At 54.2% G+C, this 56,531-nt stretch carries 58 protein-coding genes (2 of these 58 cut by a window edge); 16 read left to right on the plus strand and 42 right to left on the minus strand.

The features are described 5' to 3' along the window. On the plus strand, positions 1 to 133 hold the 3' end of the coding sequence (mfd, locus tag JWF83_RS16145; RefSeq protein ID WP_413651394.1) for a transcription-repair coupling factor. 3,311 nt of this gene lie to the left of the window's left edge; 133 of the gene's 3,444 nt are visible here — the last part of the coding sequence; its start codon lies beyond the left edge, outside the window; it ends in the stop codon at positions 131 to 133. A 136-nt stretch (positions 134 to 269) separates the two neighbouring features. On the opposite strand, the gene JWF83_RS16150 is transcribed toward mfd, so the two are convergent. The 3 genes from JWF83_RS16150 to ycfP form a co-directional block, all read right to left on the minus strand. Then, positions 270 to 809, minus strand: coding sequence for a glycine zipper 2TM domain-containing protein (locus tag JWF83_RS16150; RefSeq protein WP_413651396.1), 540 nt, complete (start codon positions 807 to 809; stop codon positions 270 to 272). Positions 810 to 1,094: 285 nt separating this feature from the next. Next, positions 1,095 to 2,399, minus strand: a complete 1,305-nt coding sequence (locus tag JWF83_RS16155) for an NAD(P)/FAD-dependent oxidoreductase (RefSeq protein WP_413651397.1) — start codon at positions 2,397 to 2,399, stop codon at positions 1,095 to 1,097. Positions 2,400 to 2,621: 222 nt separating this feature from the next. After that, positions 2,622 to 3,164, minus strand: a complete 543-nt coding sequence (gene ycfP / locus JWF83_RS16160; RefSeq protein ID WP_413651399.1) for an alpha/beta hydrolase YcfP — start codon at positions 3,162 to 3,164, stop codon at positions 2,622 to 2,624. A gap of 280 nt (positions 3,165 to 3,444) precedes the next feature. On the opposite strand from ycfP, the gene JWF83_RS16165 reads away from it, so the two are divergent. Then, entirely contained in the window at positions 3,445 to 4,332 is an 888-nt protein-coding gene (locus tag JWF83_RS16165) for a hypothetical protein (protein ID WP_413651400.1), read from the plus strand. 313 nt (positions 4,333 to 4,645) lie between these two features. On the opposite strand, the gene JWF83_RS16170 is transcribed toward JWF83_RS16165, so the two are convergent. The 6 genes from JWF83_RS16170 to hinT all read right to left on the minus strand — a co-directional run bounded on the left by JWF83_RS16170 (position 4,646) and on the right by hinT (position 8,384). Then, positions 4,646 to 4,807 carry a general stress protein gene (locus JWF83_RS16170; protein ID WP_413651504.1) on the minus strand — a complete coding sequence of 54 codons (162 nt, stop codon included), beginning with the start codon at positions 4,805 to 4,807 and terminating at the stop codon, positions 4,646 to 4,648. 287 nt (positions 4,808 to 5,094) lie between these two features. Next, positions 5,095 to 6,138, minus strand: a complete 1,044-nt coding sequence (gene nagZ, locus JWF83_RS16175; protein WP_413651505.1) for a beta-N-acetylhexosaminidase — start codon at positions 6,136 to 6,138, stop codon at positions 5,095 to 5,097. 87 nt (positions 6,139 to 6,225) lie between these two features. Further along, entirely contained in the window at positions 6,226 to 7,053 is an 828-nt protein-coding gene (gene thiK / locus JWF83_RS16180) for a thiamine kinase (RefSeq protein ID WP_413651402.1), read from the minus strand. Next, positions 7,037 to 7,621, minus strand: coding sequence for a penicillin-binding protein activator LpoB (gene lpoB, locus JWF83_RS16185; RefSeq protein ID WP_413651506.1), 585 nt, complete (start codon positions 7,619 to 7,621; stop codon positions 7,037 to 7,039). Before lpoB ends, thiK begins: the two co-directional genes overlap by 17 nt. A 23-nt stretch (positions 7,622 to 7,644) precedes the next feature. Next, positions 7,645 to 8,013, minus strand: a complete 369-nt coding sequence (locus JWF83_RS16190; RefSeq protein ID WP_413651404.1) for a YcfL family protein — start codon at positions 8,011 to 8,013, stop codon at positions 7,645 to 7,647. Positions 8,014 to 8,033: 20 nt separating this feature from the next. After that, complete coding sequence (gene hinT, locus JWF83_RS16195) at positions 8,034 to 8,384, minus strand: purine nucleoside phosphoramidase (RefSeq protein ID WP_413651405.1); 351 nt, start codon at positions 8,382 to 8,384, stop codon at positions 8,034 to 8,036. Between the two features lie 369 nt (positions 8,385 to 8,753). On the opposite strand from hinT, the gene JWF83_RS16200 reads away from it, so the two are divergent. Next, positions 8,754 to 10,346, plus strand: a complete 1,593-nt coding sequence (locus JWF83_RS16200; RefSeq protein ID WP_413651406.1) for an MFS transporter — start codon at positions 8,754 to 8,756, stop codon at positions 10,344 to 10,346. A gap of 9 nt (positions 10,347 to 10,355) precedes the next feature. Further along, complete coding sequence (locus tag JWF83_RS16205; RefSeq protein WP_413651507.1) at positions 10,356 to 11,495, plus strand: glycoside hydrolase family 88/105 protein; 1,140 nt, start codon at positions 10,356 to 10,358, stop codon at positions 11,493 to 11,495. Here JWF83_RS16205 and JWF83_RS16210 read toward each other — a convergent pair. Both JWF83_RS16210 and JWF83_RS16215 read right to left on the minus strand, forming a co-directional pair. Then, positions 11,486 to 12,679 carry an MFS transporter gene (locus tag JWF83_RS16210; RefSeq protein WP_413651508.1) on the minus strand — a complete coding sequence of 398 codons (1,194 nt, stop codon included), beginning with the start codon at positions 12,677 to 12,679 and terminating at the stop codon, positions 11,486 to 11,488. The two genes, JWF83_RS16205 and JWF83_RS16210, sit on opposite strands and share 10 nt — an antisense overlap. Beyond that, positions 12,679 to 13,878 (minus strand): serine hydrolase domain-containing protein, encoded by a 1,200-nt coding sequence (locus JWF83_RS16215; RefSeq protein WP_413651407.1) that lies wholly within the window; start codon positions 13,876 to 13,878, stop codon positions 12,679 to 12,681. The genes JWF83_RS16210 and JWF83_RS16215 overlap by 1 nt, the downstream gene beginning before the upstream one ends. Before the next feature lie 117 nt (positions 13,879 to 13,995). On the opposite strand from JWF83_RS16215, the gene JWF83_RS16220 reads away from it, so the two are divergent. After that, positions 13,996 to 14,895, plus strand: a complete 900-nt coding sequence (locus JWF83_RS16220) for a LysR family transcriptional regulator (protein ID WP_413651409.1) — start codon at positions 13,996 to 13,998, stop codon at positions 14,893 to 14,895. A 66-nt stretch (positions 14,896 to 14,961) separates the two neighbouring features. Here JWF83_RS16220 and ptsG read toward each other — a convergent pair whose 3' ends face one another. The 6 genes from ptsG to pabC form a co-directional block, all read right to left on the minus strand. After that, the gene (gene ptsG, locus JWF83_RS16225) at positions 14,962 to 16,398 is read right to left on the minus strand and encodes a PTS glucose transporter subunit IIBC (protein WP_413651410.1); all 1,437 of its coding nucleotides are present in this window, start codon (positions 16,396 to 16,398) and stop codon (positions 14,962 to 14,964) included. A 292-nt stretch (positions 16,399 to 16,690) separates the two neighbouring features. Next, on the minus strand, positions 16,691 to 17,494 hold the full coding sequence (locus JWF83_RS16230) for a metal-dependent hydrolase (RefSeq protein ID WP_413651412.1): 804 nt from the start codon (positions 17,492 to 17,494) through the stop codon (positions 16,691 to 16,693). A 75-nt stretch (positions 17,495 to 17,569) separates the two neighbouring features. After that, positions 17,570 to 18,568: a DNA polymerase III subunit delta' gene (gene holB, locus JWF83_RS16235; protein WP_413651414.1), complete on the minus strand. Its 999-nt coding sequence runs from the start codon at positions 18,566 to 18,568 to the stop codon at positions 17,570 to 17,572. Further along, positions 18,568 to 19,200, minus strand: a complete 633-nt coding sequence (gene tmk / locus JWF83_RS16240) for a dTMP kinase (protein WP_413651416.1) — start codon at positions 19,198 to 19,200, stop codon at positions 18,568 to 18,570. Before tmk ends, holB begins: the two co-directional genes overlap by 1 nt. Beyond that, a complete protein-coding gene (gene yceG / locus JWF83_RS16245; protein WP_413651418.1) occupies positions 19,190 to 20,212 on the minus strand; it encodes a cell division protein YceG in 1,023 nt (340 codons plus the stop codon). Before yceG ends, tmk begins: the two co-directional genes overlap by 11 nt. Positions 20,213 to 20,227: 15 nt before the next feature. Then, the gene (pabC, locus tag JWF83_RS16250) at positions 20,228 to 21,025 is read right to left on the minus strand and encodes an aminodeoxychorismate lyase (protein ID WP_413651420.1); all 798 of its coding nucleotides are present in this window, start codon (positions 21,023 to 21,025) and stop codon (positions 20,228 to 20,230) included. A 779-nt stretch (positions 21,026 to 21,804) separates the two neighbouring features. On the opposite strand from pabC, the gene JWF83_RS16255 reads away from it, so the two are divergent. Together JWF83_RS16255 and JWF83_RS16260 are read left to right on the plus strand one after the other, a co-directional pair. Next, positions 21,805 to 23,427 carry a carbohydrate porin gene (locus JWF83_RS16255; protein WP_413651422.1) on the plus strand — a complete coding sequence of 541 codons (1,623 nt, stop codon included), beginning with the start codon at positions 21,805 to 21,807 and terminating at the stop codon, positions 23,425 to 23,427. Between the two features lie 43 nt (positions 23,428 to 23,470). Next, complete coding sequence (locus JWF83_RS16260) at positions 23,471 to 24,658, plus strand: esterase (protein ID WP_413651424.1); 1,188 nt, start codon at positions 23,471 to 23,473, stop codon at positions 24,656 to 24,658. Between the two features lie 75 nt (positions 24,659 to 24,733). Here the strand turns inward: JWF83_RS16260 and fabF are convergent, their stop codons facing one another. From fabF to yceD, 8 genes are all read right to left on the minus strand, one after another. Further along, entirely contained in the window at positions 24,734 to 25,975 is a 1,242-nt protein-coding gene (gene fabF, locus JWF83_RS16265) for a beta-ketoacyl-ACP synthase II (protein ID WP_413651426.1), read from the minus strand. 88 nt (positions 25,976 to 26,063) lie between these two features. After that, the gene (gene acpP / locus JWF83_RS16270; RefSeq protein ID WP_052897872.1) at positions 26,064 to 26,300 is read right to left on the minus strand and encodes an acyl carrier protein; all 237 of its coding nucleotides are present in this window, start codon (positions 26,298 to 26,300) and stop codon (positions 26,064 to 26,066) included. Positions 26,301 to 26,454: 154 nt separating this feature from the next. Continuing rightward, positions 26,455 to 27,189, minus strand: coding sequence for a 3-oxoacyl-ACP reductase FabG (gene fabG / locus JWF83_RS16275; RefSeq protein WP_413651428.1), 735 nt, complete (start codon positions 27,187 to 27,189; stop codon positions 26,455 to 26,457). Positions 27,190 to 27,202: 13 nt separating this feature from the next. Continuing rightward, positions 27,203 to 28,132: an ACP S-malonyltransferase gene (gene fabD, locus JWF83_RS16280; RefSeq protein WP_413651509.1), complete on the minus strand. Its 930-nt coding sequence runs from the start codon at positions 28,130 to 28,132 to the stop codon at positions 27,203 to 27,205. 16 nt (positions 28,133 to 28,148) lie between these two features. Next, the gene (locus JWF83_RS16285) at positions 28,149 to 29,102 is read right to left on the minus strand and encodes a beta-ketoacyl-ACP synthase III (protein WP_413651430.1); all 954 of its coding nucleotides are present in this window, start codon (positions 29,100 to 29,102) and stop codon (positions 28,149 to 28,151) included. 6 nt (positions 29,103 to 29,108) lie between these two features. Continuing rightward, the gene (plsX, locus tag JWF83_RS16290; protein ID WP_413651432.1) at positions 29,109 to 30,143 is read right to left on the minus strand and encodes a phosphate acyltransferase PlsX; all 1,035 of its coding nucleotides are present in this window, start codon (positions 30,141 to 30,143) and stop codon (positions 29,109 to 29,111) included. A 26-nt stretch (positions 30,144 to 30,169) separates the two neighbouring features. After that, positions 30,170 to 30,340, minus strand: coding sequence for a 50S ribosomal protein L32 (rpmF, locus tag JWF83_RS16295; protein WP_013508656.1), 171 nt, complete (start codon positions 30,338 to 30,340; stop codon positions 30,170 to 30,172). Positions 30,341 to 30,354: 14 nt separating this feature from the next. Further along, on the minus strand, positions 30,355 to 30,876 hold the full coding sequence (yceD, locus tag JWF83_RS16300; RefSeq protein WP_413651434.1) for a 23S rRNA accumulation protein YceD: 522 nt from the start codon (positions 30,874 to 30,876) through the stop codon (positions 30,355 to 30,357). Between the two features lie 142 nt (positions 30,877 to 31,018). On the opposite strand from yceD, the gene JWF83_RS16305 reads away from it, so the two are divergent. Beyond that, positions 31,019 to 31,630 carry a Maf family protein gene (locus JWF83_RS16305; RefSeq protein WP_413651436.1) on the plus strand — a complete coding sequence of 204 codons (612 nt, stop codon included), beginning with the start codon at positions 31,019 to 31,021 and terminating at the stop codon, positions 31,628 to 31,630. Between the two features lie 196 nt (positions 31,631 to 31,826). Here the strand turns inward: JWF83_RS16305 and rluC are convergent, their stop codons facing one another. After that, positions 31,827 to 32,777 carry a 23S rRNA pseudouridine(955/2504/2580) synthase RluC gene (gene rluC / locus JWF83_RS16310; RefSeq protein ID WP_413651438.1) on the minus strand — a complete coding sequence of 317 codons (951 nt, stop codon included), beginning with the start codon at positions 32,775 to 32,777 and terminating at the stop codon, positions 31,827 to 31,829. 737 nt (positions 32,778 to 33,514) lie between these two features. Here rluC and rne point away from each other — a divergent pair. Then, positions 33,515 to 36,979, plus strand: coding sequence for a ribonuclease E (gene rne / locus JWF83_RS16315; protein ID WP_413651439.1), 3,465 nt, complete (start codon positions 33,515 to 33,517; stop codon positions 36,977 to 36,979). Positions 36,980 to 37,234: 255 nt separating this feature from the next. On the opposite strand, the gene JWF83_RS16320 is transcribed toward rne, so the two are convergent. Then, positions 37,235 to 37,432 (minus strand): hypothetical protein, encoded by a 198-nt coding sequence (locus JWF83_RS16320; RefSeq protein ID WP_413651440.1) that lies wholly within the window; start codon positions 37,430 to 37,432, stop codon positions 37,235 to 37,237. A 60-nt stretch (positions 37,433 to 37,492) separates the two neighbouring features. On the opposite strand from JWF83_RS16320, the gene JWF83_RS16325 reads away from it, so the two are divergent. Further along, on the plus strand, positions 37,493 to 37,903 hold the full coding sequence (locus JWF83_RS16325) for a winged helix-turn-helix domain-containing protein (protein ID WP_413651441.1): 411 nt from the start codon (positions 37,493 to 37,495) through the stop codon (positions 37,901 to 37,903). A gap of 190 nt (positions 37,904 to 38,093) precedes the next feature. Here JWF83_RS16325 and flgL read toward each other — a convergent pair whose 3' ends face one another. From flgL to flgB, 11 genes are all read right to left on the minus strand, one after another. Beyond that, a complete protein-coding gene (gene flgL, locus JWF83_RS16330; protein ID WP_413651442.1) occupies positions 38,094 to 39,056 on the minus strand; it encodes a flagellar hook-associated protein FlgL in 963 nt (320 codons plus the stop codon). 25 nt (positions 39,057 to 39,081) lie between these two features. Then, positions 39,082 to 40,731: a flagellar hook-associated protein FlgK gene (flgK, locus tag JWF83_RS16335; RefSeq protein WP_413651443.1), complete on the minus strand. Its 1,650-nt coding sequence runs from the start codon at positions 40,729 to 40,731 to the stop codon at positions 39,082 to 39,084. Between the two features lie 126 nt (positions 40,732 to 40,857). Beyond that, a complete protein-coding gene (flgJ, locus tag JWF83_RS16340) occupies positions 40,858 to 41,802 on the minus strand; it encodes a flagellar assembly peptidoglycan hydrolase FlgJ (RefSeq protein ID WP_413651444.1) in 945 nt (314 codons plus the stop codon). After that, positions 41,802 to 42,911, minus strand: a complete 1,110-nt coding sequence (locus JWF83_RS16345; RefSeq protein WP_413651445.1) for a flagellar basal body P-ring protein FlgI — start codon at positions 42,909 to 42,911, stop codon at positions 41,802 to 41,804. The genes flgJ and JWF83_RS16345 overlap by 1 nt, the downstream gene beginning before the upstream one ends. 9 nt (positions 42,912 to 42,920) lie before the next feature. Beyond that, positions 42,921 to 43,625: a flagellar basal body L-ring protein FlgH gene (locus tag JWF83_RS16350; RefSeq protein WP_413651446.1), complete on the minus strand. Its 705-nt coding sequence runs from the start codon at positions 43,623 to 43,625 to the stop codon at positions 42,921 to 42,923. Between the two features lie 73 nt (positions 43,626 to 43,698). Next, positions 43,699 to 44,481 carry a flagellar basal-body rod protein FlgG gene (flgG, locus tag JWF83_RS16355; protein WP_413651447.1) on the minus strand — a complete coding sequence of 261 codons (783 nt, stop codon included), beginning with the start codon at positions 44,479 to 44,481 and terminating at the stop codon, positions 43,699 to 43,701. A 17-nt stretch (positions 44,482 to 44,498) separates the two neighbouring features. Next, a complete protein-coding gene (locus JWF83_RS16360) occupies positions 44,499 to 45,257 on the minus strand; it encodes a flagellar basal body rod protein FlgF (protein WP_413651448.1) in 759 nt (252 codons plus the stop codon). Positions 45,258 to 45,277: 20 nt separating this feature from the next. Next, positions 45,278 to 46,483: a flagellar hook protein FlgE gene (gene flgE / locus JWF83_RS16365; protein WP_413651449.1), complete on the minus strand. Its 1,206-nt coding sequence runs from the start codon at positions 46,481 to 46,483 to the stop codon at positions 45,278 to 45,280. A gap of 31 nt (positions 46,484 to 46,514) precedes the next feature. Continuing rightward, positions 46,515 to 47,183, minus strand: coding sequence for a flagellar hook assembly protein FlgD (gene flgD / locus JWF83_RS16370; RefSeq protein WP_413651450.1), 669 nt, complete (start codon positions 47,181 to 47,183; stop codon positions 46,515 to 46,517). A 12-nt stretch (positions 47,184 to 47,195) separates the two neighbouring features. Then, positions 47,196 to 47,600: a flagellar basal body rod protein FlgC gene (gene flgC, locus JWF83_RS16375; protein ID WP_413651451.1), complete on the minus strand. Its 405-nt coding sequence runs from the start codon at positions 47,598 to 47,600 to the stop codon at positions 47,196 to 47,198. A gap of 2 nt (positions 47,601 to 47,602) precedes the next feature. Then, positions 47,603 to 48,016 carry a flagellar basal body rod protein FlgB gene (gene flgB, locus JWF83_RS16380; protein ID WP_413651452.1) on the minus strand — a complete coding sequence of 138 codons (414 nt, stop codon included), beginning with the start codon at positions 48,014 to 48,016 and terminating at the stop codon, positions 47,603 to 47,605. A gap of 162 nt (positions 48,017 to 48,178) precedes the next feature. On the opposite strand from flgB, the gene flgA reads away from it, so the two are divergent. The 3 genes from flgA to JWF83_RS16395 all read left to right on the plus strand — a co-directional run bounded on the left by flgA (position 48,179) and on the right by JWF83_RS16395 (position 49,677). Further along, a complete protein-coding gene (gene flgA, locus JWF83_RS16385; protein WP_413651453.1) occupies positions 48,179 to 48,838 on the plus strand; it encodes a flagellar basal body P-ring formation chaperone FlgA in 660 nt (219 codons plus the stop codon). Between the two features lie 93 nt (positions 48,839 to 48,931). Continuing rightward, positions 48,932 to 49,240, plus strand: coding sequence for a flagellar biosynthesis anti-sigma factor FlgM (gene flgM / locus JWF83_RS16390; RefSeq protein WP_413651454.1), 309 nt, complete (start codon positions 48,932 to 48,934; stop codon positions 49,238 to 49,240). A gap of 5 nt (positions 49,241 to 49,245) precedes the next feature. Next, positions 49,246 to 49,677, plus strand: a complete 432-nt coding sequence (locus JWF83_RS16395; RefSeq protein WP_413651455.1) for a flagella synthesis protein FlgN — start codon at positions 49,246 to 49,248, stop codon at positions 49,675 to 49,677. A gap of 107 nt (positions 49,678 to 49,784) precedes the next feature. Here the strand turns inward: JWF83_RS16395 and murJ are convergent, their stop codons facing one another. The 4 genes from murJ to rimJ form a co-directional block, all read right to left on the minus strand. Beyond that, a complete protein-coding gene (gene murJ / locus JWF83_RS16400) occupies positions 49,785 to 51,323 on the minus strand; it encodes a murein biosynthesis integral membrane protein MurJ (protein WP_413651456.1) in 1,539 nt (512 codons plus the stop codon). A 143-nt stretch (positions 51,324 to 51,466) separates the two neighbouring features. Beyond that, complete coding sequence (locus JWF83_RS16405) at positions 51,467 to 52,393, minus strand: Gfo/Idh/MocA family protein (RefSeq protein ID WP_413651457.1); 927 nt, start codon at positions 52,391 to 52,393, stop codon at positions 51,467 to 51,469. Position 52,394: 1 nt separating this feature from the next. Next, positions 52,395 to 53,045, minus strand: a complete 651-nt coding sequence (locus tag JWF83_RS16410) for a DUF480 domain-containing protein (protein ID WP_413651458.1) — start codon at positions 53,043 to 53,045, stop codon at positions 52,395 to 52,397. Between the two features lie 16 nt (positions 53,046 to 53,061). Then, entirely contained in the window at positions 53,062 to 53,655 is a 594-nt protein-coding gene (rimJ, locus tag JWF83_RS16415) for a ribosomal protein S5-alanine N-acetyltransferase (protein WP_413651459.1), read from the minus strand. A gap of 314 nt (positions 53,656 to 53,969) precedes the next feature. Here rimJ and mdtH point away from each other — a divergent pair, with 314 nt between their 5' ends. From mdtH to JWF83_RS16430, 3 genes are all read left to right on the plus strand, one after another. Next, positions 53,970 to 55,175 (plus strand): multidrug efflux MFS transporter MdtH, encoded by a 1,206-nt coding sequence (gene mdtH / locus JWF83_RS16420; RefSeq protein ID WP_413651460.1) that lies wholly within the window; start codon positions 53,970 to 53,972, stop codon positions 55,173 to 55,175. 104 nt (positions 55,176 to 55,279) lie between these two features. Continuing rightward, a complete protein-coding gene (gene grxB, locus JWF83_RS16425; RefSeq protein WP_413651461.1) occupies positions 55,280 to 55,927 on the plus strand; it encodes a glutaredoxin 2 in 648 nt (215 codons plus the stop codon). Between the two features lie 168 nt (positions 55,928 to 56,095). Next, on the plus strand, positions 56,096 to 56,531 hold the 5' portion of the coding sequence (locus JWF83_RS16430) for a lipoprotein (protein WP_413651462.1). The gene runs 128 nt beyond the window's last position; 436 of the gene's 564 nt are visible here — the first part of the coding sequence; it begins with the start codon at positions 56,096 to 56,098; the stop codon falls past the right edge of the window.

Here is a 56,531-nt window from a genome sequence, read left to right on the forward strand (position 1 = left end):
GCAAAAAGACCCGCAGCACTGGCGCCTCGATGGCCCGACACGTCTGAAGTTTATCCGCGACCTCGGCGATCGTAAGGTTCGCATGCAGTGGATTCGTGATTTTATGGGACAGTTGCAGGAGAACGCCGCCTGATAGCGGCGTTAAACCGCATCAAGCGGCCAGCAATACGAAGTCAGTGAACGCATTCGTTGGCGATGGCGATGGGAAGCTTGCCGCAGAGCGGCATTACTGCCGCTCCGTGGCGTGCGATCAACGGCTGGGTAGCAGCTTAAGCCTGATTATTCAGTACCAGCTGCCCTTTACTATCCAGCGGAATACGGGTGCCGGGGTCATTTTCCATGCGGATTTTGCCCTGCTGGTCGCCGATTTTATAGGTTACATCGTAACCCAGCATTTTTTCCTGCTTATCGTAAACCGTTTTGCAGCGCTGCTCGCTGGTGGTGTAAGTGTCACGTTCCTGTAAGGCGCCCTGCGCCTGATTACCGCCGTAGCCTCCCGCCAGAGCACCGGCAACGGTAGCCACACTGCGGCCGCGTCCACTACCAAACTGATGGCCTAATACCCCACCTGCCACCGCACCCAGTACTGAACCGGTAATACGGTTCTCATCCTGTACCGGACGCCGATGAGTCAGCGTGACATTGCGGCACTCCTGACGCGGATTTTTCGTGGTTTCTTTGATCGGTGTTGCGGAGAGCACCTGAGCATATTGCGGCGTGCTGTTAAAGACGTTCATCCCCGCGACGGCGGCAACGCCCAACGCAGCTGCCACGCCAATACCCATACCCGCTAGCATTGATTTGTTCACAGGAAATCCTCCTGAATTGTTACCGCGCATCGTGTCGCCACTGCCCGTTCCTGTGCAGCTTTGGCATTCCCGGCGTGCGCGACGCGCCGTGGTCATTGAAGTGAAGTTTGCGTAAAGTAACGAAGCGGAACAATCAGATAACCGGACGAAATCTCTGAGAAAATCCTTTTCAGAGTGTTCTTATCTGGCGGTAGCGGCAGGATCACAGCGGAAAATGCGAGGGTGACAGGGTAACGCAGTGCGGATAATCGTTTGAAATGGCGGGATAAATCCCGCCACTGCAGATTAGTGTAGTTTCAGTCTTGGGCGAATAACCCGGTTAATACTGCCGACCAGCATCATCAGGCCAGTTTTAAAATAGCCGTGCAGCGCAATCTGATGCATACGGTACAGAGAGATGTAGACGAAACGCGCAATGCGCCCTTCCACCATCATCGACCCGCGCATCAGGTTACCCATCAGACTGCCGACGGTACTGAAGCGTGACAACGACACCAGAGAGCCATGATCTTTATAGATATACGGCTTCAGCGGTTGTCCTTTCATCTGCGCCAGAATATTTCCCAGCACCCGTGACGCCATCTGATGGGCCGATTGCGCGCGAGGCGGTACAAAGCCGCCGCCTGGCAGTGCGCAGGAGGCACAGTCACCGATGGCAAAGATATTCTCATCACGGGTGGTTTGCAGGTTTTCGGTCACCACCAGCTGATTAATACGGTTGGTTTCCAGCCCGCCGATCTCTTTCATAAAATCAGGCGCTTTAATCCCGGCCGCCCATACCATCAGGTCAGCTTCAATAAACTCTCCGGATTTGGTATTCAGACCTTTCGCATCAGCACTGGTGACCATGGTTTGCGTTAACACCCGCACGCCGAGTTTAGTCAGTTCCAGATGCGCGGCGGCAGAAATACGCGGCGGCAGTGCTGGCAGAATGCGCTCACCGGCTTCCACCAGCGTAACGTTTAATGCCGAGTTATCCAGCCCCTTATAACCATAGCTGTGCAGTTGCTTTACCGCATTGTGCAGTTCGGCCGAAAGCTCAACGCCAGTGGCGCCCGCGCCGACAATGGCAATATTCACCGTTTCCCGCGCGCCTTCGTTCGAGGAGAACTTCAGGAACAGGTTCAGCATCTCATTATGGAAGCGGCGCGCCTGGCTCGGGTTATCGAGGAAAATACAGTGGTCTTTAACGCCCGGCGTACCGAAATCGTTGGAGGTACTGCCGAGCGCCATCACCAGCGTGTCATAAGTTAGTTCACGCTCCGGCACCAGCAACTCCCCCTGCGCGTCGCGAATTTCAGCTAACTGCAGACGTTTGCTTTCGCGATCGAGGTTAGTGACGGTTCCCAGCTGGAACTGGAAATGATGATTACGGGCATGCGCCAGATAGCTAAGCGCATCAATGCCTTCATCCAGAGAACCGGTTGCCACTTCATGCAGCAACGGTTTCCACAAATGGCTATGATTGCGGTCAATCAGCGTAATTTCCGCTTTGTTGTTACGGCCCAGTTTGTGACCCAGCTGGGTAGCCAGCTCCAGTCCCCCGGCACCGCCACCGACGATGACAATTTTCTTAGATGGTGTAGTCAAACGACCCCCTTAAATGTGAACCAATCGTTAACTAAAGGTTAAAATAATATCCTTAGTAAACATAGGGTTGGCGAACTTAAATCGCTATCTGGGGGCAGGATAACATGGCGGGGTAACCGGATCATACCAAAATTGATCCGGGTCAATTTTAAATAATAAAACTCAGATTATTACGTAGCGCCATGATGCTGGCCGGAAACATCCGGCCGCTTTAGCTGGCGATCAGCCGAGGGTTTTAAATGCTTTAATACGTTGTAAATGTGGAGAAATATTTTTGAACTTATGTCCCTCCACCTCATCCCAGACAATCTCATAAAAATCATGCAATTCCCGGGCGCTGCGCACATTGTCCAGCGCGTCGTCATGACGTGACAGAATGGTTAAACAGCGGTCGCGATTCTTTTCCCGAAAGTTGCTGACGCATTTCGTCGCGATATCGACATACTCTTCCGGGCGATCGATCTTGCCGGTCATATTTTCGAACGGGAACAGATTCGGATTAAACATGACCTGCCGGATATCGCAGAGAAAACCAATACGTTCAGCCCAGTAGCCACCCAGGCCGACACCGCAAATCAGTGGCCGTTCATCGACATTCAGATGCAGCATTTTGTCAGTCTCTTTCAACAGATGCTGCATATCATGTTTGGGATGCAAAGTGCTGTAACTCAGTAAGCGAACATCGGGATCAATAAACTGCAGCTGCAACACCTTTTCATGATTACCCGGACTGTTTGAATCGAAACCGTGCAGATAGATGATCATCGTTATCCTCACCGTTGATTTTGTCTGGCCGGGCCATCGGTGGCGATGTGCCCGGCGCGTTATGCGCCAGCGGCTGCGCTGCGGCGGACAGCGGCCCGTGCCGCTGACATATAAACCCACACTAAGGGTACAGCTTAATCTCCGGCTTTGCTTTGATCGATGACAGATTATCCGTGACCCACCGCGGCGGATAAGAACACATCCGGTTACGTTTAATTAAAGATTCCTTACACAGTGCCGATAATTTGTTCGATCTTCCGAACCAATCGTTGAGGGCATTATGAGCATTACAGGCGTGACAAATGGAATATATGACGGTATCCCGCGGGATCCTGCTGCCACACCTGCAGCGCACCCCGCCATATCAGCGACTGAACCGCTGGAGAAAGACCAGTCCAGTGCCGTAGTAGCGATCTCGCCCGAGGCGGTGAATCGTCTGAAACAGACCAGCAGCGAAACGGAAAAACCGCCGCTAAGCGAAGAACAGCAGCAAGAGAACTCCCGAAAAATCAATGAACTAAAATTAGTCAGCCCGCCAGTGATCCCCGCTACCAGCGCAGATTTTTACAACGATGTTCTCTCCCCGGATGACGCGGTTGGCGTCAGTTCATTGCTGGGCCTGGCCCGTGACAGTACCCAGTCCAGCCTTGATAAGTTTACGGCCGCGCTGCATAAAGTGTTAAGTGAAGGCACCGCAGCGGCTAATCTGTACGATAACTCCGATATTTCCAAAGCCATGGCGATCTCCCTGACCGAGGCCAAACTCCATAAGCTGGTGGACAAATATATCGACAGCGGCAGCAGAGATCTGGCTAACACTATTGTCGATACGCTGATAGGCCATCAAGTTGCTTCACGTGAACAGAGTTCGCTGCAACTGGCGCAGGCGGCACTCACTGTCGCCGGGAAATCTGGCGACGGTAAGCAGATTGCCGATGTGAAGGCGTATATCAGCCGGCTGGAACAGGACAACAGCCATCAGCAGCAACAGCTGGCGGCCATGCAAAACGTTACACAGCATGGTGACAACATGGATGAGGCTTTTGCCACCTTTAGCGCTATGATTGACACCCAGACGGAAGCGACAACGCAGAATATCAACGGAATGCGAAAACAGCTGGAGGCCTATAAAGCACAGTGGCAGGCATTTATTAAATCGCTGATATAATATAGCGCCGGCGGTAACCGTGGTTGCCGCCGGTTAATTTCATTCCTTATTAACCGATTAGCGAAAAATAAGACTACCATCTGTCACACCGGACAGAAAAAATAAACAGCGATAATAATTCCTGCTGAAATGAGAAATAAGACCAACGTACAATAATAAGACTAAAGTAATCATTACAGCCAAAAAAAAATTAATACTGCACTGTTATTAAGCGATCGGTTGAAATAAATAAAAACGCCATCACCGGTAAAAATCGTGATGGCGTGGTGCGCAACAATGCGATGCTGCATGCTGCGCGGCCTTGGGTCAGACGCTAGTTACGATGCTGGTTCTGGCCGCCTTTCTTGCCGGTTTCCGATGCTTTTTCACGATCATTTTTCAAACCGCCACTACTCTGGCCGCCTTTTTTTCCTGACTCTGACGCCTTTTCACGATCTTCTGAAAAATTACCTGAATTTCCACGATGCTGAGTCATACAAAATCCTCTTGGTATTTCAATATTCCCATCGGACAGAGTGTCAAAAACCAGCGGGATGCTGATTATTCCATGATGGGTGCTCAGTGAAGGTCTTGCATTAATAAAACTAGCAACCATCAATAAAAGATCAAGAAATAATAATGAAAATACCAGGCTAAATTGATAATGCGATGAAACACCAGCTTATTTTTATTTAATTAACCGGCTTTTATTTTCTGCGCGCGGAATATTGCCACCGCGGAGATGGCGGAAAACGCTCCGCCATCCCGGCCCGCGTCAGAGAACTATCTGGCTGCGGCTTTATGCGCCAGCCAGCGCTCATGCAACTGACTTAACTGATGATTGGCGCTTTTCCAGCGTGCTGACTGCTGCAGCTGCTGACGGCTAAATGTCCCCTGATGGTATAACTGACTGACGCGTTCGGCTTTAACCGGTGACAGATTATCCAATACGCTTACTGCGCCCGCGCGGTTATTGCAGACCAGAATCATATCGCAACCGGCATCCAGCGAAGCCTGAGCACGCTCAGCATAGCTGCCCATAATCGCCGCCCCTTCCATCGACAGATCGTCAGAGAAGATCACGCCATCAAAGCCCAGCCCGGCGCGCAGCACCGTCTTCAGCCAGTGCGGCGAACCACTGGCCGGGCGCGGATCCACTGCCGGATAGATCACGTGCGCGGGCATAATGGCGTCCAGTGCCCGTTCGTCAATCAACTGGCGAAAGATCTGCATATCATGCTGGCGGATCAACGCTTCATCACGGTCATCGCGCGGCGTCTCTTTATGCGAGTCAGCTCTGACCGCACCGTGCCCCGGGAAATGTTTGCCGGTAGTTTTCATCCCGGCTTCGTGCATCCCGGCAATAAAACGACGCGCCACCGCCAGCGCAATCGCCGGATCCTGATGGAATGAACGCTCGCCGATCGCCGCGCTGATATGACCAATATCCAGTACCGGCGCAAAGCTGATATCGATATCCATGGCGATCATCTCTGATGCCATCAGCCAGCCTGCCTGCTGCGCCAGTTCACCGGCGCTGGCGCTGTCATTCAGCGCGGCAAACGACTGCATCGCGGGTAAAGTGGTAAAACCATCACGGAAACGTTGTACGCGGCCGCCTTCCTGATCCACCGCCACCACTAAACGACTGCGCGAGGCGGTACGAATCTGGCGCACCAGTTCACGCAACTGCTCAGGATCGTGATAATTGCGGGTAAACAGAATCAGACCGCCCACCAGCGGATGCTGTAAAATTTCGCGCTCTTCCGCGTCCAGTTCATAGCTCTGCACATCCAGCATTACCGGGCCAGGCGTGGTCAACTCCATCATATTGATTATTCCTCTTTCAAAGCAGGCGCTCATCATAGGCGATCGTTGCAGAATTTACAGGAGGAGAGCGGTAAATAACAGCGGCTACAGCGCCAGCCAGGCCGCGGCGGCCAGTTGCCGCAACGGTTGTTCGCCGCTCTGCTCCGCGCGGAGCTGATACCAGCTGGCCATCAGCAAACGCAGCCATGGGTGCCAGCGCGCGACCTGACGCGCCAGCCTGGCGGCATCAAGCTGATTATGGCGCGCATAATCCAGTAGCAGACGGCGACTCTGCGCGGCGGATAAACCACTGGCGCCGATCATTGCCGCCAGCTCTAAGGCAATATCGCCGTCACCGGCATATTCCCAGTCAATCAGCCGTAATCGCCCCCCGCACTGCAGGATATTGCCGCCATGAATATCCATATGCAGTGGCGCGAGGCGTAACGGCAGTGGCTCGCCGCGACGCTCCAGCCGCCTTAATGCGCGTAGCCAGTGGATATTGCGCTGACGGCACTGCTGCCAGTAGCACCGTAATAACGCCAGCATCGGTAGCCGGTAACCGGTTAGCGGTTGATGATGCAACTCACTCACCACCGTTACCAGTTCCGGCAGATGCTGCGCGATCTGCGCGGCATCCAGCACCTCGCCCGGCAGCCACTCCAGCAGCAGCCAGTGCTGATTATGGCCATATACCTGGGGTACCAGGCCACTGGCGGCCAGCTGTTTCAGCAAACGGTATTCACGGCGGCGACTGACAAAGGGGATCGGCTGCAACGCCTGACGGCGTGCCAGCATCACTTGCCGATCGAGGGTGACTTTACCGGTTAAACCGGTCAGTCCGGCCAGCGGGGAAAAACAACCGGCGGCCTGAGCCGCCGGAAATTGCCTGACAATCAGCTGTTGCAGGGAGGGATCAATGCTGTACGTCACCGCTACCCGACCAGATAATTTCGCCGGTCTGCACCAGCATCAGCTGCATTTGCAGTTCTGGCGACTTCACGTCACCCTGAGCATTACTGTAGAGCACATACTGCGCCCCGACATAACGTGCCAGTCCCACCGCTTTGCTGCGCGTGGTAAGGCTATCTTCCTCCGACAGCCCGAGGGTTTGCTTCGCGACGTTCAGCTGCTGCGGGGTGACGAGGGTAAATTTGCCATTATTCGCCAGCGCGTTTTGCAGCGCGGCGGTGGCTTTCGCGGTTTGCAGATTGCCGTTTGTGCTGTTTTTAATCCGATCAACTAACAGCACACTGCCCGCCGTTACGCCGTCGGCCTGCAGCATCTGCGCCACCAGCGGCTGCACGCTGGCATCCCAGTTGATGGTCACCAGTTTCGGCGGTTGCGGAACCGGCAGACCAGGCTGTGGTTGCGGTACTGGCGGTACCGGCTGGGTCGGTGGCACCGGCTCTACCGGCGCCGGTGGCTGCGGCTGTTCGGCACGCTGAATACAGCCGCTGAGGATCAGCGCCAGTAACACCACGCCGGAAAGTTTATACATACTGCTGGTCACAAATGTTCCCCTTAGAGATAGAGATAAAGTCGCACCTGGCTGGCGGTCAGATTACCCAGCTGTGAAGCGATTTCGACTTTAGCGTGAGCGGGCACCACCACCATGCGCGGGCGCTCAAAAGGCTGGATCTCAAGCCCTTTATCGTCATACCAGTAGAAGCGATAGTTAACCTGTACCGGCATTTCCTGTTGATTAAACAGCACGGTGGCGGCACGTTGCTGCCCGTCGCGTTCGCCGATAGTCGGCTCATCCGTGGTGATGCCTGCGGATAACACGGAGGATTCCATCACCAGTGACTGTGAGGTATTGATCTTCGGCTGCTTGCTACTGCAGCCGGTCAGGGCCAACAGTACGACAATAGCGGTAAGCAGGACACGCATCGTGGTGTTTCGCTCAGTTCTCAATGTGAAAGCATCGGTCCGAGAGGACGACCGCCCACCAGATGCATATGGATATGATACACCTCCTGTCCGCCATGCTGGTTACAGTTGATGATTAAACGGTAGCCATCTTCGGCGATCCCTTCTTGTTTGGCGATCTTCGCCGCCACGGTAATCATGCGCCCTAATGCCTGCTCATGCGCTTCTGTGGCATCGTTGGCAGTGGCAATCAGCACATTAGGAATAATCAGCACATGGGTCGGCGCCTTAGGCGCGATATCACGGAAGGCGGTGACCAGCTCATCCTGATAGACGATAGTGGCCGGAATTTCGCGGCGAATGATCTTACTAAAAATGGTTTCTTCAGCCATGGTGCAAATCCTTAGCGGAGAGATAAGTTAACGCAGTATGAGCGAGAAATTTGTTTTCTTTCAACCTTCAAGTGACTTTTCTTTTGCCAGCTGCCTGGCTTTACGCCATTTCGTCACCAGTTTACTCCCTTCTGCGATTTTTTGTGCGATTCGCCACATTTCCGTCAGCCTTCTCCAACAAAAATAAAACGATGTTTTATAAATTTAGACGCGGGTCAGCCTGCCCTTTGTGTTTTTGCCACTTTCGCTTATCAGCTTGCAAAATCGCGAAGGTTTAGCCGCCGTGAACGCTCTAATTTCATGCCAATCCGTTTGAGTTTTTCGGTATCCGCGTTTTTTCACTACAGGATTGATCAGGGAGTATTGCACATGCCCTCTCGCAAGATTGGATTGGCCAATTACCTCGCCTATGGCTCTGGCGATTTTCTCGGCGCCGGCACCACCGCGCTGACGGCAGCCTGGCTGCTCTATTTCTACACCAACTTTTGTGGCCTGACACCGATTGAGGCGACCTTTATCTTCGCGATGGCGCGCGTGCTTGATGCGGTTGTCAGTCCGCTGATGGGGTTTTTAACCGACAATTTCGGCTCCACATGGCTGGGTAAACGCTTCGGGCGTCGTAAGTTCTTTATTCTGCTCGGCATCCCCTGCGTCTTCAGCTACAGCCTGATGTGGGTTGGGCATATGAGCTATGTCTACTATCTGCTGACCTATCTGTTGTTCGATATCGTCTACACCATGATCCTGGTACCTTATGAAACCCTGGTGCCGGAGATGACCGATGACTTCAAAAAGAAAACCAAATTCTCCGGCGCACGTATTGCGCTGGCGCAGTTGTCGGCAATTCTTGCGGCCTTCCTGCCGGGGGTGTTGCTGGGTATTTTCGGCAAGGATAATGCCATCTCCTTCTTCTACTCCAGCCTGGTATTTTCGATCATTTGTGCGCTGGTGCTGACGCTGGTGTGGTTCTTCACCTGGGAGCGCGCGCCGGAAGATTTCTCGGAACAGTCGCGCCGCGCCGAAGCGGAAAAAAGCCAGCTCAGCTTAATGCAGAGCTTACAGCGCCTGTATACCGAGCTCTCTTCAACTTTGCGTATCCGTATCTTCCGCCAGCATCTTGGCATGTATCTTGGTGGGTATATCGCCCAGGACGTGTTTAACGCGGTGTTTACCTGGTACGTGGTATTTGTGCTGATGCAGAGCGCGCAGATTGCCTCCAGCCTGATGGGCACCATGGCGATCCTGCAATTTATCGCGGTAATGGCCATGATCCCCTTATGTATCCGTCTTGGGCCGGCCCCGTCCTACCGCCTGGTGGTGACGCTATTTGCCTGTAGCGCCCTCTCCTACGCCGCGCTGTGGTACAGCGGCATGAATGACAATATGGCGCTGCTGCTGGTGATTTCCGCGGTTGCCGGTCTCGGGCGTGGCGGCATCAATTACGTACCATGGAATATCTATACCTATATCGCCGACGTCGATGAAGTGATTACCGGCCAGCGCCGTGAAGGGATTTTTGCCGGCATTATGACCCTGACGCGTAAAGCATCACAGGCGGGTGCGGTAATGTTTGTCGGCATTGTGCTACAGCTCTCCGGTTTTGTTTCCGGCCGCCCGGTGCAGAGCGAGACGGTCACCCACACCATTTTGCTGATTCTGAGCGTCGGTACCGTCTGCGTACTGGCAATCGGCTTCTTTATCTCCTTACGCTTCAAACTCAATCTGCAAACCCACAGCATTCTGCGCGCTGAAACGCTGAAAATGCGTGAAGCCGGCCGCGCGGTGCCGGAAAGAATCACCCCGGATGCGCGTGCCACCGTGGAACTGCTGGCAGGCATGCCATACGAAAACTTATGGGGTAACAATAATATTGGTTTCCTCAATCGCAATAAAGCACCTGCGCCTGCGCTGCCAGCCACACAGTCTGGCGCAGTGCCCATCACACACACGTTAAAACGATAGGATCGAATGATGACGGTATTCCCGGTAAAACAGAGCGCGTTACTTCGTCAGCCCGAATATCTGCTGCCACGTCAGCAGCTGAATCAGCTGATTGGTAAACTCACGGACAACCTGGTGAATATCACCGACCAGAGCGGCGAGTTTTTATTGCGGCTGGATGATGGTCGGGTGATCGATACCAAAGGCTGGGCTGGCTGGGAGTGGACGCACGGCATCGGCCTGTACGGCATGTATCACTACTATCAGCAGACCGGCGACCAGAAAACGCTGGCGATTATTGACGACTGGTTCGCCGCACGTCTGGCGGAAGGCACCCCCACCAAGAACGTCAATACCGTCTGTCCGTTTCTGACGCTGGCGTACCGCTACGAAGAGACCGGTAATCCGGCGCTGTTGCCGGTGCTGGAACGTTGGGCGGAATGGGTGATGTATGAAATGCCCCGCACCCGCTGCAACGGACTGCAGCATATTGTCTACAACAATGAAAACCATCAGCAGTTGTGGGATGACACGCTGATGATGAGCGTGCTGCCACTGGCAAAAATCGGCAAACTGCTGGGTCGCCAGGAGTATATCGAAGAGGCCAGCTATCAGTTTCTGCTGCATGTGCAGTACCTGATGGATCGCCAGAGCGGGTTATGGTTCCACGGCTGGACCTTCGACGGTGAACATAATTTTGCCAATGCCCGCTGGGCACGCGGCAACAGCTGGCTGACCATTGCCATTCCTGAATTTATTGAACTGATGGCGTGGCCGGAAAATCACGCTACCCGCCGTTTTCTGTTGCAGACGCTGGAGACGCAGATCGCCGCGCTGGAGCAATACCAGCATCAAAGTGGCCTGTGGCACACGCTGCTGGACGATCGCGACAGCTATCCGGAAGCCTCTGCCAGCGCTGGCTTCGCCTATGGCATTCTCAAAGCGGTACGTAAACGCTATATCTCGCGTGATTACCTGCCAATGGCGGAAAAAGCGGTGCAGGGGGTGATTAAGCATATCAATGCCGACGGTGAACTGACGCAGGTATCATTCGGTACCGCGATGGGCAAGGATCTGGACTATTATCGCCAAATCCCGCTCACCTCGATGCCTTATGGTCAGGCAATGGCGCTGCTGTGCTTAACCGAATATCTGCGCGTCTACTTGTGATCGACTAATCCGGGCGGTGGGAAACCATGACGCTGCGCGTTGCCGGCAACCAGCAGCGTCAGCGCCATTAAGGCCAGCACCGCCCACGGCAATGTTTGCACCCCGCCCCCCTCCAGCAGTACGCCGCCGATAATTCCGCCAGCGGCAATCGCGATATTCCAGCAGGTGACCAGCATCGACTGCGCCACATCCGCCGCGGCACCCGCGCTGTCGGCCAGCGCAGTCTGGAACAGGGTCGACACACCACCAAACGCCAGCCCCCATAATCCGATCGCCAGCCACACGGCCAGCGGCATAGCGGCGCAGAGTCCCAGTAGCAGCGCAGCAGCGGCGAACAGCACAATACTGCCCAGTACCAGTTGACGGATGCCGCGATCGATTAATATGCCAATAATCACAATGCCGCCGAACGCAGCCACACCAAACAGCAGCAGGACCCGGTCAATCTGCAGCGCCATACCCAACGGCGCCAGTAACGGCGCGATGTAGGTATAGAGAATATTATGCGCCAGGACAAATCCCAGCGTAACCAGCAGCACCGGACGGACGCCCGGCAGGATAAACACCTGCCTCAGCGATAAGCGTTGAGCCGCCAGCTGTCCGGGATAGTCAGGCAGTTTCACCCTCACCCAGCCGATCAGCAGCAGGGTTAACAGGCTAATCAGCGCAAAAGTGACGCGCCAGCCGATAATCGCGCCGATAAAGGTGCCCAGCGGGATCCCCAGCGATAATGCCAGCGGCGTCCCAACCATAGCCACGGCGATCGCCCGTCCTTTCAGCCGCTCAGGCACCATCCGTGCGGCATATCCGGCAATCAGCGCCCACACCAGCCCGGCGCAGACACCGGCCACAAAGCGCGCCACCAGCGTCAGGAGGTAACTGCCCGACAGTGCGGTGATGCTATTCACCACGGCAAAACCGCCGATCGCCAGTAACAGTAACGTTCGCCGCCCGATACCCTGGGTGATGATGGTCAGCGGGATCGCCGCCAGCAGCGACCCGATGGCATACAGGGTCACCAGCTGTCCAGCCAGCGCTGGCGAAACATGCAGATCCTGACTGATTTGCGGCAGTAGCCCGGCTGGCAGAGCTTCGGTCAGAATGGTGATAAATCCCGTTAGCGCCAGGGCCAGCAACCGGGTTACCGGCAGGCGCTTCTGGCTATCCGTAAGCGTCTGGTTCATCATGCCAGCTGCCCGACTGCTGCAATCTGGCCGCAGATGGCATCACGTAAGTCAGTGACAAAGCGTCCTGACATGCCCTCATATAAGGTATTCGTTAACGCCACCACACTCAGACCGCGTCCCCGGTCGACAAACCATGAGTGACCATAAGCCCCGCCCCAGCGCCAGCTGCCGGGGGATTCCGGTGACGCCGCCGCCAGCGGATCGCGCAATACGGAAAAGCCCAGACCAAAACCGAATCCCGGATCAGGCAACACATAGCCCGCACTGTGGTCGCGCGCCATTTCGGCCACCTGAGCTGCCGGTAACAGCGGTGCGCCGCCGGCGCGCAATAGCTCCAGCAGACGCAGAAAATCGCCGGCACTCCCCACCATGCCAGCGCCGCCAGAAGGAAATGCCGCGGGGTCAAGCGCCCGGGCTGGCGCAAAGCGGATCCCGACCGTACCTTCGAAAGGCGCAACCCGATCCTGCGCCTGCATACGGCGCGGTAGCGGTTGATGACTAATATATGGCACCGCCAGCCGCTGTGCATCCCGGGTGCTAAAGCCGGTGTCGCTCATCGCCAGTGGCCCGGTCACCAGTGTCTGAATTGCGTCTTCCAGCGGTTGATCGCACAGACTGGCAATCAACCCGCCCAGCACATCGGTGGCCAGCGAATAGCCCCAGCCGCAGCCCGGCGGATACAGCAATGGCACGCTGGCGATGCGGCGCAGATTTTCGCTCAGGCTAATCCCCGCCAGATCCATGCCATCGGAAACACCGGCCTGCGCATAGGGACCGGATTCATCAGCCTCAAGGAAGCGGTAACCGAGCCCGGCGGTGTGGCTGAGCAACTGTCTGGCGCTAATCAGCGGCCGGCTGCCGTCCGCCATGCGCGGCTGAAAATCAGGTAGCCAGCGGCGGATATCGGCATCCGCATCTAACCGTCCCTGAGCCACCAGCACCATGGCGGCCACCGAGACAATCGGCTTGCTCATCGAAGCCAGCCGGAATAGCGTATCCTCCTGCATCGCACGCGCCGTTTCGCGATCTGCCTGACCGGCGGCGCGACGGTAGATCAGGCGCCCATGGTGCGCGACCAGCACCACGGTGCCGACCAGCCGCTGTTGCGACAACGCCTGGTCAATCACGTGGTCCACAGCAGCGGAGAAAGCGGCGTCAGAAACCGTGTCGGATACAGTTAACGAATCAGTGGTCATGGTTATTCCCTGGTGAGTGGATGACCAGCGAACTATAGAAATTATGCAACTAAAGAAAAACCTGGGTAGAGTTCCTGAGTATGCGGACAAAAATGTCCGTAATCATGAGGCAGAGAAATGGACAGCCTGAGTGGATTTACCGTATTTGTTAAAATTGCCGAAACCCGCAGTTTTGTGGCTGCCGGTCGCCAGTTGGGCATTTCGGCTTCGGCCATAGGCAAAAGTGTGGCGCGACTGGAGGCGCGGCTGGGGGTAAGACTGTTTCATCGCAGTACGCGCAGTCTGACACTGACGGCGGAGGGGTTATTATTACTGGAACGCAGCCGTCGTATTCTGGCGGAAATCGAAGCGACAGAACTGGCGCTGTCGCAGGCAACCAGTGCACCGCGCGGACGTCTGCGCGTCAGTTTGCCGCTAATCAGCTCCCTGCTCCTGCCGACCCTCAGCGATTTTATGTTGCAGTACCCCGATATCGAGCTGGATCTCGACTTCAGTGACCGGCTGGTCGACGTGATTGATGAAGGGTTTGATGCCGTTGTCCGCACTGGCGAACCCTCCGACTCTCGGCTGACGATGCGTAAACTGGGAACATTTCATACTACCCTGGTTGCATCGCCGGACTATCTGCGCCAGCACGGCATACCGCAGCAGCCGGCAGACCTGGTTGCACATAACTGTCTGCACTACCGTTATCCCCACTCCGGAAAACTGGAGATATGGCCATTACGCCTGAGACCGGGAGAAGCCGAACCACTGCTGCCAACGTCGATGATTTGCAATGACATTGAAACGCGAGTCTTTTTTGCCCTAAACGGACTCGGCATTGCCTGTTTGCCGGATTTTTCGGTGCGCGAGGCTCTCGCCAGCGGCAGTTTATGTCGCCTGCTGGAGGACTATGTGGATCGCCGTGTCAATTTGCATATCCTCTGGCCGTCCGGTCGCCAGGTATCACCGCGTATTCGCGTATTTATCGACTTTCTTACTGCGCGGCTGTTTCCGGCAGAAGACGCCGGTTAGCTGACGGCAATAAAAAAGGGAGCCGAAGCTCCCTTTTTTGATCACTGCCTGAATCTGAAGCGGTTATTACGCGTGATTACGGATGTAATCGTCCATTTCAGTTTTCAGGTTGTCAGATTTGGTACCGAAAATCGCCTGCACGCCGGAGCCTGCAACCACCACGCCCGCAGCACCCAGTTTCTTCAGGCCAGCCTGATCCACTTTCGTCACATCTGCCACACTTACACGCAGACGGGTAATACAGGCATCAAGGTTAGTGATGTTCGCTTTACCACCGAACGCATTCACCAGGTTACCCGCCATCTCATTCGCCGTACCAACCGTCTGTTCGGTAGTGTTTTCTTCACGGCCCGGGGTTTTCAGGTCCAGTTTCGCAATCAGCACACGGAAAATGCTGTAGTAAATGATGCCGTAAATGATACCGATAATTGGGAACAGCCAGATTTTGCTGCTGTTGCCGCTCAGTACGATAAAGTCGATCAGACCGTGTGAGAAGCTGGTGCCATCACGCATACCCAACAGGATACAGATTGGGAATGCCAGACCGGCCAGAATCGCATGGATGCCGTACAGGATCGGCGCAACGAACATAAAGGAGAATTCGATTGGCTCGGTGATACCGGTCAGGAATGAAGTCAGCGCGGCGGAGATCATGATCCCGCCCACTTTGGCGCGGTTTTCAGGCTTCGCAGAGTGCCAGATAGCAATGGCAGCCGCTGGCAGACCGTACATTTTGAACAGGAAGCCGCCGGACAGTTTACCTGCGGTTGGGTCACCCGCCATATAGCGAGGGATATCACCGTGGAACACCTGACCTGCCGCGTTGGTGAATTCACCAATCTGCATCTGGAAAGGAACGTTCCAGATATGGTGCAGACCAAATGGCACCAGAGCACGCTCAACCACACCGTAGATACCGAATGCCACAACCGGGTTCTGGTAGGCCGCCCACTGGGAGAATTCCTGAATCGCTGCACCCACCGGAGGCCAGATAAAGGAGAGCACCACACCCAGAATAATCGCCGTCATACCGGAGATAATCGGCACAAAACGTTTACCGGCGAAGAAGCCCAGATATTCTGGCAGCTTAATGCGGTAGAAGCGGTTAAACATATATGCCGCGATCGAACCGGCGATAATACCGCCCAGAACACCGGTATCAGCAAGGTGTTTAGCCTCAATGTCTGCCGCCGGCATATGCAGTACCAGGGGAGCGACCACGGCCATGGTTTTTACCATAATGCCATAGGCTACCACTGCAGCCAGTGCCGAAACACCGTCGTTATTGGTAAAGCCTAATGCCACACCGATAGCGAAAATCAGTGGCATATTGGCAAACACCGAACCGCCTGCTTCAGCCATCACATGAGAGACAACAGCAGGTAACCAGCTAAAGTTTGCTGAGCCGACACCCAGCAAAATACCGGCGATCGGCAGTACCGAGACCGGTAGCATTAGCGATTTACCGACCTTTTGCAGGTTTGCAAATGCATTCTTAAACATATTGTGAAGCTCCTGAGTATGATTGCTTTTTTTTATCGCGCAATGCGCGTTGTAAAGGGGGGAGGTTCCCTTTACGGGTGGAGCGTTTTAGCGCTCTCGGTATTTATTACGAAGAGTAAAATAATTCCGATCTGTTTTGTTTGATGGCTATCACGTTTCCTGGAACATCTGCCGTCAACGCCTAAAAAAAATTGATAATTTGCCCGTTTTTAAGCAAAAAAAAAGCGCATACGCCATTTTATGGCGCAGCACTTTACGACTTTTAGTTATTAATTACGAGCTATAAAAGAAATCATCGCTGTGATTCTGCGCCCAGCCGCGACAGCGGAATATGAAACAGATCCGAGAAATTCTGCGTGGTCGCGGTTGCCAGGGCCTCCACATCCACCCCTTTCAGTACCGCCAGATACTCGGCGACATCGCGGGTATACGCTGGCTGATTCTCTTTGCCACGATGCGGCACCGGCGCCAGATAGGGGGAGTCCGTCTCCACCAGCATGCGATCCAGCGGCACAAAGCGGGCAGCCTCGCGCAATGCTTCCGCATTGCGAAAAGTGACGATACCGGAGAACGAAATATAGAACCCCATATCCAGTAGCTTACCGGCCGTTTCACGATCCTCGGTAAAGCAGTGCAGCACGCCGCCGCAACCCTCAACCTGTTCTTCGCGCAGGATCGCCAGCGTATCCTCGCGCGCATCGCGGGTATGCACAATCACCGGCTTATTCAGGTCACGTCCGACGCGAATATGCTCACGAAAGGAGGCCTGCTGGCGCGCTTTCGTTTCCGCCTGGTAGTAGTAGTCCAGACCGGTTTCGCCCATCGCCACTACGCGCGGATCGGCAGCCAGCTGGCGCAGTTCGGCGCAGTCATACTCTTCATCCTGATTCAACGGATGGACGCCGCAGGAGTAAGCCACATTGTGACGATCGCCAATCAGCTGCAGCATCGCTTTATAACCCGGTAACGTGGTGGCAACCGCCAGCATAAATTTCACCTCACGCGCCGCGGCTCTGGCCAGGACCTCATCAACATCTTTGTGCAGCGTTTGGTAGTCCAGACCATCAAGGTGGCAGTGGGAATCAACTAAAAACATACCATTACTCTCTTAAATTCTGCCCGACAGTAGCGGGTACATGCCGGGACGACCTGAAACATGGTCGCGGAACCATTAATGGCTGCCGCTAACCGGGTTGCCGCTAAAAATCTGCTCCCAGCTTAACAGCTGCTCGGTGAGCAGCAGCTCGCGATTAACCGCCACCACGTGACGCAGACGATCGCGGCAGGTCATCCAACTGCGCAAACTACTATCCAGTGCGGAGGAAGGCAGGCGCTGCGCGAGCTGACCAATCAGTATCGCTTGATCAACGTTGCTCATAAACTGGCTGCTCCCCTGCTGCCATTTCATGGCGTCAATCAGTAACGCGCAGAGCCAGCCGATACGTGCGGCGGCATCATCATGATTCAGTACCGGCAGCAAACTCAGTAAATCCTGCTGTAGCGCCGTCGCGAGCGTGCTGCATAGCAGCTGACGCTGCGCCCAGAGTTTCTCATCCAGTAACGTTAGCGCCGCCGCCGGTGCGCCGCTACTGAGGCGCAACGCAGTCACCGCGGCATCCTGCGCGAGCGGGACCTGCTTTTGCAGCCAGCGCAGACTTTGCGCTTCATCCGGCGGCGCCAGATGCCAGTTAAAACAACGGCTGCGCAAGGTGGCCAGCAGCCGCTGTGGCTCGCGGCTGCTGAGGAAAAACCAGGTATTTTTCGGCGGCTCTTCCAGCGTTTTCAGCAACGCATTGGCCGCGGCCTCGGTCAGTTGCGCGGTATCCGGCAGCCACACCACTTTTGCCCCACCCTGCTGAGCATGGTGGTAGAGCTTTTCCGTTACGCCACGCACCGCATCGATACCCAGCGAACTTTTACCTTTTTCCGCCGCCAGCTGATACCAGTCCGGATGGTTACCGGCCTGCATCAGCTGGCAGCCGTGACACTCACCGCAGCTTTTAATACCGTCACGTCTCTGACACATCAGCCAGCGGCTTAGCGCCCAGACCAGCGCATCATCCCCCATACCCGGCAACGCCTGGATCAGTAAACCATGGTGAGCACGATCGGCCTGATGCTGTTCAACAATTTGCCGGTAGGGCTGATTAAGCCACGGATACCAGTTCATTACGCCTGCTCCGTCAGCCACTGCCGCAATACGGTCTTAAGTGACGCCGTGACTTCGGCAATATCCTGGGTCGCATCAATGGTTTTAATACGCGGATCGGCCGCGGCCAGCTCCAGATAACGCTGGCGGGTACGCACAAAGAAACTCAGCGACTCTTGCTCAATGCGATCCAGCTCACCGCGCGCGCGCGCGCGTTGCAGACCGATTTCCGGCGTCACATCAAGGTAAAGGGTCAGGTCCGGCGCAAAGTCACCCAGTACGGTGCTGCGCAGCGCATTCATTAGCTGACGATCAATACCGCGCCCGCCGCCCTGATAAGCCTGCGAGGAGAGATCGTGACGATCGCCGACCACCCAGGCGCCGCGCGCCAGCGCCGGTTTAATCACCGTTTCCACCAGTTGCACGCGCGCGGCATACAGCATCAGCAGCTCCGCTTTATCGGTCACCTGCTCGCCATTAATGCCCTGCTTAATCAGGTCGCGCAGTTTCTCCGCCAGCGGGGTGCCGCCAGGCTCACGGGTAAATACCACTTCGGTAATGCCCTGCTGCTGCAAGACCTCGACCACCGCATCACGCGCAGTCGTCTTCCCTGCCCCTTCAAGACCTTCAATAACAATGAATTTACTGTTCATTCTTTTCCTTCAATGCCTGGCGATAAACCTGCACCGCACGGTTATGACTGGCCAGATTGGTGGTAAAGGTATGGCCACCTTTGCCATCGGCAACAAAATAGAGATAGTTGGTTTTCAGCGGGTGCGCGGCGGCGTCCAGCGACGCTTTGCCCGGCATCGCAATCGGACCGGGCGGCAATCCGCTGATCACATAGGTATTATACGCGGTTGGCGTCTCAAGATCTGCGCGCGTCAGGCTGCCGTTATACTTATCACCCATGCCATAGATCACCGTCGGATCGGTCTGCAGACGCATGCCCAGCCGTAAACGGTTAATAAATACCGATGCGACTTTGCTGCGTTCATCGTTAACCGCGGTCTCTTTCTCAATGATTGAGGCCATGGTGACCAGATCGTTCTGCGTTTTATACGGCAGATCGTCCATTTTCTCCTGCCAGATACTGTCGACCAGCGTCACCATGCGCTGGTGCGCACGCTTCAGTAGTGCTATATCACTGGTATTGGCGGTATAGAGATAGGTATCCGGATAGAACCAGCCCTCAACGCCATCAGTGCTACCCAGCTGTAGCGCCTGCGCCAGGGTGGTAAATTGATCGTCTTCCAGCGTGTGCTTCAGATAAGGCGCGGCACGCAACTGCGCCAGCCACTCCTGCAGACGCGTTCCTTCGACAAAACGGATCGGGAACTGCGCTTCTTTACCACTCGCCAGCAGTTCCAGCATTTCGCGTACCGTCATCGCCTTGCTCAGGCGATAGGTGCCGGCTTTAAATTTCGCCAGCTCCGGTTCCAGTTTCAGCAGCGCGCCAAACCACAGCGTTGGCGGCACGATCTTCTGCTCAACCAGCTGTGCTTCGAGAGCCACACGACCAGTGCCGGCGGGTAGCGTGAAGAGGGTTTCCTGGTTTATCGTCAGCGGTGAAGCCGCAAACTGGCGGATTTGCCAGTAACAGGTGGCTATAATTAGCGCCAGAATCACTATCGCCCCGGCGATAATTTTGCGCGTTTTAGTCATGCAATATCCATTTAATTAACAATATGGGCTGATCAGATCACACAGCTGACGGGAAGAATAGCGCCAGCCCTCAATCTGATAAACCGGCAAAACAGGCATCAGTGCGTTGCAAATCAGCACTTCATCGGCACGGGAGAGCGCACTCATCTCCACGCTGACTTCCTGACAGTGATATCCCTGCTGTTCCAGCAGGCTGATAATGTGCTGACGCATCACGCCGGCTACCCCGCACTGCGTCAGCTGCGGCGTAAACACCTGCTCAGCGGTGCGCCAGAACAAATTGGCCGCACAGCATTCCACCAGCTTACCTGCGGTGTCAAGCACCAGCGCCTCATCGGCGCCAGTCTGCTCAAGTTGCGTACGGATCAACACTTGCTCCAGGCGATTAAGGTGCTTAATACCAGCCAGCAGCGGATTTTGCGCCAGCGCTATCGGGCTGAGCGCCAGTCGCGCCCCGCTGTGGCGTAAGTGGTGATAATGGGCCGGGTATGGCGCTAACGACACAATGCGCGTCGGCGTCTGACAACCTGCCGCACTGTAGCCGCGCCCGCCGCTGCCACGGCTAATGATCGCTTTCAGCACGCCATCGCCCTGCTGTCGCGCGGCCAGCTTCATTTCCGTTTCCAGCGCCAGCCAGTCAACCCCGTCAATCAGCAGGCGGCGGCTGCCCAGCTGTAAGCGCTGCAGATGTTCAGCCAGCCAGTCAATCTGGCCATGACGTACCCGCGCGGTGGTAAAACAGCCGTCGCCAAACTGCACTGCACGATCGTTTACCGCCAGCCGATCCTGTTGTTCACCATTGATCCACACCATGCCTTACCCTTTCCTCAATCGCCGCTGCACTGTCAGATTACCCGGCTGGCGGCAGAGAATCTTCTGAAACTGCCCGCCGCCGCACGCTCAGCGCTATTTATACCACAGCGGAAAAAAACCGCCTGCATGATACGGTTAATGGGCATCTGCCGCCAGCGGGAAAATAGTGACGGGCGCGCGCGCTATTATTAGCGCAAGCACAGAATCCGTTAAGCTAAAATGGCAAATAACTTTGCCGCTATCCGGCAAAAAAAATGTCGCCACCGAAATTCGCAGTAATTATTTTTGATAGTTATCACAAAAACCAACAGAACAATGCATCAGAACTTGTTTTAACTGCGGCCTGTGGCAGAATCCAAAAATCTTATTTAGGATTGTTACTGTTCCTCAGGCAAAACCTAAACCCTCCGGGCTGACATTTTCATTAATGCGGCCCGGAGGGTTTAGGTTTTTTTTTTGGCCTGAATCCGGGCAGCGCCCTTCCGCAATCGGATGCCGACTGGCCTGAGCAGGCATTGCGCCTGTGGACGCTCATCACCCCCGTGGATTGAGGAGGATTTATGCTTTACACCTGAGCAGAGTAACCCATATTTCCGTCACCGCAGCTGAAAAGAAACACGCCATTATCATTTGATGATGACGGTGTTCTGTTGTCGGCAAAAAAAGAAAATAAACGAGCCACATTAAAAATATCACCCTCAGAAAACTTAATTGTATTTAATTCGACCTTTTATCACGCAACCAGAATCCCTTTATCTGTTTATGACAGGATGGTCATTATGAAATCATATCCCTTGAAATTAATCGCAGTATTGATCGCCAGCGTATTAGTGCCGCAATATGCCGCCGCCGCAAAACTCAGCGTTGAACAACGGCTGGAGTTGCTGGAAAAAGAATTAGCCAGTAACAAGCAGGAGCTGCAACAAACCAAAGCCGATTTTAATGCCTATAAACAGAAGACCGAAAAATGGCAGGCGGTGCGTCCGGTAGCCGTTGCGCCGGTCTCTGTGGCGCCAGGCGCGCAGACGGTAGTAGCGGTGAGCAATGCCACCAGCCAGCCAGCGACCACCAGCGGCACGCCAGCAATAGCTGACAACGCCAGCGCTCCGCAGCAGGTTACCATGAAGGATATCAGTAAGTATGTGAAGGACGATATTGGCTTCAGCTACACCGGTTATTTCCGCAGCGGCTGGGGTACCAGCAACAATGGCTCACCCAAATCCTACGCTATCGGCTCACTGGGACGCTTTGGTAATGAATACAGCAGCTGGTTCGATCTCTATCTGAAACAGCGGGTATATAACGAGAATGGCAAAACCGCCCAGGCGGTGGTGTTGCTCGATGGTAATGTCGGCGAACAATATACCTCTTCCTGGTTTGGTGATAACACCGGTACGGAGAATCTGCTGCAGTTCTCGGACATCTACCTGACAACCAAAGGTTTTCTGCCATTTGCTCCCGAGGCGGATTTCTGGGTAGGTAAACACCACCTGCCGGTGTATGAAATTCAGATGCTCGACTGGAAAGGTTACCGCCAGGATGCCGGTGCCGGCGTCGGTATCGAGAATATGCAACTGGGTGTCGGCCTGCTGGATGCCTCTCTAACGCGTGAAGACCTTGATGTCTACAATCGCGACCTGACCGCCACCACGCAGATGAATACCAACTCGATTGACCTGCGCTATCGCAACATTCCGCTGTGGGAAAAGGGGTCGCTGACCCTGATGGGTAAATATGCCATGGCGAATAAAACCGATAGTCAGAAAGAGAATGAGAACGATAACAGCTACTACGATCTGAAAGACTCGTGGCTGGCCTCCGCCACCCTCCGTCAGGAATTGACTCGCAAAGGATTTAATGAATTCACCGTGCAGGCAGCCAATAACTCTATCGCCGGAAATTTCTCCAACTACTCCGAAGCGAACCCATCCCTGGGCGTCAATGGCTACTACTACGGAGACCACGATGGCAGTGCCTGGCGCGCCTTCTCGCAGGGCGAAGTCTATCTGAGCGACCGCATTATTATGGCTAACGCGCTGGTTTACTCCCGGGGTAATGATGTTTACAGCTACCAGAGCGGCGCCCACAGCGACTTTGAAAGCCTGCGTACCGTGATTCGTCCGGCATGGATCTGGGACCAGTATAACCAGACCGGTGTCGAGCTTGGCTGGTTCACCCAGACCAATAAAACTCAGAATGGTACTAACCTGAAAGAGTCTGCCTATAAAACCACGCTTTATCACGCGTTTAAGGTCGATACCAGCCTGTTGAATTCACGTCCGGAAATTCGTTTCTACGGCACCTATATTCATTTGCTTGATAACGAGTTGTCCAGTTACAGCTTCGCGGACGAGAAAAATGACCAGTTCACCGTCGGTGTCCAGGCAGAGGTGTGGTGGTAACCGCATGCTGGCGTGTAGCCAACCGATTTTCAATGGAGAAATTATGATCAACAAGAGCGCACTGGCACTACTGATCACCGGTCTGTTGCTGCCCCCGGCCAGCACAGTACACGCCGTCTCACTGCCGGCGGATTTTCCGCCGCTGCCGCCATCAGATCGTGCGGTTAAGGAGTACGTCACCGCGGTCAATGCGGATAACAGCGTCACCTTCCGGCTGTTCGCGCCACTGGCGAAAGAAGTGAAATTATTTACCGGCGCCACGCCGGAAAGCTTTGTCTCGCACCCGATGAATAAAGACGCCGCCGGGATCTGGACCTTCCGCAGTAAGGTGTTGGCGCCCAATCTGTATGAGTATTTTTTCAATGTTGACGGATTTCGCAGCATCGATAGCGGTAGCGCCAATACCAAACCGCAACGTCAGGTAAACACCAGTCAGATACTGGTGCCGGGCAGTCTGCTGGATGTGCGTGCGGTGCCTCATGGTGAGTTACGCATTCTCACTTACCATTCCGCGGAGCTGGGCAGCGAACGCCAGTTAGCGGTATGGACACCGCCCGGCGTTGATGCGGCGGCGAAAGCGCTGCCGGTGCTCTACTTCTATCATGGTTTTGGCGACAGTGGCCGTTCCGCGATCGATCAGGGGCGTATTCCGCAGATCATGGATAACCTGCTGGCGGAAGGGAAAATTAAGCCGATGCTGGTAGTGATCCCGGATACAGAAACCGATACCGCCAGCACCACGCCGGAAAATGTGGTGCCGCAGGATCGGCGTAAGGTGTTCTATCCGGCCAATGCCCGCGCCGCCGATCGCGAACTGATTCACGATATTATTCCGCTAATCTCTCAGCGCTTTAATACCCGAACCGATGCCGCCGGGCGCGCGCTCGCCGGTCTGTCGCAGGGGGGATATCAGGCGCTGGTGTCGGGTTTAAGTCATCTTGATCACTTTGGTGCGCTGGCGACCTTTAGCGGCGTCACCATCACCACGGTACCCAATGCCGCCGTTAGCGCGCAGCTGGACAAGCCGCAGGAAATTAACCGGCAGCTAAGCAACTTTACCGTAGTGGTAGGTGAGACCGACAGTGTTACCGGCAAAGATATCGCCGGGCTGAAGCAAACGCTGGAGCAAAAAGGGATTAAGTTCGACTACCATGCTTATCCGCAACTTGGTCACGAAATGGATGTCTGGCGTCCGGCTTATGCTGAGTTTGTGCAGAAGTTATTCCGCTAGCCGCTGAGGCAGGCCGCACCAATAAAAACGGCTTCCACTTCGGGAAGCCGTTCCGCTGTAGCAATAATCACAGAATTACACTTTACGGAAAATCAGGGAACCGTTGGTGCCGCCGAAACCGAAAGAGTTACACAGGGTATATTCCAGATTACTCACCTGACGTGCGGTATGCGGTACAAAGTCGAGATCGCAACCTTCATCCGGGTTATCCAGGTTGATGGTTGGTGGCACGACCTGATCGCGTATGGCGAGAATTGAGTAAATAGACTCAACCGCGCCCGCCGCACCCAACAGGTGACCGGTCATCGATTTGGTCGAACTGACCATCACACTGCGCGCCGCAGCGCCGAATACCGTTTTCACAGCCTGGGTTTCCGCTTTATCACCCGCCGGAGTTGAAGTCCCGTGAGCGTTTACGTAACCAATTTGTGCTGGAGACAGTTGCGCATCTTTCAGTGCGTTCTCCATCGCCAGTGCGGCACCCGCGCCATTTTCCGGTGGTGACGTCATATGATAAGCATCGCTACTCATCCCGAAGCCAACCACTTCCGCATAGATTTTTGCGCCGCGTTTTTTCGCATGCTCGTACTCTTCCAGTACTACCATGCCTGCGCCATCGCCCAGCACAAAGCCATCGCGATCTTTATCCCACGGGCGGCTTGCCGCCTGTGGATTATCGTTACGCGTTGACAACGCACGCGCTGCGCCAAAACCACCCATACCCAGTGGGGTACTGGCTTTCTCCGCACCACCCGCGACCATCACATCGGCATCGTTGTAAGCGATAATACGCGCAGCGTGGCCGATGTTATGCACGCCAGAAGTACAGGCGGTAGCAATCGAAATACTTGGGCCTTTCAGGCCATACATAATTGTCAGGTGACCGGCAATCATGTTAACGATGGTAGAAGGAACAAAAAACGGACTGATTTTGCGCGGTCCACCATTAACCAGTGAACTGTGGTTATCTTCAATCAAACCTAAACCGCCAATACCAGAACCGATTGCTGCGCCAATACGGCCAGCGTTCTCTTCTGTCACTTCCAGACCGGAATCCTGCATGGCCTGAATGCCAGCGACAATTCCATATTGAATGAAGGCATCCATCTTGCGCTGTTCTTTACGCGAGATGAATTCATCACAATTAAAATCCTTTACTAAGCCAGCAAAGCGCGTTGCGTAGGCACTAGTATCAAAATGGTCGATCAGGCTGATGCCACTCTGACCGGCAAGGAGAGCACTCCAGGTGGACTCTACGGTATTGCCGACAGGAGACAACATGCCAAGACCGGTCACAACTACACGACGCTTAGACACGTTCGTCCTCCAGGGAGGGAAAATATTGACACTGTGTGGGACGTACTAAAAAACTCAGGCGGTCGAGCGACCGCCTGATGATGTTCAATTAGCTCTGATGATTATTGATGTAATCAATTGCAGCCTGAACAGTCGTGATCTTCTCGGCTTCTTCATCCGGAATCTCAGTGTCGAACTCTTCTTCCAGAGCCATTACCAGCTCAACGGTATCAAGAGAATCAGCGCCCAGATCTTCTACAAAAGAGGCAGTGTTAACAACTTCTTCCTGCTTAACGCCAAGCTGCTCGCCAATGATTTTCTTAACGCGTTCTTCGATAGTGCTCATACTATTAAATTTCCTATCAAAACTCGCTTTCGCGATGGTTTTCGTAGTGTATAAAATGTTGAAAAAGATGCAACTAAATCCCGGCTGGTCAAACCACGATTTTACGCTATTTTGCGGCTTTTACCGCAAATAACGCAAATAATTTTCGTGATTATCAGACCATATACATTCCGCCATTGACGTGCAGCGTTTCACCAGTGATGTATGCTGCCTCGTCAGAGGCTAAAAATGCCACTGCATTGGCGATTTCCTGAGCATCGCCGAGGCGACCCGCAGGCACTTCCGCCAGAATGCCCGAACGCTGATCTTCACTCAGCGCACGCGTCATGTCCGTCTCAATAAAGCCCGGAGCCACAACGTTAACGGTAATGCCACGTGACGCGATTTCACGCGCCAGTGACTTGCTGAAGCCGATCAAACCCGCTTTTGCTGCAGCGTAGTTTGCCTGGCCCGCATTACCCATGGTTCCAACTACAGAACCGATAGTAATGATACGGCCCACGCGTTTTTTCATCATCGCGCGCATTACCGCCTTAGAAAGGCGGAATACCGAAGTCAGATTGGTGTCCAGAATATCCTGCCACTCATCGTCCTTCATACGCATCAGAAGATTATCACGCGTAATGCCAGCATTATTGACTAAAATATCCACTTCGCCAAATTCAGCACGAATATTTTCCAACACGCTCTCAATTGAGGCCGGGTCGGTAACGTTCAGCAGCATGCCTTTACCGTTAGCAGCCAAATACGCGCTAATGGCTTCTGCGCCACTCTGACTGGTCGCGGTGCCGACAACTTTGGCGCCGCGCGCAGCCAGCGTTTCCGCAATAGCACGGCCAATGCCGCGACTGGCACCGGTTACCAGCGCAATTTTACCTTCGAAGCTCATGTTCTTCCTCGTGTTATTGCTCAATAGCCGCTGACAGACTGGCCTGGTCATTTACCGCCGCCGCTGTCAGGGTGTCAACAATACGTTTAGTCAGACCGGTCAATACTTTACCCGGCCCCACTTCCAGCAGCGAAGTCACGCCCTGCGCTGCCATATATTCGACGCAACCGGTCCAACGCACCGGACTGTACAACTGGCGCACTAACGCGCTGCGAATCGCCTCTGGCGAGGTTTCACATTTCACATCAACGTTATTCACCACCGGGAACGCCGGCGCATTAAAAGTAATGCTCTCCAGCGCTAGCGCCAGTTTATCAGCGGCAGGCTTCATTAACGCACAGTGCGACGGCACGCTAACCGGCAGCGGCAGCGCACGTTTTGCGCCAGCGGCTTTACAGGCTGCTCCGGCACGTTCAACCGCTTCTTTGTTACCGGCAATCACCACCTGACCCGGTGAGTTAAAGTTGACCGGCGAAACCACCTGCCCCTGCGCTGACTCTGCGCAAGCCTGCTGAATGGCGGCATCGTCAAGACCGATAATCGCCTGCATCGCGCCAGTGCCTTCCGGCACCGCTTCCTGCATCAGCTTACCGCGCAGTTCAACCAGCTTGATCGCTTCAGCGAAATCCAGCACGCCTGCACAGACTAAAGCAGAATATTCACCCAAACTGTGACCGGCCATCATTGTTGGCGCTTTGCCGCCTTTGGCCTGCCAGACACGATAGATCGCTACCGAGGCAGCCAGCAGAGCCGGCTGAGTTTGCCAGGTTTTGTTCAGCTCTTCAGCAGGACCCTGCTGAGTTAACTGCCACAGATCATAACCCAGCGCAGCGGAAGCTTCACGGAAAGTGCTCTCAACCGCTGGATTTTCCACAGCGAGGTCGGCCAGCATGCCGACGGTCTGAGAACCCTGTCCCGGGAATACCATTGCAAATTGCGTCATCATAAGTTCCTGTTAATCAAAAACGAACCAGCGCCGAGCCCCAGGTGAAGCCGCCACCAAAAGCTTCCAGCAGAATCAGCTGACCGCGTTGAATACGCCCGTCACGCACCGCTTCGTCCAGCGCCGCCGGTACCGAAGCCGCAGAGGTGTTGCCGTGACGATCAAGGGTCACCACCACTTTCTCCATGCCCATTCCCAGTTTGCGGGCGGTGGCGCTGATAATGCGCAGGTTAGCCTGATGCGGCACCAGCCAGTCAAGGGCTTCACGGTCAAGATTGTTCGATTGCAGCGTTTCCTCAACGATGTGCGCCAGCTCGGTCACCGCCACTTTAAACACTTCGTTGCCCGCCATCGACAGATAGGGCGCCTGCTGCTGGTTAGCCCGATCCTGATATGGCAGCTTTAACAGCTCGCCATAACGCCCATCAGCATGGAGATGGGTAGAGATAATACCCGGCTCAGTGCTGGCGCCAAGCACCACCGCACCGGCGCCATCGCCAAACAGAATAATGGTGCCACGATCTTGCGGATCCAGCGTACGCGCCAGCGCATCGGCCCCGATGACCAGCGCCTGTTTGACGGCGCCGTTTTTAATATATTGATCGGCCACGCTCAGCGCATAGGTAAAACCTGCGCAGGCGGCAGCCAGGTCGAACGCTGCCGCATCATCAATGCCCAGCATTTGCTGAATCATACAAGCCGAACTCGGGAAAGCATGGCTCGATGAGGTAGTGGCGACAATAATCAGCCCGATCTCATTTTTATCAACGCCAGCCATCTCCAGCGCGCGCTCTGCGGCGTGGAAGCCCATCGTGGCTACGGTCTCATCCGGACCGGCAATGCGGCGTTCACGAATTCCGGTGCGGGTGACAATCCACTCGTCCGACGTATCCACCATTTTTTCCAGATCGGCGTTAGTCCGCACCTGTTCGGGCAAATAGCTGCCCGTACCGATAATCTTCGTATACATGTACGCTCAGTCACTCTTAGGTAATACAGCCTCTAGGCGGGCGGCAATTCGCTCAGGAACTTGCCGCCGCACCGCCTGCTCTGCCTGTTGTATCGCCACAGCAAATGCGCGTTGATTCGCTGCGCCGTGGCTCTTAATTACGGTGCCCCGTAATCCTAACAGACAAGCGCCATTGTACTGGTCGGGGTTGAGGTGACCAAAGCGTTTCGCCAGACGTTTCTTTAACCAACGCCCGAGCAATGTCATCCACCACGCCCTTTTGTTGCCTTCGCCCGGTGATTTCAACAGCGAAAGGAACATTCTTACCACGCCTTCCATCGTCTTTAGCGTGACGTTACCGGTGAAACCATCGCAGACTAAGACATCCGTTTTACCGGTCAGAAGGTCATTACCTTCAACGTAACCAATATAGTTGATATCTGGCGACGCCCGCAGAATGGCTGCGGCGTCGCGGATCCTGTCCAGCCCCTTGGTCTCTTCCTCGCCGATATTCAGCAATGCGACGCGCGGATTCGGCACTTCAAGCACCTGCTCCGCCATAACCGCCCCCATGATGGCAAACTGCACCAGCATAGCGCTATCACACTCGACATTCGCGCCGAGGTCCAGTACCACAGTCTTGCCGTGCAACTGGTTAGGCAGTACCGTCATCAGCGCCGGACGCTCAATACCTTCCAGCGGTTTAAGTAATAATTTTGCCAGCCCCATTAACGCACCGGTATTTCCGGCGCTGATACAGGCCTGCGCCTTGCCCTCTTTAACCAGCTCCAGCGCGATGCGCATTGAGCTTCCGCGACTGTTGCGGATGGCCTGAGACGGCTTAGCATCACTGGCAATAACCGATTCGGCAGGAATAATCTGCAGACGCTCCTGTAAAGCGGAATCAGCTTTGGCAAGTGATGTCGAGATTTTGTCGGGGTCACCGACCAGAAGAAGATGCAGTTGCGAATTAGAGGCCAGTGCCTGCATTGCGGCAGGCACTGTCACGCAGGGACCGAAGTCCCCGCCCATGGCATCTATCGCCAGGGTCAAACGTGTCAAAGTATCGCCTTGCGTGACCGCAAGAATTACTTAGCGATGACCTTGCGACCGCGGTAGTAACCGTCCGCAGTGATGTGGTGACGCAGATGAGTTTCGCCAGAAACTTTGTCTACGGAAAGAGTGGTAGTGGTCAGAGCATCGTGTGAGCGACGCATGCCACGCTTGGAACGGGTTGGTTTATTCTGTTGTACGGCCATGGACCTTACTCCTATTACTTACGCTTTAAACTGGCTAATACGGCAAATGGGTTTGGTTTCTCCGCCTCTGCAGGCAATACGCCAAAAACCATGTCCGCCTCGGACACTTCACAGTGTTCAGAATCATGAACCGGAACGACCGGCAATGCGAGGATGATTTCATCTTCAACTAATGCCAGCAGATCAATCTCGCCAAACTCGTTGACGTTGATCGGCTCGTACGCTTCCGGCAGTGCTTCAGCCTGATCGTCATTGACCACCGGACTAAAACAATACGTTATGTGAACCTCGTGAGGAAATGACTTTCCGCAACGCTGACACGACAAGGTTACAGCAACATCAGCCGTGCCATTCAGCACCGCGAGACGCTGGTTGTCGATCGCGAACGATAGAGTACATTCCACATCACTGTCCACACTGACCACCGACTCGGCAACACGCTCCACCTGTTCAGGGGTGTAGATGCCCTGATAATCAAGGCGTTTTTGAGCCGTACGTACCGGGTCAAGAGTCAGGGGTAATTTTACCTTTTGCATAGGGCGCGCATATTATCTTTGTAACGACGTAGAGTCAAAGAAAAAGGCCGTTTAACAGCATCTTTCACCCATTATTCGCATCCAGTGCGGCGCATAGTTTAAAATGCCTTTATCCGATTCGCTATATATTCCGCAAAAAATTATGACTAAATTGGTTTTAGCCTCTACTTCTCCGTTTCGCGAGGGGTTGTTAAATAAGCTGGGATTGCCGTTTATTACCGCAGCGCCGCAGGTCGATGAGACGCCGCAAGCCGGTGAAAGCGCGCCACAGCTGGTCTCGCGCCTGGCTGCGGCCAAAGCTCGGGCGCTGTCCGATCGCTACCCGGACGCGCTGATAATCGGCAGCGATCAGGTTTGCGTATTAAGAGGACAAATAACCGGCAAACCGCATACGGAGCAGAATGCCTGCGCACAATTACGTCAGGCGAGCGGACAATCTGTTATTTTTTATACCGGACTGGCGCTCTGGTCAGGCCAACGACAGCAGATAACCCTGCAGTGTGAAACCTTTACCGTTCATTTTCGCCACTTAAGCGACGAAGAAATTGTCGCTTATGTGGCCAGAGAGCAGCCGCTGAACTGTGCCGGCAGCTTTAAAAGTGAAGGTCTGGGCATTACCCTGTTCGAACGGCTGGAAGGGCGCGACCCCAATACCCTGGTAGGGTTACCGCTGATTGCGCTATGTGGGATGCTGCGCGCGGCGGGGATGGATCCGTTAATCCGCCCGGCGTTTCATGCAGCACGGGAGCCATAAATGGCTCCCCTACAGCCGGGGTGCAGATATTCCGCCGCCCGTATCAATGGCTTGCACGGCTGCCGCCATCGGGACGGGAGCAGATATTCCCCTGTAGGGGCGGCATTTATGCCGCCTGTGCCAAGGGTTTGCACGGCTGCCGCCATCGGAACGGGAGCCATTAATGGCTCCCCTACAGCCGGGGGGCAGATATTCTTTATGTATTACGCAACACCGCCAGACAGCGCTTTAAATCGTCGTCAAGCGGCGCTTCTACCCGCATCACCTCGCCGGTATTAGGATGGGTAAAACGCAGCGCCGCCGCATGCAAAAACAGACGCTTAAGCCCGGTTGCCGCCAGCTGACGATCAAAATCGCGATCGCCATAGCGGTCATCAAAAGCAATCGGATGACCGCCATGTAGCGTATGCACACGGATCTGGTGCGTACGCCCGGTCACCGGACTGGCTTTCACCAGCGTGGCGAATTGATAACGTTCTTCCACCTTAAAGCGCGTTTCCGACGCTTTGCCTTCGCTGCTGACACGCACCATCCGTTCGCCGCTTTGCAGAATATTTTTTAGCAACGGCGCCTGGACCACTTTCAGATGCGCAGGCCACTGCCCGCGCACCAGCGCCAGATAATCCTTCTGCATGCCTTTTTCGCGCAGCTGTTCATGCAGCGCACGTAATGCCGAACGTTTTTTCGCCACCAGCAAAATACCGGATGTATCGCGGTCGAGACGGTGCACCAGTTCAAGGAAGCGCGCTTCCGGGCGCAAAGCACGCAGCCCTTCAATTACGCCGAAACTCAAACCGCTGCCGCCATGTACGGCGGTACCCGACGGTTTGTTCATCACCAGAATATGCTCATCCTCGTACAGGATGGCAGCGGCCAGCGACGCCACCTTCGCCAGTTTGGGCGAAACCGCGTCCTCCTCCCGTTCGGCGACGCGCACCGGCGGGATACGCACTTCATCTCCTGCTTCCAGCTTATACTCAGGTTTGATGCGTTTTTTGTTAACCCGCACCTCGCCCTTGCGCACAATGCGGTAAATCATACTTTTAGGCACCCCTTTCAGATGGGTGCGTAAAAAGTTGTCGATGCGCTGCCCCGCTTCATCAGCGGAGATGGCAATAATTTTAACGGATGGCGTATTGGTTTTCATGGTCGGCGATTCTAAATAGTGAGTGATAATAGCGCCACCTCTTTTTCTGTGCTTAACTGACAGTCTGTCTGGTTAAGTACGCTATATGAGCGCTTTTTATACGGTTTTCTTACAACTGCCAGAAAACGCGCAATAAAGCTGGAATAAACTTCTCAAGGCGGTAAAAGTAACCTTGCTATAACAAGGTTAGCAATGGAATAATGCTAGCGTTTTTTCACGCTCTACCTTGTTAAAACAAGTATATTTATACCCAAAGTAATTGAAATTGCAGCACGGCAGCAAGAGAACGGTTCCCGGTAAGTGGCGGTCATTATTGGCTCCCTGGCATGCGGGAATCGTATAAAGATGGCATTTATGCCGTCTGTCTGAATGCTGGTAACACCGCTGCAGCGTCAATAAGCGCGGGTATAACGAAATAAAGGAATTTTGCCGGATGGCACATACACGCAGCAATGGCGTAAGACGTATTGTGAAATCAGGCATTTAGCGGGCTGCGGGTTGCAGCCTGGACGATAAGATGGGATTGACTCTTTCTGGTAATTCAGTAGTGGTTCCCCTTATAAAAGCGCTGTTTTTTCCGTATGAAAAACAGGCTACCGTGAATTTGCGCCCCTTAGCAGGCGACAACCGTGAGGTTGACGACTTTGCGAACAGACACGGGGCCATCGGTTATTGGTCGTCCAGCGTTACCATGCCCGTAGCTTTGTCACTAATGTAAGAATAATGAGTAAGTTACGATGAAAAGAATGTTGATAAACGCAACTCAACAGGAGGAGTTGCGTGTTGCCCTGGTTGATGGACAACGGCTGTACGATCTGGATATTGAAAGTCCGGGACACGAACAGAAAAAGGCCAACATCTATAAAGGTAAGATCACCCGCATTGAACCCAGTCTTGAAGCCGCATTCGTCGATTACGGTGCTGAAAGACATGGTTTTCTTCCCCTGAAAGAAATCTCCCGCGAATATTTTCCTGCTAACTACAATTCCCACGGCCGTCCAAACATCAAAGATGTGCTGCGTGAAGGTCAGGAAGTGATCGTTCAGATTGATAAAGAAGAACGGGGTAATAAAGGCGCAGCCTTAACCACCTTTATCAGTCTGGCGGGCAGTTATCTGGTACTGATGCCAAACAACCCGCGTGCAGGCGGTATTTCGCGCCGTATCGAAGGTGACGACCGTACCGAGCTAAAAGAAGCGCTCTCTTCACTGGAACTGCCGGATGGCATGGGTCTGATCGTCCGCACCGCCGGCGTCGGCAAATCTGCCGAAGCGCTGCAGTGGGACCTCAGCTTCCGAATGAAGCACTGGGAAGCGATTAAGAAAGCCGCCGAAAACCGCCCTGCTCCGTTTCTGATCCATCAGGAAAGCAACGTTATCGTGCGTGCTTTCCGTGACTATCTGCGCCAGGACATTGGCGAAATCCTGATCGACAACCCTAAAGTGCTGGAGCTGGCACGCCAGCATATCGCCGCGCTGGGTCGTCCGGATTTCAGCAGCAAAATTAAACTGTACACCGGTGAAATTCCGCTGTTCAGTCACTACCAGATTGAATCGCAGATTGAGTCCGCCTTCCAGCGTGAAGTGCGTCTGCCATCAGGCGGTTCTATCGTTATCGATACTACCGAAGCGCTGACCGCCATCGACATTAACTCCGCGCGCGCCACCCGCGGCGGCGACATCGAAGAGACGGCGTTTAATACCAACCTCGAAGCGGCGGATGAAATTGCCCGCCAGCTGCGTCTGCGTGACCTTGGCGGCCTGATCGTTATCGACTTTATCGATATGACGCCGGTACGCCATCAGCGCGCGGTAGAAAACCGCCTGCGTGAAGCGGTGCGCCAGGATCGCGCACGCATTCAGATCAGCCATATTTCGCGCTTCGGCCTGCTGGAGATGTCGCGTCAGCGTCTCAGCCCGTCACTGGGTGAATCCAGCCATCACGTCTGCCCGCGCTGTAGCGGCACCGGTACCATCCGTGATAACGAATCGCTGTCACTCTCCATTCTGCGGCTGATTGAAGAAGAGTCGCTGAAAGAGAACACCAAAGAAGTTCATGCCATCGTTCCGGTGCAAATCGCCTCTTACCTGCTGAATGAAAAACGTGATGCGGTCAGTGCGATTGAAAAACGCCAAGGCGGTGTGCGCGCCATCATCGTGCCTAACGATCAGATGGAAACCCCGCACTACTCCGTACTGCGCGTGCGCAACGGTGAAGAGACACAAACGCTTAGCTACCACCTGCCGAAACTGCATGAAGCCGAAATGGCTCTGCCTTCGGAAGAGGAGCATGCGGAGCGTAAACGTCCTGAACAACCCGCACTGGCTGCTTTTGTGATGCCTGATGCGCCTCCGGCACCGCAGGAAAGCAGCCTGGCGGTTAGCGAAACGCAGCCAGTGGCCGTAGCGCCAGCCAGCGCCGCAGCTCCGGCTCAGCCGGGTCTGTTCAGCCGTCTGATCGGCGGCCTGAAAAAACTGTTTGCCGCTGAAGAGACCAGCAGCAGTGCGCAGGCAGCACCGGTCGCCAGTGAACCAGAAACGGCCGCTGACGCCGAAGCGACGCCGCAACGGAGCGATCGTCGCAATAACCGCCGGAATAACAACAATCGTCGCGATCGCAATGGTGAACGTAGCGGTGAACGTGGTGAGCGCAATGGTGAACGTGGTGAACGCAGCAATCGCGATCGCAATGGCGAAAATCGTGATAACCGTGAAGGACGTGAAGGCCGCGAGGACAATCGTCGCAATAAACGCCCTGCCGCGGCAGTAGCAGAGCCACGCGAGGATCTGCAACCGGCGCAAACAGATGAAGCGCGTGCCCAGCAGCGTGACGAGCAGCAGCAACAGCGTCGCGAACAGCGCGCAGAGCGTCAGCGTCGCCGTCAGGACGAGAAACGTCTGCAGCAGCAGGAAGTGAAAAGCGATGAGCCGCTGGCTGAAGTTGCAGAGGAAGCGGTTATTGCCCCGGCCGCAGAAGTTGCAGAGATCGAAGAGAACGTACAGGTAATGCCGCGTCGTAAACCGCGCCAGCTGAGCCAGAAAGTCCGTTTCGAATCCGAATCTGCCGCCGCCGCTCCGGCAGCAACTCCGGCCGCAGCCGAAGCTGAATTGCCGCTCCAGTCTGAACTGCCGGAACTTCCGGTGCTACCTGCGCCAGTGGAAGCCGCAGCCGATGAGCAGGACGAAGCAGAAAGCCGTGACAGCATGCCACGTCGCTCCCGTCGTTCACCGCGTCATCTGCGCGTCAGTGGCCAGCGCCGTCGCCGTTACCGTGATGAGCGTTACCCGTCGCAGTCACCAATGCCGCTTGGTTTTGCCGCCGCATCACCTGAAATGGCCTCCGGGAAAGTGTGGATTAGCTATCCGGTAGCACAGGCGCCGGAAGCAGAAGAGCCGGCAGAGGTTGAAACCCCCGGCGAAGCGACCGATCAGCAGCAACAAGCGCCAATGGCAGCAGCCAGCGTCCTGCCTGAGAGCGATGCCGCGAGCATCAGCGCTGAGAGCGTCAATGCTGAGAGCGTCAATGCTGAGAGCGTCAATGCTGAAAGCGTCAATACTGAGCAGGACGTGACGGAAGTGGAACCACAGCTACTGGCTGAACCTGAAGTCACGCTGGTTGAAACGGCACAAACCGCCGCGATTGACACAGCCGTAGACGAAGAACCCGCCGTGATTGCCGTTGCCGATGAAGCGGTTGCCGCGCAAACCGCAGCTGAAGCACAGCCCGCTGACGAAGCCAGCAAAGCGGTTGCCGAAGCTCTGGAAGCAGCTGAACAGGCGCCAAAAGTGTTTGAAGAGGCGCCACAGCCAGCCGACGTCGCCGTCAGCGAGATCGCCAGCGAGCACGTCGCTGACGTCAGCGAAGAGATTGCCGCGCAGGTGGAAGAAGTAACCGCTGCGGTTGCATCTGAAGCACCGGCGGTGGACACCGCAACGCCTGCTGTTGCTGTCAGTGAGCCACATGCGCCGGTTGCGGCACGTGATGAGCTTATTGCGCCACTGGCTGACGCCGCCAATACCCGCCATGTGAAATGGAAACATCACGCTACGGCGCCGATGACCAAAGCACCGGCGCCAGAGTGGCAGCCAGAGCCAGTGCGTCACAGTGACTGGGTTCGCCCTGACTTCGCCTTTGAAGGTAAAGGCGCTGCCGGTGCGCACGCTGCAACACATCAGGCGACGGCACCGGCGACCAAGCCTTAAGCCCCGCGCTAAAGCCCGGACGACTCCGGGCTTACGTTTATCAGCACCCTGCCAGCGTTATGCTGCCAGGGTGCTTTTTTATCTGTCGCTTGCTGCACGCTTGAGCAAACCATGTTTATGTTAGTGCGGCATGCAGCAATAAAACCCTCAGCCGTTAAAAATTATTCACTGGCATTTCAAAACCGTAAAATACAACTTTAATCTATTACATCACAAACAACATCACAAACAACACCTGCTTTGCCACGATATTATTTATGGATAATTTTCTTTACTCGTTTTATATGCATTGTTATTTTTAATCAACCACAGCAGGCGAAATATTGACTGCAGCACTCCGCTGGAGTGACTGCCCGTGCCGTCCGGTTTACGCTCAACCGATTGATCAATAATTTGCATGGTAATAATACACTTAGCCATGACGATGGAGCGCGGCGTATTACCAATAGTCACTGTTTTATCAGGAACGGTTATATGGAATATAACCCGTCGTAGTAATAAATGGAGGCAGATATGACGAAAGTGCAGATAACCAATACGATTGAATATGATATGAGGAGCAGGACATTCACCTGTCGCAATCAGGCCAGCCTTACCCTCACGCAGACGCAAAGCCGCTGTTTTGAAGCGTTACTGCAAACTGAATTATGGCAACCGCTACATAAGGATCAACTGATTGCGCTTATCTGGGGAAAATGCAACAGTCAGATTAATTATGAACCCGCGCTGATTCAGAAAATTTATTTATTAAGAAAATCACTGGCCTCTATTGGCCTGCAGGATATGATTATCACCATCCCACGTTTTGGCTATCAAATAAACGCCAGGCATACGCGGGAAATAAAATTTAACCACGACAGTAATGCGCGCAAAGGATTTATATCGGGAATACTGGATAAAATAAGCGGCATATTAAAACCATAGCCTGGCATACTGTTATTTCGCAAGGCGTTGTTATGCTACCAGCAACACCATGGAAACACTCTGCTATTGCCCCCCCGGCAACCGGGTTCAGCGCGCAGCAGATAAAAAAATCCCGTTAACCGCTGGTGAGAGTGGTAACGGGACAAAGTGAACGCACCCGGTTTAAGTGCGTTCAAATCAGGATGAAGACTTACGAGTTAATCTGGAACAGCGACATGCCGGACATATCACTAAATGTCTGATAAGAGGCCTGCAATGCAGCCTGCTGCATCGTATACGATGAAATGGTGCTGGCAACATCGGCATCTACCAGGTCGCTCATCTGAGTGCTATAGATCAAATCCCGATCGTCGCCAAGCGAATCGAGGTTTTCCAGTTCGCTCAGTTGAGTGCCCAATTCTGAACGTACGGTCAGCACGTTGTTTAGCGAGTTACGTAACCCACGGTTAGTTTTATCAATAGCATCGGATACCTGTTGTTTAGTGGCGTCATCGGCATCGGCCAACGGCGTACGCAGTGCGTCAATCGCCGAGTCCAGCATATCAAACAGGTTAGTTTCGCTAGTGCTCCCATCAGGTTCAACCACGGCGTTACTGGTAATCGACATAAATACATCGCTACCGGTATGACCTACGGTCATGGTGCGGCTGGCATCGACTTTTTGGGTGATCTCTTCGTCACCACCCACGTATTCTACCGAACCGGTACTATCATCAAATGGTGGTGTATCACTTTTGTAACCGGCAAAAATATAACGCCCGTTACCGTCAGTGGTATTAGCAAGGTTTAGTAACTGATCGCGGATACCTTCCAGCTGCGTCGCCAGCGATTCACGGTCATCATCGCTAAGGGTACCGTTTCCGGCATACACAATCACCGTTTGCGCATCCTGAATCCCGCTGGTAACACTGGACAAGGTACTCTCTTCCAGCGAAATACTCGAAGTAGCAAAAGTACGCGCCAGCGCGAACTGGCCGCTTTGTGACTGCGACTGCGACAACACGACCGCCTGTGACGCGGCAATAGGATCGTCTGACGGGTTAATCACCCGCTTACCGGTGGAAAGTTGCTCCCCTACCTTCATCCAGGCAGCCTGGGCATCGCTAATGCCTTTTAACTGTTGATCGTAAATCATGCTGGTGCTGATGCGCATGGCCGTTAATCCTTATAAAATTTTATTAACGAATATTGATCAGTGCGTCAAAGATCGTCTGGGCTGCTTGCAGCACCTGCGCATTCGCCAGGTAGTACTGCTGGAATGCCTGCAGATTGACATACTCTTCATCGAGGCTGACGCCAGAGACCGACTGTTGACGCTCAGTCAGCTGTGTCACCACGCTTTCCTGGGTAGCGCTGGTACTTTCCAGTGAGCTGGTTTTATTACCAATAGTACTCACCAGACTGGCATATGCTGTACTCAGGGTTTTATTGCCACTAACCAAATTTGCAGACTGTAAATCAAGCAGTAACTGCGCATTCCGGTTATCACTGGCAGCATCCGCTTCCGACGCTGCTGCAACCTTTGCTTCATCGGTAACTTCCACATCCATGCTGACAATGACATCGGAAACCGGTTTAACAATAAAGCTATCTTTGGCTGCCGCCGTGCCACTGACATTGACCTGTAAGCCATCAAAACTTAATGTGGTTTCACCGGTACCAGAATCAGTCCCCATGGTCGGCGTCACGGTGGTATTGTCAGACAGACGGGTGACATTCCAGCTAGTACCGTCATATGTCACACGATAATCTGTTGCCTGTACAGCGGTAGAATCGGTCCATTGCACGCTTAAAGTCGTCGCAGAGGTATTTTTACTGTTACTGACTGCTGTCGGCGATCCAATGGAGAAAAAAGCTTCCCCGGCGTCACCGTTACTGTCGATACCCGCTTCATGTTGGGTATTGAAACTATCGGCAAAGGCCAGTGCCAGTTGTCCCAGACTGTTACGCGCATTGGTCAGATCTTCACTACGGAAAGCCAGCAGGCCACCCAACGAACCGCTAGTCAGCTGACTCTCAGAAATCTCAATGTTACCTGCGGTTTTATCGACATAACCTACGGTAGTCTTGGTTGGGTCGCTGCTGGACGACATCGCGACAAGCTGCCTGGTCGTGTCACCGGTCACCAGCGTAATACCGTTGCCGATAGAAATGTTATAGCTGCCATCCTGCTGTGAAACGGTAACGCCCACAATCTCATTCAGCTCTGTAACCAGCTGGTCACGTTGATCAAGCAAGTTATTTGGCGATGCGCCAGATCCGGCGCTGGTCAGCTTGCCGATTTGCTTATTAAGATAGGCAATCTGTTCCGCATAACTATTGATTTGATCCACGTTGGAACTGATGGATGTATTGACGCTACTTTCCATATTGCGTAGATAGGTGTCAGTGCTCTGAAACTGGTTTACCAACGCATCCGCTTGTCCCAGCAGGGTTTGACGCGCGGCAGAGTCATCAGCATTACTGACCACGTTCTGCAGGCTTGTGAAGAAATCTTCCAGCGAACTCGAAAGATTGCTGGTTGTACTGGCCAACATATCGTCGATATTGGAAATCTGACTGTATTGGGTACTGATAGCACTGCTGCTGGCCGTAGCACCGCGTAATTGCGTAGTGATGAATTCATCATATTCACGGTTGATGCTGGTTACCGACACACCATTACCGTAATAAGAGTTGCCGATAAGCGTACTTGCAGCCTGAGATAACACCGTAGTCTGACGAGAATATCCTGCGACCGTATAGTTACTGATATTATTACTTGTTGTGCTCAGCGCTGACTGGGCTGCGCTCAGGCCGCTCATGGCGGAATTTATTAAGCTGGACATGTCGGTTCCTCATTATCCCGTACAATGTTCGGGCCGGCATCAGATCAAACGGTTGCCGGGAAGCGTTTTCTCCCTCCCCGGCATGTAATTGTTATCGGCGTTCTTAAGTAAAACTTGAGAAAAAAATCAGAACAACGTACTTAAATCACTGCTATACGCCTTGACTGCTTTTTCACCCATACTCTTGAATTGCTGGATCATTCCCACCAGCTTATCGGCGTACTTTGGATCGGTAGCATAGCCTGCGGCTTGTAACGCCATGGCACCCTGCTCAGCGGTACTGGCATTTGCCACGGCGGCATAACGCGGATTACTGCTTAACAGATTGACGTAATCGGTCAACGCTTCGGCGTAAGAATTGTAAACGCGGAAATTGGCCTGCACTTTTTTCGCCACGCCATTTTCATATTCGGTGGTGGTAATTTCAGTTTTTTCCCCCTGCCAGCTACTATTAGCTTTAATGCCGAACAGGTTGTAACTTGGCTTACCATCACGCGTCATAATCTGGCGCTGACCCCAGCCGGATTCCAGTGCCGCCTGGGCCAGAATTAAATGATGGGGGATGCCGCTGGCGGCGCTGGCCTGCTGCGCCGGTTGCGTCAGGCTGGCGATAAAATCGCTACTGTCGCCGCTAAGCCTCATCACAGATGACGATTCCGGCAGCTTCGGTACGGCACGACGCACCATACGCTCCAGTTCCATTGAGGGCAGGTTGGTGAAAAAGCCTTTCTCCAGCATCATCGGCTGCGTTCCGGCAGACTCATCCGGCGCCTCCGCCGGAGTCATCTGCTTCACAATGGTATCCGCCAACCCCAGACCTCGCGCACCAATTTGCTGCGCAACCTGCTGATCGTACATTGAGGTATACATGCGCGTCTGCGAGGTATTGAGCATGCCATCCTGAGGCAATGCGTCACGCATGCTTTTCAGCATCATCTGCACAAACATCCCTTCAACCTGTTTCGCTACCTGCAACGCTTTACCTTTCGGATCATTGCCAGCCTGACGTTTCAGTTCGTTAAGCGACCGACTGTCGTAAGCCGCATTCATCAGCGATTGCGAGTCGTTCATCAGATAATTTCCAGTTTGGCGCGTAAGCAACCGGCACTCTGCATCGACTGCAGGATTGACATCAGGTCCATCGGTGTAGCACCCAGCGCATTTAGCGCACGTACCACGTTATTCAGGTTGGCGCTGGCATTAACCCGCTGCAGCGCGCCGCCTTCCTGCCGTAAATCGATCTGGGTTTGTGGCGTCACCACCGTCTGACCACCCGCCAGCGGCGTATTTGGCTGACTGACATTCTGTGACTGATTGACCGTCACCGACAAATTGCCCTGCGCAATCGCACAGGTATTCAGCGTCACCTCGCGGTTCATTACCACCGAGCCGGTACGCGAGTTGATAATCACTTTCGCATCCTGAATTGGAATCGAGACTTCAATATTCTGGATTTCTGACAGCAAGCGCACTTGCGTACTGTTATTAGCGCTAGTCCGTACCTGCACGGTACGTGCATCCAGCGCCTGAGCCGAACCAAAACCACCACGGCTGTTAATCGCATCACTGATACGCTGCGCCATGGTGAAATCTTCTTCGTTCAGTTGCAGATTAATAACATTAGCTGTACCGAAGGTGGTTGGCAGTTCACGTTCAATGGTGGCACCACCGGTGATACGGCCGCCGTTCAGCTGATTGACCTGCACGCTGCTGCCACCCGCTGAGGCTCCGGCGCCCCCCACCAGAATATTGCCCTGCGCCAAAGCATAGATTTGATTGTCGACGCCTTTCAGTGGCGTCATCAGCAAAGTGCCGCCACGTAAACTCTTAGCGTTCCCCATTGAGGAGACCACCACATCTATCTGCTGTCCCTGACGACCAAATGCAGGTAATTTTGCCGTCAGCATTACTGCCGCAACGTTTTTCAACTGCATATTGGTGCCTGCCGGTACGGTAATACCCAGCTGTGACAACATATTGCTCAACGACTGCGTGGTAAAAGGCGTCTGTGTTGTCTGGTCGCCAGTACCGTCAAGCCCGACCACCAGACCGTAGCCGATCAGCGAGTTGTCGCGTACCCCCTGCACCGTTGTCAGGTCACGGATGCGATCCGCAGACGCCAGCGAACTGACGGTAAGCAGCAGGGAAAATGCTGCGCGAAGAATAAGTGATTTACGCATTGTGACCTCTTACATCGGTGACACGTTCAGGAAGAAACGCTGTAGCCAACCCATATTTTGCGCCTCATTGATATAGCCGTTACCGACGTATTCGATGCGTGCGTCTGCCACCTGGCTGGATACTACTGCGTTACTGGCGCTAATGGTTCGTGGGTTAACCACACCGGAGAAGCGAATAAATTCAGTGCCCTGATTAATCGCAATCTGCTTCTCACCAACCACTCTCAGGTTGCCATTTGGCAGCAACTGATTAACGGTAACGGTAATGGTGCCGGTAAAGGTATTATTGGCGGTAGCGCCACCTGCACCGGTAAAGTCATGTGTCCCGGTGCCGGCAATGGTGGTTTTATCTCCCCCCAGCAGGCCATTAAGCGCGCTTGGCACCGAGGTTAGCCCGGCAGCCGAACTGCTGTCGCGACTGGCGTTAGCCGAAGAACTTTTACTGGCGCTAACATTTTCCTGTAACGTAATGGTCAATGTATCGCCAATATTACGTGGACGACGATCTTCGAACAGCGGCTGATAGCCGTAGTTCATCGGCATTACCCCCTGAAAAATCGATCCGTTTACCGTTGGCGGCGAAGCGGGCAGCGGCTGCGCCGTTGTCGAGCCATCCACCAGTGGGGTCCGCGGAACTAAGGCGCAACCGTTAAGGGTCAGTAACAAACTGGCTACCAACAAACGTCCAGGCTTGAGATATAATTGCTTCGCCACGTAATCACTACCTTTTTTAAAGTCTGTAATGAGAGCGAGGTACGCCTCGCCCTTACTGCAACGCTAAGCGACGTCAGACCTGACCCAGCTTTTGCAACATCTCGTCGGAGGTGCTGATCGCTTTACTATTAATTTCGTAAGCGCGCTGCGTCTGGATCATGGAGACCAGCTCTTCCGCCACATTGACGTTAGAGGTTTCCACATACCCCTGATACAACAAGCCAGCACCGTTCAGGCCTGGTGTACTCTCAGTAGGCGTACCCGATGCCTGGGTTTCCAGATACAGGTTCTCACCCACACTCTCCAGGCCCGCATCATTCATAAACGTACTCAGGGTTAATTGTCCGACAGTGGTCGATGCGGTTTGTCCCTGCTGAGTTACGCTGACAGTACCGTCACGCGCAACGGTCATGCTAAGTGAGTTTGCCGGAATGGTGATCGCCGGTTGCACCGGAAAACCGCCATTGGTTACCAGCTGACCATTCGCATCAGTCTGAAAGGAACCATCGCGGGTATAAGCGGTAGTACCATCAGGCATCTGCACCTGGAAGAAACCCTGACCGTTAATCGCCACATCCTTCGATGACTCGGTCTGCGACAGGTTGCCCTGGTTGTGCAAACGCTCGGTGGCGACTGGACGGGTACCGGTACCAATCTGTAAGCCGGTTGGTAACGTGGTCTGCTCAGACGACTGCGCACCTGGCTGACGCAGGGTCTGATACATCAGATCCTCAAACACCGCACGCTGGCGTTTAAAGCCGTTGGTGCTAACGTTAGCCAGGTTGTTTGAGATAACATCCATGTTAGTTTGCTGAGCATCAAGACCGGTTTTCGCTATCCATAAAGAACGAATCATAGTGTTTTCCTCTGCCCTTAACTGCTCATGTTAAGAATCTGGTTCGCGCGTTGTTCATTGTCATCGACGCTGGAGATTACTTTCATCTGCATCTCAAAACGTCGGGCGTTGGTGATCATATCAACCATGGTTTCCACCGGTTTAACGTTACTCCCCTCCAACACCCCCGGCATTACCTTCACCGAGGCATCTGCCTGCAATACGGCGCCGCGCTGCTGCTGAGCTGATTCGGTGAGACGAAACATGCCATCATCACCACGCGTCACTTCTTTTCCATCGGCTTTCACCAGTTTTAAACGTCCGATTTGAACCAACGCGTTAGGGGCTTCGCCTGCATTCAACGCAGTAATGGAACCGTCAGCAGCAATGGTGATTTCCGCACCTTGCGGTATCGCAATCGGTCCCCCGTCACCCATCACCAGATTGCCCTGGATCGTCAGTTGCCCGGCGGGACTGACCTGCATATTACCGTTGCGGGTATACGCCTCACTGCCATCAGCAGATTGCACTGCCAGCCAGCCATCCTGCTGTACGGCCACATCCAGTGCGCGCTCTGTATAATCCATTGCCCCCTGGGACATATCGGCGCCCGGTGTCGAAGCCGTTACCAGGGTACGTGTTGGCAACGACAAACCTTCCACCGGCACCGCACGCAGCGCATTAAGCTGCGCACGGAAGCCCGGAGTAGAGGCGTTGGCCAGGTTGCTGGCGGTGACCGCCTGCTGATTGAGCGTCTGCGTGGCTGCGCCCATAGCGGTATATATCGCGTGATCCATAAGGCAATCTCGTTAGCGCATTAACGCAGGTTAACCAGCGTGTTAAGGATCTGATCCTGAGTCTTGATGGTCTGGGCGTTAGACTGATAGGCGCGCTGCGCCACAATCATATTCACCAGTTCAGCACTCAGGTCGACGTTAGAGGCCTCAAGGGCGCCCGAAGTCAGGCTTCCGAGGTTGCCGGTATCCGCCAGCCCAAGCAAAGGTTGACCAGAAGATGAAGTCTCTTTCCATACGTTGTCACCCATTGATTGCAGACCTTCGGAGTTAGCGAAGTTAGCCAATACGATCTGACCGAGAACCTGGGTCTTTTCGTTGGAGTAGTTGCCAACAATGGTACCGTCATCGTTTATCTGGTAGCTGGTCAGCTCCCCAGGCTTGTAACCGTCCTGAGTCGGGTTACCAAAGGTGTTTGAGCCGGTATTCTGCTGCATGCTGTTGGTGAAGCTCAGTTCAAAATCCTGGCCAGTTGCACCATTCAGGTCACCCAACGGGATGGTAAGCGTGCTGGCAGAGGTCATCACACCACTGCTGTTAAAGGTCATTGCAGTTGGACCAGTAGTGGCTGTGGTGGTGCTGCTGGAGTCGTTGGAATACAACTGCCAGGTGTTGTCAGCAGTTTTAACAAAGTAGAGATCAATGGCGTGCGCATTACCCAGCGAATCGTAGGTAGTCATGGTGGTCTTGGCGTTATAGGTATCCGCGTCGGCCATGTCGAAACCTGCAGTGGTTAAGGTATCGTCAGAAGAGTTCAGGTTGGCGACCAGAGCGCCAGTAGTAGTCGCGCTCGCCGACATCTGTGTGGTGGGGATGCTCAATGCCACCGGATCCGAACCCGTCTGCACGGTTGGCGGCGTACCGCTAACGCCATAACCGGTCACGGTCAGGCCCTGCATATTCACCAGATTACGGTTTTCATCCAGGGTAAACTGACCGTTACGGCTGTAGTAGACCGCACCGGTATCATCGCTAAGGCGGAAAAAACCCTGGCCGCTCAGCGCCACATCCAGGCCACGGCTGGTGGACGTCGTCGTACCGTCGGTAAAGTCCTGAATCACGCCAGCAACCTTCACCCCCATACCAATATCTGAACCAGCAAACATATCGGCAAAAGCGATAGTGCTGGATTTATAACCTGATGTTGCTGAGTTAGAGATGTTGTTACCAATGACGTCAAGGTTACTGGACGCTGCGTTTAAGCCACTGACCGCTTGAGAAAAGCCCATGTGTCACTCCTGATAAACGTTAAATTTGTGATTAAAGAATTTGACTGATTTCATCGAGCGTGGCAGTACCCATCGTCCCGAGGTCTAATACAGCGCCACTGCTACTATTGGTCACACCGTTAACCAACGCATAGTTCAGTGGCTGAGCCACCAGCTGCGTGGTTCCACTGCTCGCAGCAATCGTAAAGGTATATTTACCATCCGGCGCGGTAGAGCCATCGGTCAGGGTTCCGTCCCAGGAGTAGCTATGTACACCGGCTGTCAGACCACCTAAATCGATGGTCCGAACTACAGCTCCGCTGGAATCTGAAATGGTAACGGTGGTGCTGTCCGATGCTGTTTCCAAATCGATACCAAACGGCGTCGTGGTACTGCTTCCGACCAGAATCTGCGACCCGTCAATCATCACGCCCTGACCGATTAAAGTAGATGCATCGAGTGACTGGTTGCTGTTAATCTGACTGGAAATTGACGCCAGGGTGGTGTTCAATTTCTCAATGCCGCTTACGGTATTAATCTGCGCCAGCTGTGAAGTCAGCTCGCTGTTTTCCATCGGATTCGTCGGATCCTGGTTTTGCAACTGCGCCACTAACAGCGTCAAGAAGCTACTTTGTAAGTCGGTTGCACTGCTATCTGTTGTGCTGGAACTGGTGATAGTGGTGTTATCAAGTGAGTCGTTGACACCTACAGCTATGCCCATTGTGCTTCTCCGTTATTGACCCATGGTCAGAGTTTTCATCATCATCGATTTCACGGTATTGAGGACTTCTACGTTGGCCTGGTAACTGCGGGACGCTGACATGGTATTCACCGTTTCACTCACCACGTCGACGTTAGGCATCTTGATATAGCCTTTTTCATCAGCCATCGGATTACCCGGGTCGTACACCAGTTTTGCGGGCGTGGGATCATCAACCACCTGGGCCACTTTCACCCCTCCGGTAGCCTGTCCCGCCGCGGCATCTACCTGAAACACCACCTGTTTGGCGACGTAAGGCTGACCATCTGGCCCGGTGACGCTATCGGCGTTGGCCAGGTTACTGGCGCTGACGTTCATTCGCTGTGACTGTGCTGTCATCGCCGAACCGGCGATATCAAAAATATTAAGCAGTGCCATAGTTATTGCCCCTGAAGGACACTCAGCATGCCTTTAATCTGGCTGCTGATAAGTGTCAGATCGGTTTGGTATTTCAGGCTGTTATCCGCAAACTGCGTGCGTTCGCGATCCATATCTACCGTGTTGCCATCCATCGCTGGCTGGTCAGGAATGCGGTACATCAAATCGAGCGCCGGCGCCTGCGCATTCGACACCGGAATATGGCGTGCCGACGTTAACGCCAGCGACAACCCGGAACCCTGCGCCCGACCCTGCTCAACTGCACGTTTCAGTTCGCTGGAAAAATCGATATCACGCGCCTGATAACCCGGGGTATCGGCGTTAGCGATATTGGACGCCAGGATTTCCTGACGCTGAGCCCTCAGGTTTAGCGCTTCAGTGCCAAAATTTAGCGCTGCGTCCAGTTTGTCGAGCATGCTTCCTCCACAACACAAATTGAGAATTTCGAGCTGACAGGATAAGCGCGTTACGGGAAGGACTATCGAATGAATAACGCTAAAAATCGTCGCTATTTTGCGGCTTGACTTGTCGCGCATACGCGTAGAATTACGGCCATATTGCAATGTGGGGATAAGATAATGCGTAGGGTCACTCCTTTGCTGGCGGGCCTGTTTGGCCTGTTAAGCCTTCATACCGATGCCGCTGATTTAACCACTCAGTTAACTCAATTCTTTAAAGCGCGTGATGCTACGCATGCCGAAAATTTAACCGTGGTGTTACGCACTCCGGCCGCACAATGGCCGCAATGCGATACGCCACAGTTTTTCGTGGCAGCTAATAGCCGTCAGTGGGGTATGATTAGCGTAGCCGCCAACTGCGGTCAGGAACGTCGCTATCTGCAGGTACAAGTTCAGGTGACAGGTGATTATGTGGTGACGTCGCGCCAGGTGGCGCGCGGTAGTGCCCTGAAAGCCAGCGATCTGAGTATTAAGCACGGGCGTCTTGATGTTCTGCCTGCCCGCGTAATAGTCGATCCACAGCAAATTGTCGAAGCGATCTCTATCCGCGATATCACTCCAGGTCAGCCGCTAACCTTATCGATGGTGCGTCAGCCATGGCGCGTAAAAGCCGGTCAGAACGTAATTGTAATTGCCCAGGGGAATGGATTTAATGCCACCAGCGAAGGGCGTGCGATGAATAACGCAACCGCGACGCAGCCAGTAAGAGTCCGGATGGGAAATGGTCAAATAGTCAGTGGAAAGGTGGATGCGGATGGGAATATTCTTATATCGCTATAAGCCACTAAAGCTGGCCGTTTTTCTGCCGATAGAGTAATTAAGAAATATACTACTATTTGATCATTGATTGCCTGAGCTTACAGGAGCCAGTTTATGAGTATCGACAGAACCCAAGCATCGAACCCCGTTGCCACCGTACAACCACGTGAAAACAGTGATGCGTCCGCCAGCAAAACGCGCCAAAGTGAAACGACTGCTGCCACAGCGTCTGCCGCCTCGGGCACTCAGGTCAAACTGAGCGAAGCACAGTCACAGCTGATGCAGCCCGGCAGTCAGGATATTAACAGCGCGCGCGTAGAGCAACTGAAAACCGCCATCCGTAATGGCGAACTGAAAATGGACAGCGGCAAAATTGCCGATGCTCTGATCCAGGAAACTAAAGACTATTTGCAGGGTAACTAATCGCTATGAACAGCTTACTGACCGCGCTGGAAAAAATGCAGGAAGTGCTTTCGTCGCTGATGGAAGTCATGGACGCCGAGCAGCAGCAACTTTCTGCCGGGCGGATTAACAGTAACTTACTCCAGCGTATTACTGAAGACAAAAGCTCATTGCTTAACACCATCAACTATCTTGACGGGATGCGCCATCAGGCGGAAAAACGCCTCGGCCTGCAGGCCCCCTACGAGACGCAGCCGGAACTGGCGAGACGTTGGGCATCAATCCAGCAACAGACTGTCAAGCTGCACAATACCAACCGACACAGTGGTATGCTTCTCAACCAGCAAATAGAATATAATGAGCAGGCGCTTTCTGTGTTGAAACCGAAAATCAGCCAGCCATTTTATGGCCCGGATGGCCAGACCCAATCGGCTGCTTTCGTCAGCCGCAAGATTTAATCTCGCGTTGCCGGAGTGCAAATTCGCAGAGCGGGAGCCATAAATGGCTCCCCAATAATATTCCGGAGATTCGCGCCCAGGGGCGGCATATATGCCGCCTTTTGCCGTTAGATTACCGTACGGCGGGCAAAATCGCGCGGGCGAAAGCCCATCAGACCCAGCATCAGGAAATAAGCGCCGCCACCGACCACGCACACCCCCGCCAGTCGCGATAAGCGGTAGACCATATTGCCGACATCCCAGTCCGGCATCACCTGGTTCATTGCCAGCAGCGCCGCAGCCATGATCGCCACCGCAATAAACAGACGCAGCAGAAAGCTAAACCAGCCCGGTTGCGGCTGGAAGATTTTCTGCTTACGCAACTGCCAGTAAAGCAGCGCGGCATTCAAACAGGCCGCCAGCCCAATCGACAACGCCAGCCCGGCATGCTTTAGCGGCCCAATAAATGCCAGGTTCATCAGTTGCGTCATAATCAGGCAGATAATGGCAATTTTTACTGGCGTCTTAATATCCTGGCGCGAGTAAAAACCCGGCGCCAGTACTTTAACTACGATCAACCCCATCAGCCCGACGGAGTAAGCAATCAGCGCGCGCTCGGTCATGGCGGCATCAAAGGCGGTAAATTTACCGTATTGAAACAGGGCAACGGTCAGCGGTTTGGCGAGGATGCCCAGCGCCACCGCGCTCGGCAACGCCAGCACAAAACAGAGACGCAGCCCCCAGTCCATCAGGCGTGAATACTCATCATGATCGCCGCTGGTAAAACTCTTCGCCAGCGACGGCAGCAGAATCGTACCCAACGCTACCCCCAGCACACCCGAGGGAAATTCCATCAGGCGGTCAGCGTAATACATCCACGACACCGAACCTGAAACAAGGAACGAGGCAAAAATAGTATTGATAATCAGTGAAATCTGGCTAACGGAAACGCCGAGGATCGCCGGCCCCATCTGGCGCATCACCCGCCAGACACCCGCATCTTTTAGGTTCAAACGCGGCATCACCAGCATGCCGATTTTTTTCAGATGCGGCAGCTGATAGCCCAGCTGCAACACCCCACCGACCACCACCGCCCAGGCCAGCGCCAGCACCGGCGGATGAAAATGCGGCGCAGCAAACAGCGCAAACGCAATCATGCTGATATTGAGCAGCGTCGGCGCAAACGCCGGCACCGAAAAGCGGTTCCAGGTATTCAGGATCGCCCCGGCCAGCGATGCTATTGAGATCAATAAAATATAGGGGAAAGTAATCCGCAGTAGCGAGGAGGTTAAGGCGAACTTATCGGCGGTATCGGCAAAGCCCGGTGCGGTCACCAGAATCACCCATGGCGCGGCAATCATGCCAATAAAAGTGACAATCGCCAGCACCAGCGTCAGTAACCCCGAGACGTAGGCGACAAATACCCGGGTCGCCTCCTCCCCTTGCTTGCTTTTATATTCGGCGAGAATCGGCACAAACGCCTGTGAAAAAGCGCCCTCGGCAAAGATGCGCCGCAATAAATTGGGCAACTTAAACGCGACAAAAAAAGCATCGGTGGCCATACCGGCCCCAAACACTCGCGCCACTATGGCATCGCGGGCAAAACCCAGCACACGCGAAAAAAGGGTCATTGAGCTGACCGCAGCCAACGATTTCAACAAATTCATGGTTTACTGCGCTTCCTGAAAATAAGAGAGTCCGCTGCGTGACCCCAGGGGCGAGAACAGCCTCGCCGGATAAACAGCGGCTAGTCTACTGATACGGTGGGAAATAACCACAACGCCAGGTAATATTTAGGCTGAACAACGGATTATTCTTTATCCGCGTCACGCCACATTTTCTCTACCAGCCGCTGCGCCAGCAGGGCCTGCTCGCCCGAGGTTTGCGGCGCCGTCTGGTTTTGCGCGCAGGCGATAAAATGACGCGCGGCGCCGTCAAATCCCCGCTGCTCCAGCGTGGTTTGCCAGCCCGGGATCGGGTCTGACAACATCTTGCCATCGGTTTCCTGTTGCCAGTCGCGCATATCGTTAATCTGATACACACTGCCATCGCAGACCGCCGTCACCGCTTCACGCTGACTGCCGGCGCGACGGTGCATACTGGTGGTTATCTGGGTGCTGCCAAGGGTGAAATGGTGCTCGGCATACAGCATTTCACCGGCATCATTGGTCTGAATGCTGCCATGGCGCAGAGTGCCGGCGCCGCCGCCCAGCCATAGCGCGGTATCGACCACATGCAGATAATCATCGAGCAAAGTAAAGCGGAGATCGTGCGGACCGACGCTGTCGCTACGGTGCTTATCCATTCGGATCGATGCGGTATCAACCAGGCTGGCTTTCAGCTGCAGATAGCGCGGGGCAAAACGCCGGTTAAAGCCCACCATGAGTTTACGCCCGCTCTTATGCGCCAGTTCAACCAACTGCTCGGCCTGGCGTAACGTCTCGGCCAGCGGCTTATCGACACAGACATCCACCCCGGCCCGCAGCAACTCGCCGACAATGGCAAAATGTGTGGCGGTGCTGCTATGAACAAATACCGCATCGCACTCTGCGGCCAGCTGTTGCAGGCTGGGAAAACAGGGCATCCGGTAGCTGTCGCAGATCAGCTGCGCTTTTTGCTGATTCGGTGAAAAAGCGCCGGCTAATAGCCAGCCCTCGGTTTTACTCACCACCGGCAGCCAGGCTTTTTGCGCGATACCGCCCAGACCGACCACTCCGACCCGTAGTTGCGTCGCCATCTCAGGATCCTTTTTCCGCTAACAGTGCAGCAAGTTGCTGCTTCAGGCTGGCCACTTCCGCTTCCAGCACATTGACTCTTTCCGCCAGCTCGCTATTTTCGCCGCCTGACGCCGGGAGCGTGACAAAATCCAGCTCGTTAACCTCGCCGCTAAACAGATGCATATAGCGGCTTTCGCGCTTGCCCGGTTCGCGCGCCAGACGCATCACAAACGGGCCATCTTCGCGGTTTTGCAGATTTTCCAGCGTCTGTTCCACTTCCGCCATATCGGCAAACTCATGCAACCGGCCGCTGCGGGTGCGCAGCTCGCCAGGGGTTTGCGCGCCGCGCAGCAATAAACTGGTGACCAGCGCCAGTTCAGCACTGCTCAGTTTCAGATTGCCAAACGCCGAATTACAGAACCGCTGTTCATATTTCACCACCCGATTGCCAAAGCCGTTCAGGGTGCTGAGCTGATGTTTTCGCACCAGCAGATCGAGCGCTTCCTGCACCGCGCTTTCAGTAAGCGACATCACCGGTTCACGATTGGATTTTTGATTACAGGCAGTAACAACGCCATTCAGTGACATCGGATATTGATCGGGCGTGGTGACCTGCTTTTCCAGCAGGCAGCCAACAACGCGCGCCTCGACAGGCGTCAGCACAGTTTTCATCACAAAACCTCGGTTATTATTGTCCGCGGCGATCCGGCGTCCATTCATCGGTGGTTAAAGCGGTTAAGACATGATCCTGCCAGCGACCATCAATTAACAGATAATCTTTGGCATAGCCCTCTTTCTCAAAACCCAGGCGCGCCAGTAAATCACCGCTGCGCGCATTATGCGGCATATAGTTAGCCATAATGCGATGCATCCGCTGCTGACGCTGCATATAGCGAATCGCCGCCTGCAACGCTTCAAACATCATGCCCTGCCCCTGCCACTTTTCACCCAGCGAATAGCCCAGATAACAGGCATGGAATGAGCCGCGCAGCACATTGCTGAAGTTAGCGACGCCGCGCACTTCAGTCTCCTCCGGATCCATAACAATGAAATAGAAGGCACTACTCTGCTTGTGCATATCAGCAATCAGACCCAGTCGCGCCTGCCAGCCGGAAGGATAGCAGTGGCTTTCGTCACGTACCGGCTCCCAGGGCTTTAAAAAAGCGCGGTTTTCCGCGTAGTAATCAGCCAGCCGCCAGGCATCACGTTCGTGGACAAGACGTACCACTAATCTGTCTGTTGTCAGGCGCACTTTCGGTGCAGCAGAACGATAGCCAAACATCTTTTCTCCTGAATTCCATGGCCGATAAAAGAAATCGATTGAACATCAGACGGCGGCTTATCCGGTGCACAGCTCTTATATCACCGACTATTTCTTGCCAGCCAGCATTTACTATAACCGTCATCTTTACCTGGGGTAAAACCTTGCGCAACACTGCCGGGCAATTTTGCGCGTTAAGTACCAATATCAGCGCACTCATTGCACCATGTCGATAAAAAAATATCATCCGCTTATTACTGTGAAATCCAGCAACTTAGGAGGAAAATAGACCAACTGGAAGGTTTACTCCCCTCTCTCTTCACGCAGGAACACGCATGTCTCGGGTTGCGCGGGCACGATGCCTCGGAAAATATTTTCTCTTATTAGACAACATGCTGGTGGTGTTGGGTTTTTTTGTCGTGTTTCCGCTGATCTCCATCCACTTTGTCGAACAACTGGGTTGGGCCGCCCTGGTGGTAGGGATTGCGCTCGGCTTACGTCAGCTGGTGCAGCAGGGATTAGGGATTTTTGGCGGCGCAATAGCCGACCGCTTTGGCGCTAAACCGCTGATTATCACCGGTATGCTGCTGCGCGCCGCAGGCTTTATCAGTATGGCGCTGGCCCATGACCCCTGGGTGCTGTGGTTATCCTGCTTACTCACCGGCCTCGGCGGTACGCTGTTTGATCCGCCGCGCACCGCGCTGGTGGTGAAATTGATCCGCCCACAGCAGCGCGGGCGCTTTTTTTCGCTGCTGATGATGCAGGACAGCGCAGGCGCGGTCATCGGCGCTCTGCTGGGCAGCTGGCTACTGGCGTATGACTTTCGGCTGGTATGCTGGGCCGGCGCGGCGGTATTTGTGCTGGCGGCGCTGTGTAATGCATTGCTGCTGCCGGCATGGCGGATCTCGACGGTACGGACACCCATGCGCGACGGTATGGCGCGGGTCCTGAAAGACCGGCGCTTTTGCGCCTATGTGCTGACGCTGACCGGTTACTATGCCCTCGCCGTACAGGTGATGTTAATGCTGCCGATTGTGGTCAATCAGATTGCCGGCGCACCGCAGGCGGTAAAATGGATGTATGCCATTGAAGCCGCGTTATCGCTAACCCTACTCTATCCGCTGGCGCGCTGGAGTGAAAAGCGCTTTCGTCTGGAACAGCGTCTGATGGTCGGGCTGCTGATTATGACCTTAAGTCTGATCCCGGTAGGGCTGGCCAGCACTCTGCAACAGGTGTTTATGCTGATCTGCACCTTTTATATTGGCTCGATTATTGCCGAACCGGCACGGGAAACCCTTAGCGCATCGCTGGCGCATGCCCGAGCCCGCGGCAGCTATATGGGCTTCAGCCGTTTAGGTCTGGCGCTGGGTGGCGCGCTCGGCTACAGCGGCGGCGGCTGGATGTTCGATATCGGTCAGCAATTGGCCATGCCGACCTTGCCATGGCTACTGCTGGGGATCATCGGTTTCATTACGCTTTTTGCTCTATGGTGGCAGTTCCATCCGCGCGCTATTGCGCCGGTGATGCTCAGTGGCAGCTAGGCTGCCGGTTTGCCCTCTGCGCTAATCTGACCCATACTTCTCCAATACATTCAAAACATTGCTAACGGCGCCAGCCATAAGCAGTGGTGCAAGGAGAAGGTGCGATGAAACTGTATATCTATGAACACTGCCCGTTTTGCGTCAAGGCGCGGATGATCTTTGGCCTGAAAAATTTACCTATTGAACTGGTGGTGCTGCTCAATGACGATGAAGAGACGCCGAAACGGTTGATTGGCCAGAAGATGGCGCCAATCCTGCAGAAAGAAGATGGCAGCTGCATGCCGGAAAGCATGGACATTGTGCACTTTATCGACCAAAAAGATCGTGAGCCGCTGCTGACCGGCCAGACCAATCCGGCAATCGCTAACTGGCTGCGCCATATTAACCAATACGTTAATAAACTATTGCTGCCGCGGATGGCCGCGGCGCCTTTTGCTGAGTTTGCCACCCCGGAAGCGCGCCGCTATTTCAGGAGCAAAAAAGAAGCCGCCCTCGGCAGCTTCGACGAACTGCAGCAGCACTCCGCCGGATTGATTAAAAAAGTCAGCGATGATTTGCGCCAGCTGGAAAAACTGATCGTCAAGCCAAACGCGGTTAACGGCGAACTGTCGGAGGATGATATTCATCTGTTCCCGCTGTTACGCTCACTGTCGCTGGTCGCCGGCATCGAATACCCGACCCGTGTCGCTGAATACCGCGACAATATGGCCAAACAGGCACAGGTTAACCTGCTCTCTTCGGTGGCGATTTAACGCCCGCGCCGCCAGCTGAACCCAGAGGGGTCCGCTGGCGGCGACACATTTCCTTGCCCATTTGTCAGCTGATTTCGGCGATCTCCTGGTGACTCTTGCTGTCCTCTCGGGCAAGCTATTGCGCGGTAATCAGCGCAGTTTGCATGATGATAAATACAGAGGACAAGCATGAAAAAGGTATTTCCCGGGCTGGTTGCCCTGATTCTCGTCGGTCTGCTTGCGGGTTGTAATCAATTGACGCAGTACAGCATCAGTGAGCAGGAAGTGAATCAGGCCCTGCAAAAACATAATAACTATCAGAAGCAGATTGGCGTTGCCGGGCTGGTTGATGCGCATATTGTGCTGACCGACCTCAACAGCCAGATTGGCCGTGAAGAACCGAATAAAGTGATGATCACCGGCACGGCGAAGGTCGATATCACCTCGCTGTTTGGCCCGCAAAAAGCCGATATGAAGCTGACGATGAAAGCGCAGCCGGTGTTTGATCAGCAGCAAGGCGCGGTATTCCTGAAAGATATGCAAATTGTCGATGCCCAGGTGCAGCCGGAAAAAATGCAGTCGGTGCTCAAAACCCTGACGCCCTATCTTGATCAGTCGCTGAAGA

It is taken from the genome of Pantoea sp. B65 (assembly GCF_047308185.1).
Classification (GTDB): domain Bacteria; phylum Pseudomonadota; class Gammaproteobacteria; order Enterobacterales; family Enterobacteriaceae; genus Erwinia.

What these genes read in the sequence shown, in the direction of transcription:
- ycfP (WP_413651399.1), bottom strand. Translation starts at nt 3,164, where the DNA reads ATGATCATCTATCTGCACGGTTTCGATTCAAACAGTCCGGGTAATCAT.
- JWF83_RS16165 (WP_413651400.1), top strand. Translation starts at nt 3,445, where the DNA reads ATGAGCATTACAGGCGTGACAAATGGAATATATGACGGTATCCCGCGG.
- JWF83_RS16170 (WP_413651504.1), bottom strand. Translation starts at nt 4,807, where the DNA reads ATGACTCAGCATCGTGGAAATTCAGGTAATTTTTCAGAAGATCGTGAA.
- nagZ (WP_413651505.1), bottom strand. Translation starts at nt 6,138, where the DNA reads ATGGAGTTGACCACGCCTGGCCCGGTAATGCTGGATGTGCAGAGCTAT.
- lpoB (WP_413651506.1), bottom strand. Translation starts at nt 7,621, where the DNA reads ATGTATAAACTTTCCGGCGTGGTGTTACTGGCGCTGATCCTCAGCGGC.
- JWF83_RS16190 (WP_413651404.1), bottom strand. Translation starts at nt 8,013, where the DNA reads ATGCGTGTCCTGCTTACCGCTATTGTCGTACTGTTGGCCCTGACCGGC.
- hinT (WP_413651405.1), bottom strand. Translation starts at nt 8,384, where the DNA reads ATGGCTGAAGAAACCATTTTTAGTAAGATCATTCGCCGCGAAATTCCG.
- JWF83_RS16200 (WP_413651406.1), top strand. Translation starts at nt 8,754, where the DNA reads ATGCCCTCTCGCAAGATTGGATTGGCCAATTACCTCGCCTATGGCTCT.
- JWF83_RS16205 (WP_413651507.1), top strand. Translation starts at nt 10,356, where the DNA reads ATGACGGTATTCCCGGTAAAACAGAGCGCGTTACTTCGTCAGCCCGAA.
- JWF83_RS16210 (WP_413651508.1), bottom strand. Translation starts at nt 12,679, where the DNA reads ATGAACCAGACGCTTACGGATAGCCAGAAGCGCCTGCCGGTAACCCGG.
- JWF83_RS16215 (WP_413651407.1), bottom strand. Translation starts at nt 13,878, where the DNA reads ATGACCACTGATTCGTTAACTGTATCCGACACGGTTTCTGACGCCGCT.
- JWF83_RS16220 (WP_413651409.1), top strand. Translation starts at nt 13,996, where the DNA reads ATGGACAGCCTGAGTGGATTTACCGTATTTGTTAAAATTGCCGAAACC.
- ptsG (WP_413651410.1), bottom strand. Translation starts at nt 16,398, where the DNA reads ATGTTTAAGAATGCATTTGCAAACCTGCAAAAGGTCGGTAAATCGCTA.
- JWF83_RS16230 (WP_413651412.1), bottom strand. Translation starts at nt 17,494, where the DNA reads ATGTTTTTAGTTGATTCCCACTGCCACCTTGATGGTCTGGACTACCAA.
- holB (WP_413651414.1), bottom strand. Translation starts at nt 18,568, where the DNA reads ATGAACTGGTATCCGTGGCTTAATCAGCCCTACCGGCAAATTGTTGAA.
- tmk (WP_413651416.1), bottom strand. Translation starts at nt 19,200, where the DNA reads ATGAACAGTAAATTCATTGTTATTGAAGGTCTTGAAGGGGCAGGGAAG.
- yceG (WP_413651418.1), bottom strand. Translation starts at nt 20,212, where the DNA reads ATGACTAAAACGCGCAAAATTATCGCCGGGGCGATAGTGATTCTGGCG.
- pabC (WP_413651420.1), bottom strand. Translation starts at nt 21,025, where the DNA reads ATGGTGTGGATCAATGGTGAACAACAGGATCGGCTGGCGGTAAACGAT.
- JWF83_RS16255 (WP_413651422.1), top strand. Translation starts at nt 21,805, where the DNA reads ATGAAATCATATCCCTTGAAATTAATCGCAGTATTGATCGCCAGCGTA.
- JWF83_RS16260 (WP_413651424.1), top strand. Translation starts at nt 23,471, where the DNA reads ATGATCAACAAGAGCGCACTGGCACTACTGATCACCGGTCTGTTGCTG.
- acpP (WP_052897872.1), bottom strand. Translation starts at nt 26,300, where the DNA reads ATGAGCACTATCGAAGAACGCGTTAAGAAAATCATTGGCGAGCAGCTT.
- fabG (WP_413651428.1), bottom strand. Translation starts at nt 27,189, where the DNA reads ATGAGCTTCGAAGGTAAAATTGCGCTGGTAACCGGTGCCAGTCGCGGC.
- fabD (WP_413651509.1), bottom strand. Translation starts at nt 28,132, where the DNA reads ATGACGCAATTTGCAATGGTATTCCCGGGACAGGGTTCTCAGACCGTC.
- JWF83_RS16285 (WP_413651430.1), bottom strand. Translation starts at nt 29,102, where the DNA reads ATGTATACGAAGATTATCGGTACGGGCAGCTATTTGCCCGAACAGGTG.
- rpmF (WP_013508656.1), bottom strand. Translation starts at nt 30,340, where the DNA reads ATGGCCGTACAACAGAATAAACCAACCCGTTCCAAGCGTGGCATGCGT.
- yceD (WP_413651434.1), bottom strand. Translation starts at nt 30,876, where the DNA reads ATGCAAAAGGTAAAATTACCCCTGACTCTTGACCCGGTACGTACGGCT.
- JWF83_RS16305 (WP_413651436.1), top strand. Translation starts at nt 31,019, where the DNA reads ATGACTAAATTGGTTTTAGCCTCTACTTCTCCGTTTCGCGAGGGGTTG.
- rluC (WP_413651438.1), bottom strand. Translation starts at nt 32,777, where the DNA reads ATGAAAACCAATACGCCATCCGTTAAAATTATTGCCATCTCCGCTGAT.
- rne (WP_413651439.1), top strand. Translation starts at nt 33,515, where the DNA reads ATGAAAAGAATGTTGATAAACGCAACTCAACAGGAGGAGTTGCGTGTT.
- JWF83_RS16325 (WP_413651441.1), top strand. Translation starts at nt 37,493, where the DNA reads ATGACGAAAGTGCAGATAACCAATACGATTGAATATGATATGAGGAGC.
- flgL (WP_413651442.1), bottom strand. Translation starts at nt 39,056, where the DNA reads ATGCGCATCAGCACCAGCATGATTTACGATCAACAGTTAAAAGGCATT.
- flgK (WP_413651443.1), bottom strand. Translation starts at nt 40,731, where the DNA reads ATGTCCAGCTTAATAAATTCCGCCATGAGCGGCCTGAGCGCAGCCCAG.
- flgJ (WP_413651444.1), bottom strand. Translation starts at nt 41,802, where the DNA reads ATGAACGACTCGCAATCGCTGATGAATGCGGCTTACGACAGTCGGTCG.
- JWF83_RS16345 (WP_413651445.1), bottom strand. Translation starts at nt 42,911, where the DNA reads ATGCGTAAATCACTTATTCTTCGCGCAGCATTTTCCCTGCTGCTTACC.
- flgG (WP_413651447.1), bottom strand. Translation starts at nt 44,481, where the DNA reads ATGATTCGTTCTTTATGGATAGCGAAAACCGGTCTTGATGCTCAGCAA.
- JWF83_RS16360 (WP_413651448.1), bottom strand. Translation starts at nt 45,257, where the DNA reads ATGGATCACGCGATATATACCGCTATGGGCGCAGCCACGCAGACGCTC.
- flgE (WP_413651449.1), bottom strand. Translation starts at nt 46,483, where the DNA reads ATGGGCTTTTCTCAAGCGGTCAGTGGCTTAAACGCAGCGTCCAGTAAC.
- flgD (WP_413651450.1), bottom strand. Translation starts at nt 47,183, where the DNA reads ATGGGCATAGCTGTAGGTGTCAACGACTCACTTGATAACACCACTATC.
- flgC (WP_413651451.1), bottom strand. Translation starts at nt 47,600, where the DNA reads ATGGCACTGCTTAATATTTTTGATATCGCCGGTTCGGCGATGACAGCA.
- flgB (WP_413651452.1), bottom strand. Translation starts at nt 48,016, where the DNA reads ATGCTCGACAAACTGGACGCAGCGCTAAATTTTGGCACTGAAGCGCTA.
- flgA (WP_413651453.1), top strand. Translation starts at nt 48,179, where the DNA reads ATGCGTAGGGTCACTCCTTTGCTGGCGGGCCTGTTTGGCCTGTTAAGC.
- flgM (WP_413651454.1), top strand. Translation starts at nt 48,932, where the DNA reads ATGAGTATCGACAGAACCCAAGCATCGAACCCCGTTGCCACCGTACAA.
- JWF83_RS16395 (WP_413651455.1), top strand. Translation starts at nt 49,246, where the DNA reads ATGAACAGCTTACTGACCGCGCTGGAAAAAATGCAGGAAGTGCTTTCG.
- murJ (WP_413651456.1), bottom strand. Translation starts at nt 51,323, where the DNA reads ATGAATTTGTTGAAATCGTTGGCTGCGGTCAGCTCAATGACCCTTTTT.
- JWF83_RS16405 (WP_413651457.1), bottom strand. Translation starts at nt 52,393, where the DNA reads ATGGCGACGCAACTACGGGTCGGAGTGGTCGGTCTGGGCGGTATCGCG.
- JWF83_RS16410 (WP_413651458.1), bottom strand. Translation starts at nt 53,045, where the DNA reads ATGAAAACTGTGCTGACGCCTGTCGAGGCGCGCGTTGTTGGCTGCCTG.
- rimJ (WP_413651459.1), bottom strand. Translation starts at nt 53,655, where the DNA reads ATGTTTGGCTATCGTTCTGCTGCACCGAAAGTGCGCCTGACAACAGAC.
- mdtH (WP_413651460.1), top strand. Translation starts at nt 53,970, where the DNA reads ATGTCTCGGGTTGCGCGGGCACGATGCCTCGGAAAATATTTTCTCTTA.
- grxB (WP_413651461.1), top strand. Translation starts at nt 55,280, where the DNA reads ATGAAACTGTATATCTATGAACACTGCCCGTTTTGCGTCAAGGCGCGG.